Consider the following 54,467-nt stretch of genomic DNA (forward strand, 5'->3'; position numbering starts at 1 on the left):
GCCGGTGCTCAGCCCCAACCGCACGTTCAGTTTGGATGAATTCTGTCCGACCAACCCCTCTTGCCGCTTGCGGATCAGGTCCCGCTCGCTGACATAAAGGCTGACATAGATCGGGTCGACGCTGGTGATGGTCGCAAGCACGCCGGAATTCGAACTGACCAGATTTCCCACATCGACGTTTGATTTCGAAATGCGCCCGCTGATTGGGCTGGTGATCGTTGTGTAGCCCAGATTGATCCTTGCCTGCTCCAATTCTGCCTGCGCTTGTTTGACCGCCGCCTGATCAGCACCCAAGGTTGCCTCGGATGCGTCGACGGTAGATTGCGGAACATCGTCGCGCTCGAGCAGGGCCAGCTGGCGCTCGTACTCTACCTGAGCCCCCTGCGCGGTGGATTCTGCACCGCTGACGGTTGCGGCCGACTGATCAACAAGCGCCTGATAGTAATCCCGCTCGATCTCGAAAAGCACATCACCCGCTTTGACCAGTCCGCCTTCGACAAATTTACGCGCCTCCAGCCTGCCCTGAACGCGGGCGGTAATATCTATGGTGCTCACCGCTTCGACGCGGCCCACATAGGAATCGGTCAAACTCGGTTTCTGGGTTTGCGCTTTTTGGACAAGCACAGTAGGAGGCGTGGTATCGGTCTGTGCATGCGCCACCGACGCTGATACCGAAAACAAAGCGGCCGCCAAAGCGACCCGAGCATTTCGCAGCAACACATATCCACCCGTGTCTGAGAGCACCTGTAGCAAGCGTTGCATTGGTTCGCCCCCCAGTCAATTGCTACAGGGTTGGAACGCAAGGCGTTTGGCGTGTGCATGCACGCTTGGACATGGGCACTGAATGGGACTGGACGGCAGAAAACCTGTACCGTTGTGTCGGGTGAATCTGCTGACTTGATTGCGAATTGCGGTTTATGGCCCGATGGTTAGAATGATGCGTGCCGAGCACCTGCCAGTGTAACTGCGAACAGAAAGACTGCATGAAGCGCCTTATCCTCGTGATCGGAACCTTTCTGGTTTGTCTGGTCCCCCTCGTGCTGATTTATTCCGCAAGCGTGTACGCTTACGGTCGCTACTTCTACAAAAGCCAGTCTGAGTTGCCCGGCTGGCCAGAGGCACAGCATTTTGACGATCCGGTCGAATGGCAGACCGACGACCCGCAACGGGTCCGCATATTGGCCATGGACGGTGGTGCTTTGTATGGCCTTGCGGAACTTGAAGTTTTGAAGGCGATCGAAGAGAAATCCGGCCAGCCCATACATGAGCTTTTTGATTTTGTTGCTGGCTCGTCCACCGGAGCTATCATAGCCGCCTTGTTGTTCAGCCCGTCCGAGGCTGATGGCCAGCCGTTGACAGCGGAACAGGCGCTTGAGGGCTACCAGGAGTTCGCACGCGATATATTGGGCATACCCTTCTACCACAGGATACTGACGGGCAATGGGCTGTTTGGTCCGGCGATACCCAATGAAGGCCGCATTCGGGTATTCGAACAGACGTTTGGCGAGGCGGCGTTCAACGACCTTCTGCGGCCAGCGATGTTTCCGTCCTTCTCTCAGAAAGAGAATGGTCTGCGCGTGTTCCGCAATTGGGACAATGTCGAGGGCAACATCTATCTTCGCTCATTGGTGACGGCGGTGACCAGCGCGCCGGTTTATTTCCCTGCGGTCACACTGTCAGGGGAACACGCTTCAGGCGAATTTCTCGGAGACGCTGCCATGATCCTGAACGCGCCGGGCGAGCTCGCTTATTTACATGCCCGAACGAACCTGCCCGAACATCAGGAATTCGTGGTTGTCTCGCTTGGCAGCAAGCAACGGCAACCTGTATCAACCGAAACTGCGGAAGGTGGCGGGCTCATCAAGTGGTTCTTCCCGATGATGCGCATGGTCTTCAGCGGCGAAGCCACGGTCAGTTCGCATGCGTTGCAACGGCATGCGGATTTTGAGTCATCTATTCAAATAGACAGTTACTTTTTGTCCCCGGATACTGTTGCAGGCGTTAGTGGATTTGATCCAAAGCAAGAGAACATAGACAAAATCCGAGCTTCAGGGCAGCGGTATGTTGAACAGAACTCGGACTTGATCGATGAGGTCGTGCAGAAACTCACAAACCCATCGCAGTGACTGTTTCCTATCTCGGGGAGGTTTTGCTGCCGATGCTTATGACCAGCAGCATATCGGATGCACAGAACGGGTCGTCCTCAGGCGCTAGCCAAATCTACCCATGCGGGTTCGGCAAGCTCTTGCAGTCAGGGTGCCGGGCTTACGGGACCTGAAGTTGGGGAACTGGTTTCGTGTCACGGCTCACTGTTTGCGTGGCAATCAACTCGGCAAGCTCTGGCCGACAGGAACCACAATTTGTCCCCGCCTGCAGGACCGCGCCAAGCTCATCCACATCGACAGGCTTCCGCGCTTGAATGGCGTCCACAATCGTTTTCATGCCGACTCCGAAACACGAGCACACGACAGGTCCGCAATCAACCGCGTCAGCGGATGAGCACCCCGACAGCATCTGCTGCAAAGAGGTATCCGGAAAAGATGCCAGATACTCACGCATAAGCGTGACCGGCTTGCGTGACACATATAGGGCCGCCAAGACGTGATCACCCTCGTAGAAGGCAATTCTGAACGACCCGCGAATTGGATCTTCGACCCAGGTCGATGCCGCATCGGACAACCCGAACCATTTGGTCGCCGTGCGCTTCCAATCGGCGACGGCGTCATAGCCAGCCAGTTCCATTCTGTAGCCGTTTTCGGATTTGGACAGCGCCCAATAATCGGACTGAGGCGTCGGGGCGAAGCGGGACACTGCAAAACCGTACCATGCAGCGTTCATGCGCCTGACCGCGACCGCCACCGCCTTGCTCTCGGGTTGTCCCGAGATTGGGTCCGTCACGCTGGGCACAAGCGCGTCTATTCGGCCACTGGGCGCATTTTCTGCCGACCAGTGAATTGGCGCGAAGACCTGTCCCGGCGCAACGGCGTCGGTGATACGCAGGCGAAGGACACCCCTGCCAACCGGACTTTCAACCTCTACCAGATCAGCAGAACGCAGATCCAAACGGATGGCATCCTCGGGGTTCAGCTCAAGGAAAGGTTCGGCAAGATGGGCGGATAACCGGGGCGACAAACCTGAGCGTGTCATCGTGTGCCACTGATCCCGGTTCCGCCCTGTGTTCAAAAGAAATGGATATTGCGCCGATGTTTCAGCCCGAGGGGGCCTGTGACCAACCGCAACAAAACGCGCTTTGCCGTCGGGATGAAAAAACCTTCCATTCCCAAAGAACCGCCCGCCAGTTGCATCCGATGTAACCGGCCATTTGGTCGGAGGCAGCGCCTCATAGTCCTCGTCGCTGAGCTTCGAGAACCCGGATATATCGAAGTCCTTGCCAAACGTCTTTGCCAGAGAAGAGAGCGCAGCGTATTCACGAAAGATCTGGCCGGGGTTGTCATAGTCGAATGCAGTGTGCCACCCCATGCGCCGTCCGACCTCTGACAGAATATCCCAATCCGCCCGAGCCTGCCCCGGCGGAGCGAGAGCCGCGCGCTGCCTACTGACGGTGCGATCCGAATTTGTGACGGTGCCATCTTTCTCGGCCCAACCCGTTGCTGGCAGCAAAACATCCGCAAGGCGCGCCGTGTCGGTGCATTCAGTCAGATCGCTTACAACAGTAAACGGGCAATCGGCGATCGCCTGACGCACTCTGTCAGCATCCGGCATGGTTGCAGCCGGATTGGTGTGGATAACCCAAAGCGCCTTTATCGTTCCGTTTTCCACCGCGCGAAACAGGTCGACGGCTTTTTGTCCCTGTTGTTCCGGCATGCGCGGCGCGTGCCAGAATTGCTGAACGGCAGCGCGATGGTCTGCATTCTCAATGTCCAGATGGCAGGCCAGCATGTTCGCCAGCCCGCCCACCTCGCGCCCGCCCATTGCATTGGGCTGGCCGGTGACCGAAAACGGCCCCATCCCTTCGCGTCCGATGCGCCCGGTGGCAAGATGGCAGTTGAGAATCGCGTTCACCTTGTCGGTGCCGCTGGAGGATTGGTTGACGCCCTGACTGAACACGGTCACGACCCGCTCGGTTCCGATCCATAAATCGCAGAAGGTTTCAAGCTGGGCCGGGTCGAGACCCGTGGCAGCCGGATCATCCTGTTTTGCCAATTTCAGGGCATCGTGCATGCCGCGGGTGTGCTTTAGATAGTTTTGGTCGGTATGTCCCGATGCGTGGATTTTGCCCAGAAGATGATTGAAAAGGGCGACATCACTGCCCGGCTGCAGTGCAAGATGAAGGTCTGCCTGGTCGCAGCTCGCTGTGCGGCGCGGGTCAATGACAATGATTTTTGTCCCGCGCGCCTGACGGGCAGAGATGACCCTTTGATACAGAACCGGGTGGCACCACGCGAGGTTGGAGCCCACAAGCACGACCAGATCGGCCTTGTCCAGATCCTCATACGTACCGGGGACTGTATCTGTTCCAAAAGCGCGTTTGTGGCCAGCCACAGTCGAGGCCATGCAAAGACGCGAGTTCGTGTCGATATTGGCCGAGCCGATGAAACCCTTCATCAGCTTGTTGGCGACATAGTAGTCCTCGGTCAGCAGTTGGCCGGAGACGTAGAATGCGACGCTGTCAGGTCCATGTGCCTTGATGGTGGCAGAAAACTGATCGGCAACCCGCTGCAATGCGTCGTCCCATGTCGCGTCCTCGCCAAACATCCGTGGAGTCAGCAACCGGTGATCAAGCCCGACCGTTTCGCCCAAAGCCAACCCTTTCGAGCAGAGGCGCCCGAAATTTGCGGGATGGTCGGGATCTCCGCGCACCGTCAATCCGCCCGCGCCGTCAGGACGTAACAGAACGCCACACCCGACCCCGCAATAGGCACAGGTCGAGCGGATCTCGGGCAGGCCGGTCCCGTCCATCAGGCTGCGCTCCGCCGTGTGATTGTGCTGTCATCCAGCAGGATGCGATCACCTTCAAGGCGCACCGGGTAAGTTGCAATCCGCCCGTCATCCGCCCCCTGGGCTTCACCTGTGTTCAGGTCAAAAACCCAATTGTGGAGCGGGCAAGTCACGGATTGTCCGTGCACAATGCCCTCGGCCAGCGGGCCACCTTTATGAGGGCAACTGTTGGTGGCGGCAAAGACCTCGGACTCGGCTGTGCGGAAGACGGCGATACAGCCGACGTGCGTTTTCACCAGACGCGCCCCGCGCACAGGTATTTCGTCGATATGTCCAATGTCGATCCAGCTCATTCTGCGGCCTCCAGTGTGAAATCGGCAATCGGCGCATAAGTCCTGGCCTTGTTTTGTACATGCTCTGCCCACGGGTCCTTACGATAGATGCTCTGGGACAGTTCGAACCGTTCGACCAGAGCGGCACGGTTCTCCCGGTCCTCCACGACCTGAGCCTTGACCCAGTCCATGCCGACCTTACCCAGCCATTTATACAGACGGTCCAGATACTTGCCGCCTTCGCGATAGGCCTGAGTGACAGCCATCACGACTTCAATCGCTTCGTCTTCGGTTGGGACCTGACAGAGTAATTCAGTCTCTTTGACGTCCATACCGGCGGCCCCGCCGATGCTGATCTGGTACCCTGAGTCCACGCAGACCACACCGATATCCTTGCAGGTCGCCTCGGCGCAGTTGCGGGGGCAGCCCGACACCGCGAGCTTCAGCTTATGGGGCGTCCACGAGCCCCAAAGGGTTTTCTCAAGCTTGATGCCAAGGCCGGTGCTGTCTTGCGTGCCAAAGCGGCAATGATCGGTGCCGACGCAGGTTTTGACTGTACGCAACCCCTTGGAATAGGCATGCCCCGAGACCAGACCGGCCTTGTTCAGATCCGACCAAATGGCAGGCAGGTCGTCCCCTTTCACACCCAGCAGGTCGATCCGCTGACCACCTGTGACTTTTACTGTCGGGACGTCATACTTGTCGGCCGCGTCGGCAATAGCGCGCAACTCGTCGGGTGTTGTAATCCCGCCCCACATCCGGGGCACGACGCTGAAAGTGCCATCTTTCTGGATGTTTGCGTGCTTGCGTTCGTTCACGAACCGGCTTTGCGGGTCGTCCTGATACTCCAGCGGCCAATCGGCCAGCAGGTAGTAGTTAATCGCAGGCCGGCAGACATGGCAGCCATTGGGTGTATTCCAGCCCAGTTCCTGCCAGACAGCAGCCTGACTTTTCAACTCTTGCCCCTTGATCAGGCGCCGCACATCCTCATGGGTCAGATCGGTGCAGCCGCATACGGGCTGCGCAGCAGGCATCTGGAACTCATCGCCCAGAGTGACCTGCAACACTTGTTCAACCAATCCGGTGCAAGTCCCGCAGGATGCGCTGGCCTTGGTGGACGTGCGCACCGCGCTCAGATCACCCGCCCCTGCATTGATCGCCTGGACAATCTCGCCTTTGCATACGCCGTTGCAGCCGCAAATCTCCGCCTCAGGCGGCAATGCTGCAACGGCTGAGAGAGGGTCCGCAGTGTCGCCCCCCTGATAGGCCGGGCCAAAGATCAACGTCTCGCGCATGTCTTCGATGCTGGTGCCGTCCTTGATGAGGCCAAAGAACCAGCTGCCGTCAGCAGTGTCGCCATACATGACAGCACCGATCAGACGATCCTCTTCGATCACAAGGCGTTTGTAGACGCCGCGTGACGGATCGCGGAAGACAATATCCTCACGCCCAGGACCATCGGCAAAATCGCCCGCGCTGAACAGATCGCAACCGGTGACTTTCAGCTTGGTTGAGAGGGTTTTCTGAGCAAACGCAGCCTCTTCGCCCAACAGCGCCTGCGCCGCGACCTTCGCCTGATCATAGAGCGGAGCGACAAGGCCAAAGACCGCCCCGTCATGTTCGACGCATTCGCCTACGGCGTAGACATCCGGGTCCGAGGTCAGCATCTGGTCATCCACATGAATGCCGCGCCCAGTGGCCAGACCGGCCTCTTGCGCCAGTGCGGTATTGGGGCGGATACCCACCGCCATGACCAGCAGATCACAGGGCAATTCGGTCCCGTCGTCCAGAAGCAGCGCGCGGACTTTGCCATCTTCCCCGAGGATTTCCTTGGAGTTCGCCTGCAGGCAAATCTTGATGCCTTTGTCCTCCAACGACTTCTTCAGTAGATAGCCTGCGGCTTCGTCCAGCTGGCGTTCCATCAGATGGCCCATGATGTGCACGACGGTCACTTCGGCCCCATGCGCGGCCATACCCGCAGCGGCCTCAAGCCCCAGCAAGCCGCCGCCGATGACGACAACCTTGTTGCCCGAACCCATGCCCATCATCCGCTGGGTGTCTTCCAGATCGCGATAGGCGATCACACCGTCCAGACCATGACCGGGCAGAGGGATGATGAACGGATTTGACCCTGTAGCAACAATCAGCTTGTCGTAAGGCACATGTCCGTTGGCCCCTTCGACCACTTTCATCTCTCGGTCGATCTTGGCCACCTTTTCGCCAAAGCGGCAGGAGATACCACGCGCGGCATACCAGGTGTCGTCATGGGTGACGATCTCATCATAGGTCTTCTCGCCCGACAGGACCGGGCTGAGCATGATCCGGTTGTAATTCCCGCGCGGCTCGGCGTTGAACAGGGTGATGTCGAACGCATCGGGCGCGGCGTCGGTCAGGTGCTCCAGCACCCGGCCCGAGGCCATCCCTGCGCCAATGACAACAAGTCTTTGCTTCATGATCTCACTCCGCTGCAATCGCCTTGGGGGCGGGTGTTTTAGGCTTGGCGCCGTGTTCGTATTCTTCGAGGAAATCGAGGACCTCCTGCCGGTAGGCGTAGTAATCCGGATGTTCCAACAGGGCCTTGCGCGTGCGTGGGCGCGGCAGGTCGACCTTGGTGATCTTGCCGATCGTCGCCTGTGGGCCGTTGGTCATCATCACGACACGGTCGGCCAGCAGGATTGCCTCGTCCACGTCGTGGGTGACGCAAATCGCGGTCACCTTGGTGCGGGACCAGACCTCCATCAGCACTTCCTGCAATTCCCAGCGGGTCAGGCTGTCGAGCATTCCGAACGGTTCGTCCAGCAGCAGAAGTTTGGGCGACAGTGCGAAGGCGCGGGCGATACCGACGCGCTGCTTCATCCCGTTCGAGAGATCCGAGGCAGATTTGTCCATCGCATCGGCCAGCCCGACGCGTTCCAGATAGTATTCGACCACATCCTGACGCTCGGCCATGCTGGCCTTGGGATAGACCTTGTCGACGCCAATCGCGACGTTTTCTTTGGCGGTCAGCCACGGGAACAGGTTCGGCGATTGGAATACCACGGCGCGCTCGGGATCGGCCCCTTCGACGTGGCGGCCATCCAGCTTGATCGCACCTTTCGAGATGTCATTAAGACCTGCGGCCATAGTCAGAACCGTGGACTTGCCGCAGCCCGAATGTCCGATCAGCGAGATGAACTCGCCCTTGTCGATCTTCAGGTCGAAATCCTCGACTACGGTCAGGGGGCCTTTGGGCGTCGGATACACCTTGTGCAGCTGCGAGAAGTCGAGGAAACGGTTCTCGATCATCCCCTTCTGCGCCTCGGCGACCGCCGTTGGAACCCCGTGGATCGGGGTGACATCCGGCAGGATACGAGAGCCTTCGACCTTGGCCTCGATCCCCACATCCATCAGGTATTTGGTGACGTCCGCCCGCAGGCGTTTGAACGTCTCGTCATTGTTCATCGCACCGCGTTCGCGCGGGCGCGGGATCGAGACACGGAACTCTTGCCCCAGCGTCCCATCCGGGTTCAGAGCAATGATCCGGTCGGCCAGAATGATCGCCTCATCCACATCATTGGTGATGAGGACACAAGTCTTCTTGTCAGCCTCCCAGATGTGTTCGATCTCATCCGCCAGATTGGCGCGGGTCAGCGCGTCGAGCGCTGACAAAGGCTCATCCAGCAGCAGAACCTCGGGGTTCATCGACAAAGCGCGCGCCACGTTGACCCGCTGGCGCATCCCGCCGGACAACTCCGCCGGGCGGCGCGTTGCGGCGTGGCTGAGACCTACCATCTTGACGTAATGCGCGACCTTCTCGGCTTTCTCGGCCTTGCTGAGGCCGGGAAAGACAGTATCCACCGCCAGCCCCACATTGCCGCTGACCGTCAGCCATGGCATCAGAGAGTAGTTCTGGAAGATCACGCCACGCTCAGGGCCCGGCCCTTTGATCGGAGTGCCTTTGAAGGTGACTTCGCCTTTGGACGGCGTATCCAGGCCAGCCATCAGGTTGATCAGGGTCGTTTTACCGGTGCCCGAGAAGCCGAGGATCACCAGAAACTCACCCTCTTGCACGTCAAGGTCTATGCCTTTCAACACATCTGTGCGCGCGGTGCCTTCACCGAAGGATTTCGAGGCGTTCTTGAAGCTCAGAATGCTCATCTAGATCACCGGTTATTCGTGAAGGTAAACAGGGATTGCAGCGCGTACATCACCCGGTCCAGCAGGAAGCCGATGATGCCGATGGTGAAGACCGCAACCATGATCTTGGCCAGCGAGCTGGACGAGCCGTTCTGGAACTCATCCCAGACGAACTTGCCCAAACCGGGGTTCTGCGCCAGCATTTCCGCCGCGATCAGAACCATCCAACCGACGCCCAGTGACAGACGTAGACCGGTGAAGATGAGCGGCAGGGCAGAGGGCAAAACCAGTTTGGTGATCTTGGTATAGGTGTTCATTTTCAACACCTTGGAGACATTCACCAGGTCCTTGTCGATGGAGGCAACACCCAGCGATGTATTGATCAGCGTGGGCCACAGCGAACACAAGGTGACGGTGATGGCCGAGATCAGGAAAGACTTGGCGAACCAGCCGTCATTTGTGACGTAAACGGCCGAGACGATCATGGTGACGATTGGCAACCAGGCCAGCGGAGACACCGGTTTGAAGATCTGGATCAGCGGGTTCAGCGCAGCATTGGCGGTCGGAGACAGGCCAGCGGCAATGCCAAGCGGCACGGCGACCACTGTGGCGATCAGAAAGCCGAAGAACACCGTTTTGATCGAGGTCCAGATTTGCTGGTAGTAGGAGGGCGCCCCGGTAAAGGCGACTTCCTTCACCTTTTCGGGCTGACCGGCATCAATGAACTTTTGGTTACGCTTTTCGACCATCGCTTCGAATTTGGCGCGCTTGGCGGCCTTGGCCTTTGCGTCTTCGTTCAGGCTGACCATCTCGCTCCAAACCTGCGCAGGTCCGGGGACCGCACCAAGCGAGGTTTGTACCTTGGGGGCCAGTGTGGCCCAGAGCAGCAGAAAGGCACAAATCGACAACAGGGGTACGATCAGCAAGCGCCAGATCTCGGTCATCTGGGCGCGTGGGTTGTCTCCGGCGGCGGCCTTCAGGACCGGCGTGGCCCAGCTGAGGCCCAACACCTGGAACCATTTATCGGCTGCGTTGATGCGGGTGAAAAGGCGGGCGCGACGTTCCTCTCGGGCGGAGTCTGCGTTGAATTCGGGATCGACCGTTGTCATCTGATGTGTCCTTGCGATGGCGGGGCACTTTGGGGTCCGCGCCCGACGAGGGCCGGGCGCGGCGTTTGGGGAATTAGCCTTGCACGTCCGAGCCGACGACCGTCTGACCGTCTTTCAGACCGATGGACAGGCTTTCGAGATAGGCGTTGGGGGTGCGGCCGTCATAAGGGATACCGTCGATGATATCCTCGGCCGGGGTCGGGGCTTTGTAGCCGTCGCTGTCCCAGGGGAAATCAGCCTCGTTCGCCAGACCTTCATCGACCAGCAGGCGCGCGGCCTCAAGGTAGATCTCGGGCTTGTAGACCGACTTGGCGACTTCGTCATACCAGCTGTCGGGCTTGGACTCGGCGATCTGGCCCCAGCGGCGCATCTGGGTCAGGTACCAAATCGCGTCCGAGTAGAACGGGTAAGTCGCGTTATAGCGGAAGAACACGTTGAAATCGGGAACTTCGCGCTTGTCGCCTTTTTCGTATTCGAACGTGCCGGTCATCGAGTTGGCGATGACGTCATAATCCGCGCCCACATATTCCGGACGGCTCAGGATCTCGACCGCCTCGGGACGGTTGGCGTTGTCGTTTTCATCCAGCCACTGCGCCGCGCGGATCAGCGCCTTGGTCACGGCCAGAGTGGTGTTCGGGTACTCTTCGGCGAACTCGGCTGTGATGCCGAAAACCTTTTCAGGATTGTTCTTCCAAAGTTCATAGTCGGTGATGACCGGAACACCGATGCCCTTGAACACGGCCTGCTGGTTCCACGGCTCACCTACGCAATAGCCGTAGATAGTGCCGGCCTCCAAGGTAGCGGGCATCTGCGGCGGAGGCGTCACCGACAGGAACACATCCGCGCCGATCTGGCCGGTCACGTTTTCGGGGCTGTAGAACCCAGGATGCAGACCACCGGCGGCCAGCCAGTAGCGCAGTTCGTAATTATGGGTCGAAACCGGGAAGACCATGCCCATGTTGAAGGGCTTGCCTTCGGACTTGTACTTCTCGACGACCGGTGCCAGTGCCTCGGCGCTGATCGGGTGCTGTGGGCGGCCATCATCCATCTTGGGGATATTGGGCTTCATTTCTTCCCAAATCTCGTTCGAGACCGTGATGCCGTTGCCGTTCAGATCCATCGAGAACGGTGTGATGATATGGGCTTCGGTCCCGTATCCGATGGTCGCCGCCAAAGGCTGGCCTGCCAGCATATGCGCGCCGTCCAGCTGCCCGCCGATCACGCCATCCAGCAGCACTTTCCAGTTGGCTTGGGCTTCAAGGGTCACAAACAGGCCCTCGTCCAGAAAGTAACCCTGCTCATAGGCGACGGCCAGAGGGGCCATGTCGGTCAGCTTGATAAAGCCAAAAGTCAGTTCGTCTTTTTCCAGTTCCAGCTCGGCAAGTACCGGAGACACAAGCGCGGTAGACGCAATGAGGCCCAGAAGTAGCTTTTTCATCTCGATCCCTTTCGGTTCAGCCCAAACATTTGGGCAAACAAAAAAGCCGCCGACGCAGTCCGCCGGGAGGAGGTGGCGGATGGTCGAGCGGCTTTGCTCTTGTCAGTTGCCCTGATGTTCGGGCGAATTCTTTCGGAGGCGTCGTTGCCTGCCGGTGAGGCTATTTAGCCAATCGCTGCGCGGGGCGTCATCAAATTTTGCCGTTCTTGGGCGAAAAATTCTGCGTCGCAGCATGGTGAGATGCTGCAGTGCAAAAAAAATGTGCAGGTTCAGCCGGACGGCTCGAAAATGCGCCGATCGAAGAACAGGTTCCGAAGCAGAATCAGGCTTCCATGCGCCGAGGCGACGGCTGTTGACTCGGTCAAAGCACCTTCCAGCTTTTCGGATGCACCAGGTGTCTCAACCCCCAAACCTTGCAATTCGCGGCGATACAGATCGCTGCGAAAGACCTTGGCCGCGTGGCGTTCAGAGGCGCCGGCATCCAGCCCGTTTCGTTTTGCGAGCTGATGGGCAACCCATTTCGCCTGACTACGCCATGGAAACGTGGCCGCGCCGTCAAAGAACTCGACAAAACCGTCAACATGGCGCTGTTCGCCACGCGCCGAGATCGCGAAGTCGCCCATCAGGGCGCGGTCTATCAATTCGGGTGACACGTTCAGATAGGTTTTACGCGACAGCATATCTGATGCGGTTGTTCGGCTCTCCGGGTTGGACAGCCAGCGCCCGGCACGCCAGACCGCGCGCATGAGGCTGCCCAGCAGATGAGGTTCGGTTTCGGCCCAATCGTTCCTGACCGCAAGAACCTTTTCCGGCGCGCAGGTCCAGATTGCCCGACCGGGCAACAGTAGCGTGCCGACGTTATCGTCTACCGCGAAAGAGCCCCAAGGCTCGCCTACGCAGAACGCATTGATCTCGCCGCTGGCCAAAGCCTGGGCCATCAAGGGTGGCGGGACTGTGCGAATTTCGACCTGCTTGGCGGCCAATTCAGTGCCTGCAACCCAATAGCGCAGCAGCTCGACATGCATCGAGAATGGAAAAGGCACGCCGAAAACAAGAACGTCGTCGGCCGCTTTTGCCAGCGCTGCTCCTGCTGCTCGGGCGTCGTCAAAGTCGAAGCCATATCCCTGATCGACCAGTCGCTTTGCCAGCCCGTTTCCGACGCCAATGACATTTCCGTTCAGCGACAGAACAGACACCGCAGACAGTTGCGTGGCGATACCGCCCAAACCCAAGGCCATAGCAACCGGTACCGGAGAGAGCAGATGCGCCGCGTCTACATGGCCAAAAGCCAGCATATCACGCAGTGATGACCAGGACGGGGCAGGGCGCAGGTCAAGTGAGATACCCTCGGCGTGGTCAAATCCCATCTCGCGCGCGACGATCAGCGGAGCCGCATCGACCAGGGGCATGTAGGCCACAGGTAGCGTTACGGTTCTCATGACAACAACTCCGAGGCGGTCACCAGAGCTTCTGCCACTTCTGCCACGCGTCGGTTCTGATTCATCGCAGTTTTCCGCAGCAACGCATAGGCCTCATCCTCCTGAAGGCCCTTTGCCTTCATCAGCAAGCCCTTGGCGCGGTCGATCAGCTTGCGCTCTTCCAGCGCGCGCCGGGTCTCTTCCAACTCGACGCGCATTTGACGCAGCATCTGGAACCTTGCGATCGCTGTGTCCATGACGGGCTTGATGCGTTCGGCCTGCAAGCCGTCCACGACATAGGCTGACACACCTGCCTCAATCGCGGCCTTGGCCAACCCGCCCGCAGCCCCCGATACGAACATCGCCACTGGGCGTTCCATCGGACCCGACGCTACCGTCAATTCCTCCAGCATGTCGCGCGAGGGGTTGTCGACATCAATAAGTACAATATCGGGGCTATGCGTCGCGATTTTGCGCGCCAGACCTGACGCGCTGTCGATTATGAAAACGTCTACGTCCCCGGACTCTTTCAAGGCATCGACAATCGCGAAAGCGCGGTCCTGGTTTTGCTCGACGACAACGACGGTCAGGTTTTGGCTCATGGCCTTCAGCTGGGCCCTGCCGGTGTTCAGCACAATTCGAAATGTGCGGAACACAGTTCCGGGTCATCGAGTTGCCTATCTTATAGGCATTTTTCGTCATGTTGCGGAGAGTCTGCGCATTTTGGGCGCGGGTTGTTGGGCAGCGAGATATACTGTCTGGGGTTGGCCGTCCCCCGCGTCGTTAGTCCAGCCGCTGACTATTGTGGCGTAGGCTGAGGATATCGCGTCGGCTGTAGTGCCCTGCCGGGTCCAATTTCATGCGCGCAGCAATGACTTGTTCGATGTCGATTTCGGCATAAAGTATCGTTTCTTCGCCCATGACCGGACCGGCGATGAGTTGACCGCCGGGTGCGGCGATCATGCTGCCGCCGTCATTGATAACATCGCGGCCCTCGGTCACGTAGCGCCGAAGCGGAAAGCTTTCGGGAATGTCACGGCTGCGCAAGAGGCCCGAGACGGAGATGACATAGACGCGCCCCTCCATCGCTATGAACTGGGTGATGTGATCTGTGACATCCAGGTCTCCGGGCCATGTCGCGATATGCAGGTGCTCGCCCTGCTGGTATAGCGTCTGGCGGGCCAGCGGTTGCCAGTTCTCGTAACAGTTCAAGCCGCCGATCCTGACGCCCTGCCAGTCCTGCACAGACAACCCATGACCATCCCCGTCTGCCCATAGAAGCCGCTCGTGAAAAGTGGGTTTGAGTTTGCGGTGAACATTCACGACGCCTTTGTCGGGATGCACCGAGACCAATGAGGCATAGACCGACCCGCCAGATCCCGACCGCTCGACAATGCCGGTCATGACGGCCACGCCCAGTGCGGTCGCTTCGGCGCAAATCGCTGCGACTTCAGGCCCATCTGTCGTGATGGCGGATTTCAGATAGGCCACATGGCCAATTTTGAGCAACTCGTCATTGTGCGCCACCGCTTCGGCCCTAAGCCAGACAGGGTAGCCCGACAAGAACACCTCGGGAAAGACCACCAGTTCTGCCCCGTTTGCGGCAGCGTCCCGTAGCAACGAGATCAACTTGTCGGTGCTGGCCTGAGGATCAAGAAAGACCGGAGCGGCCTGAACGGCGGCAACTTTCATCGGATAGTATCCTGCAACTAGAAGCGTGACGCCCGCGTCCAATCAGATCAGGCGCGGGTCCGAGTGTCAAACCGGATCGGTTAGCCGGGATTTGCCGGTGCTGTATCCATTTCGTCGTTAACCGGGCCCCAAGGCTGGGCCGAGTCGCACCAGATCTGGATCGTTGGCTTGACCCATGAGCTGTCGTTCAGCGTACCGGCCTTTACGGCAGCAAGATTGCCGAACGCGGGCATTTCCGTAGACAGCGGCGAGCCGCAATTGCTGCAAAAATTCCGCGTCACGGGTTGCCCCGAGGCCCCGTTTACAACGAATTGCCTGCGGCTTTCGCCTTCAAATGCGATCGAAGCCGTCGGGACCAGAACATTGGTCGAATAGGCCGAGCCGCTTTGGCGCTGGCAGTCGGGGCAATGGCAGACAACCATCATCGCGGGTTCTTCCGCGCTTGAGCTATAGGTGACCTGTCCGCACAGGCAGTGTCCTTCGATCTTCGGCATTGGCTTCTCCTTGCTGGTTGTTGGTTATGGGGTTGGCCCTCGGGGCGGCATCAAATGGTCAGCCGACTGGTTGAACAGGGTTGAGTTTTGTTCAGCCGTTGCCTTGCCCGAGAATTGCGCGTCTTTGTGCAGATCAATGGCGGCCCGCACCGCTGGTCTTGTTTTGATGCGCTGACGCCACGCCGCCACGTTCGGAAACTGCGCGAGTGCGACACCCAAGGGTTTCGCGATAAAGGCCCATGGAAAGCACATCATGTCCACGATCGTATAACGCCCGAGCATGTAATTGCGCCCGTCCAGCCAGTGTTCCATCACGGCCAGAGCACGCTCGAACTCTCCTTTGTACCGGCTCAGGGAATAGGGCTGTTCCTCTGGCGCGTAGTTTACGAAATGACTGAGTTGCCCGCCCATGGGCCCCTGGTTTGCGGCCTGCCAGAACAGCCATTCGTTGAAGGCGATGCGCTCTCGATTGTTTTCCGGCCCGAATTGCCCGCTACGTTCGGCGAGATACAACAGGATGGCGCCGCTTTCGAACACGCTCAGCGGTCCGCCTTCGGCGTCATGGTCTACAATCGCAGGCATTCTGGCATTGGGACTTATGGCGCGGAACTCGGGCGTGAACTGATCACCCGCTCGCAGATTCATTAGGGTCGTGCGATGATCCAGCCCCGTTTCCGCCAGCATAATCGCCACTTTCCAGCCATTTGGTGTCGGGGCATAGTAGAAATCGATCATGACGCATCAGCCAACGTGCCGGTCTTCAGGCTGCGGCGCAGTTCCTCACTGTGCTCACCCAATTCGGGCGCTGGACGCAGATCGGTCGCCGGGGTCCCGTGAAACACTGCCGCTGACCTGGCCTGCCGCAACCGGCCTGCCGTGGGATGGTCGTATTCGACGCAGGTTCCATTGGCCTCAAGCTGAGGATGCTGCCGCATTTCACGCCGAGTGAGAACCGGCGCACAAGGCACACCCGCGGCCTCAAGCGCGGCCAACAAAACGTCGCGGTCGATGTCGCGCACAATCTCTTGGGTCAGATCCAGCCTTGCATCGCGGTTTATGTCGCGCAGCTCGGTGGTTCTGAAACGCTCATCTTCGAGGATGTCGGGGCGTTCGGTAGCGTTCGCCAGAGCCTCCCAATGCTTGTTTTGCATGATCGATATGCTGAGATAGCCGCCTTTGACTTCGTAGATCAGATCGTGAAACGATTGACTTTCCTCAACTTCCATCTCGTCGCCCACAAAGGTGTGACCATTCATGTCCGAGGCCCAAAGGAACGCCGCGACAGTGTCCAGCATCGACAGGGTCACTTTTTGGCCCTTTCCGGTGCGCTCGCGGGAGAGCAGCGCGGCGGTCACGGCCTGACTTGCCTGAACGGCGGTCAGTTTATCGGGCAGGATGGTGCGGACCAGGCGCGGCCGTTCCGCATCCGAACCAGCCTGAACGGTCGTCAGGGCCGACAGCGCCTGAATAAGTGGGTCATACACCGGTTTATCGGCAAGCGGCCCTTCGAAGCCGAACCCGGAAATCGACATATAAACCAGACGGGGGTTGAGCGCGCTCAGCACCTCATACCCTAGACCCAACCGGTCAACGACACCGGGTCGAAAGTTCTGGATGAACACATCCGCCCCCGCCACAAGTGTCTTGATCATATCGATATCATCGGGGTCCTTGAGGTCTGCGACCACCGAGCGCTTGTTCCGGTTGTTGTTGAGATATGAGGCAGAATGGCCACCTCTGCGTGTGGCGACATGGCGCGTGAAGTCGCCTTCGGCGCGCTCAATCTTGATGACGTCTGCACCCTGATCCGCCAGAATCATGGTGCACATGGGCCCTGAGACAACGGCGGTCAGGTCGATGATCCGGATGCCCGATAGCGGACCGTTGCGGTGAACGTTGCCATGTTGGGTCACAGCCAACCTCCTGCAATATTTGCATAGAGCCTACGGTCGGATCAGCAGGCTGAAAAATGCAAAAACCTCAGCAGGGGATGAAAAAAATTCAACTCCGCTGAGTCAGGAGCCAATCGTGGAACCGTTTCACGTCGGAGCGCATGGACCGGTCGGGCCGCGCGACGTAGTATCCGATATTGTCGGCGTCAGGCACATCATAAGGCGCTACCAGAATGCCCGCGGACAACAAAGGATCGACCAGCGGGCGGCGTCCCAATGCGATGCCCAACCCGTCCTGCGCGGCCTGAATGGTCAGTTCATAGGTCTCAAGGCTGTACCGCCGGTTCGCCTCAGGTGCCGCATAGCCCCGTGCCTTACACCATGTATCCCATTCGGCTTCGACGGTGGCATTCGCAAGGAACCGTTGCGTTTTAAGGGCGTCGGCGAGTGATGCGTCATTCAGGTTTGCCGCCAGCTCGCGCGACATGACCGGCACAATGCGTTCCCGCAATAACGGCGTCGTAACAGTTTGGGGCCATCCGCCTGTGCCACGCCGAATGGCCAGATCGACGTTCTCGCGCTCAAGATCCACCACGCGTGTTGTCGTCACCAGGTTGACCTCAAGATCAGGATGTCGGCGCTCCAGATCGGCCAGCCTTGGTAAAAGCCATCCGGCGGCGAAGGATGGCGTCAACGTCAGCGATATTCGTTTGCGATCTGGCGTAGACCGTATTGCTTCGGTCGCGCGCAGAATCTCGGACAGTGGGCCCCTGATCTGATCAAAAAACTGGCTGCCGTCGGCGGTCAGGAACAATCGGCCTTTCCGGTTTTCGATCAATCTCACGCCCAGTTCGGCTTCCAATGATTTGACCTGATGGCTGATGGAAGACGCCGAAACATTCAGGCGGTTGGCGGCTTTGACCGCGCTGCCCGTCAACGCAACCGCATAGAAGGACTTCAACCCCCCGAATGGGGGAAACCGGTCATGATTGGGTGTGCGCTTTTTGACTGACATAGGTGCAGGTTAGCGCGAAGGCTAAGGAATGGAAGCCCGTGCGAAACGCGGGTGCCGGCCAGCGCTTTGGTCATGTACGAAGACGATGCACGCCTGACGTGTGGCAAAGGACCGAACCACCGAAGGCGCGGCGGCATTTTGACGTTTGATGGCGCGAAAAGTTCGTAATTTGATGTTTCCAATAGTGAACGAAAGCGTACGTTGCGCGCAAATCGGATTCAACTGTAACCACACGGGTAGACCATGAGCGACCTTGAAGCGCAGCGCAATATCTCTATCGAAGCGACCCAGAGCGGGCCACCGCCGCGGACAATCAACCCGTTTTTCGGCGTGGGGCCCATCACGGATGTGATCCAGGATGAGGCGGACGGGCGCAAAAATCGCTTTGAATTCGATCGCTGGCTGGAATCCACCTATCGCAAGCTTGATGACAACGGAAACGATCTGGGGCCGTTCACCACGGCGGAGATCGGCCGCTCAATGCACCGGGGCTATCCGGCGGATGCGATTCTGCGCGATATGATGTTCCACATTCACCGCTACTTCGGGTTCCCTAAAGAAAACCCGATGGCGGTGGGCCTGGGCGGCGGTCACAGCGGTTTCACGGTCGCGATCATGCATCTGATGAACCCGAACCTGCAGGGTCAGAAACTGTTCGTCGACACGCCGCGCCCGGAATCCGAGGATGCAACAAAGGGCGGGTTCTTCCGCCAAAGCTGGGGCACCCAGATCCTTGAGCTGCAGCAGTTCGCAGCCAATGGTCACGAAGACAAAGTGGTTTTCGCTGGCGCCGAAGGGACCATCCCCTCTGCTGATGAGCTGGAGGCGATGGGTATCACGTTGTTCGTTGGCGTCGGCCACGAAACCACCGGTGCCACCACGTATACCACCGAAGAGGTCAGGTCGCTGCTGGAGTGGCTGAGCCGCGATCCTTTGAACCGCCATGCAATGATCGATGCGACCTCGATGCTGGGCGGCATGCCCTGGCCGCAGGACGTTGTCGAAGCGTTCATGGCCAAGTGCAATATCTTCACCCCGTTCCAGAAGGCGATCGGCGGTATCTCGGGTTATTTTCTGGCTTCGTTTACTCCGGCTGCGATGCAATTGATCGAAGATAACCAGAAGAACCCGGCCTGGGCGATTGCGCGACAGCTGAAGCTGGTGGTGCCAACTGATGCCAAGAAACCCCTGACCGGCGAAAAAACCGTTGGACTGGGCCCGTTCTATGATGCCGCAGCCGACAAGATGACCGGCGGTGTGATCAATACATTCTCGTCGTTGGCCTTTGCCGAAACCACCTATGGCCTGCTACGCGTCGAAAAGATGTTTGGCTCGGTCGAAGTGATGAACCAGCGCTCGGCTGCAAACCGCGCCAAGATCGATGAATGGCTTGCCGGTCAGAGCTTGCTGGTTGCCGGCGTGGCGGATGCGGCCAAACGGGGTGCGGCCGTGACCTTGTTGGCCGTCAATGACCCGGGCATTACCGATCCGTCCATCCATGGGCGTATCATCGCGCGTTCGAAACAGCTGTTGGGGTACGAGGGTCTGACCCACCCGAATGGTGATTATGAACCCGGCCTTGATGCAGCGCGCTATGTCAATGCGTTCCCCGGCACTCCGGGCGATTACCGCGCATGGATCGGCGGTATTCGCGAGCCCGAAGACATCGTGCGCCTGCTTGAAAACATCTCATACGCCTACCACCGCGCCAAGGTGGTGGTCCTGGAAGAAGAGCTTGCGGCGCAGGGCACAACGTTCGACGCCTCGGCCGATGGCGGTTCGGACGTGCGTAAAGATGATCCCACCCGTGCCTACCGCATTCTGGTCGCGGATCTGGTTGGTCTGAAGTTTGGCGCTGACGGTCAGCCTGATGCCTCTGCCGTTCAGGCCTATGTCGAAGACCAGGGTGCCACCTTCACGTATGGCGGATGGGATGGCTCGGATTTGCCTGCGGGACAGCATTTCTTCTACTTGCCGGACCTGTCGACTCACGAAGAGCTGACGGCGGCCTGCTGCGGAAACCAATATGACGCGGTGATTGCTGCGGCGACATTCTTCCCGGAAAACGCAACCTTCCCCGAAGGTGGTGTACGCATCGGTGCGGGTACCGGGAACATGGCCTGTGCCTGTTGGGGTGGTGGCGACGGTGCGGGCGGTGCGGCCCCTCTGATGAACACGCCCAGCTTCAACAGCCGTGCGACAGCCCAGACAGCGATGAAAGCGTTGCTGCGTGTTCTGCCCGACCTGAAGGTTGATGAGATGCACACGCGTGTCGTGGCGGGCGATTTTGATACTGGCAAGCATCTGCGCGACTACCCGACTGAAAAGCTTGAAGGTAAACGCCTGGGTGTCATCGGGTACGGCAACATTGGTCGCGAAGTGGCCAAACTGGGCAAAGCCTTTGGCATGACAGTGGCGATCTATGCGCGCGAACATCACCGCAAGTGGATCGAAAGCGAAGGCTTCATCTATGCCGCGACCCCTGAGGAAGCCGCCAAAGGCGCGGACGTGTTGTCGCCCCACACAGGCCTTGGCGCGAAGGGCGCGGATGGCGTGTTCGCCAACGCGGGTCTGGTAGGAGCGTCGGTTCTGCAAGCGCTGAATGACGGTGCAGTTTTGGTGAACTACGATCGCGGCGAAGTTGTCGACGCGGATGCGCTGAATGATGCGATGGCATCGGGCAAAGTGGCGTATGCCGCCATTGATGCCGATCTGTTCGTCGCAGAAGATGGCAGCCTGTTTGGCCCCATGGTCCCTTACCGACCGCTGATCGAGGCCTATCCAGGTCGCCTGGAGCTGCTGCCTCATGCGGCAGCCGATACCGAGCACACGTCGCGCGTCGAGGGCGCCAAGCAGGCGGTTGACCAAATCCTGGCTGCGATCCGATACCGCGAGGTGATCAACTGCAAGGGCGATCTGCCGGAGGGCTACACAAGTGGCGGGGCGCAGACAGTACCGGGTGTTGGCAAGGTTTTCGCCTCGGTCATCGCGTCTGCGGCTGCTGATCCCGAGACACTGACTCGTCTGCGCGATACGGCTGAAACTCTGGCAGCCATTTGGGGTGCGATTGAATCGACACGGGACCCTGTCCGCCGTGCCGAGCTGATTGAGCGCCATGGCGAGGCACTCACGCTTGCGTCGAACAGGATGCACAGCGACTTTGACGCGTTGGGTTTGGTTGGCGGCTACAACTGATCCAAGCCAGACGCTTGTAAACAAAAGACAGCCGGCGCGTGTGGTCACATCGCACGCGCCGGTTTTTTTGATTCTGCTGACACCGCCGTCGATGTATTGGCGGCCGTTTGCACGGCGACCGGGACATCGCGTCACAGCAGGGCGGCTTGCAAGTAAGTCGATATTAGTATACCGCCGCATACAAACGAGACAGCGCAGACACCCGAAACATTCGGGCGCTGGCGCAAAACCACAACTGTTGGGATGAACCATGGGCCTTTTTGCTGATTACCTTGATGAAATCGAAACGCGTAAAACGCAGGGTTTGAACCCCAAACCCATCGAAGATGGGGCGCTTGTGCAAGAGCTTGTGGCGCTCATCAAAGAGGGTGATCAGGCGCATCGGGCGGACGCGTTGAAGTACTTCATCTACAACACGCTGCCCGGTACAACCAGCGCGGCCGGAGAAAAGGCGCGCTTCCTCAAAGAGATCATATTGGGCGATGCGGCCGTGGAAGAGATTTCAATCCCGTTCGCCTTTGAGCTGTTGTCGCACATGAAGGGCGGCCCTTCCGTCGAGGTGCTTCTCGATCTTGCATTGGGCGACACCCCCGAGATCGCTCAGCAGGCCGCCGACGTGCTGAAAACGCAGGTCTTTCTGTATAATGCAGACACAGAACGCCTAAGCAGCGCGTATGCCGCGGGCAACATGACAGCACGTGAAATTTTGGAAAGCTATGCACGCGCTGATTTCTTCACCAAGCTTCCCGATATTGATGAAGAAATCAAAGTCGTAACTTATGTCGCTGCAGAAGGTGACATTTCGACGGACCTTTTGTCCCCGGGCAATCAGGCGCATTCGCGGTCAGACCGCGAATTGCATGGCAAGTGCTTTATCTCGGAGACTGCGCAAGCAGAAATTCAGGACCTGCAGCGTCAGCACCCGGACAAACGCGTTATGCTGATTGCGGAAAAGGGGACAATGGGCGTTGGCTCGTCCCGTATGTCGGGCGTCAACAACGTCGCGCTTTGGACCGGTAAACAGGCCAGCCCCTATGTCCCGTTCGTGAACATTGCACCGATTGTGGCGGGAACCAATGGCATCTCGCCGATTTTCCTAACCACGGTCGGCGTGACCGGCGGTATCGGTATTGATCTCAAAAACTGGGTCAAGAAAGTCGACTCAGAAGGTAATCCGATCCTGAACAACGACGAAAGCCCTGTTCTTGAACAGAAGTACTCGGTTGAAACCGGAACGGTGCTGACGATCAACACGAAAGACAAAAAACTATACGATGCGGCAGGTGAAAAAGAACTGGTCGATGTCGCCTCGGCATTCACGCCGCAGAAGCTTGAATTCATCAAGGCCGGAGGGTCGTACGCGATCGTGTTCGGTAAGAAACTTCAGGCGTTTGCAGCGGAAACACTCGGGATCGAGCTGAAATCCGCCTTTGCACCGTCTCGCCAGATTTCGCATGAAGGCCAGGGTTTGACGGCGGTTGAGAAAATTTTTAACAAAAACGCTGTCGGAGTTGCTGCGGATACTGTTTTGCACGCTGGTTCAGATGTTCGGGTCAAAGTGAACATCGTCGGATCGCAGGATACGACAGGTTTGATGACCGCGCAGGAGCTGGAGTCGATGGCGGCGACAGTGATCGCTCCGACCGTGGATGGTGCGTACCAGTCAGGTTGCCATACGGCCTCGGTCTGGGACAAGAAAGCGCAGGCCAATATCCCGAAGCTGATGGCCTTCATGAATAATTTCGGCCTGATCACTGCGCGCGACCCAAAGGGGGTCTATCACGCTATGACCGACGTCATCCATAAGGTGCTTAATGACATTACCGTCGATGACTGGGCCATTATCATCGGGGGTGACTCGCATACGCGAATGTCGAAAGGCGTAGCCTTTGGCGCGGATTCGGGCACTGTTGCGCTGGCTTTGGCGACAGGAGAGGCCACCATGCCTATTCCCGAGTCGGTGAAGGTGACGTTCAAAGGCCGGATGGCCGATCATATGGATTTTCGTGATGTGGTTCATGCCACGCAGGCGCAAATGCTGCGGAAGTTCGGCGACAACGTGTTTCAGGGGCGCATTATCGAAGTGCATATCGGCACTCTGCTTGCCGATCAGGCCTTTACGTTTACCGACTGGTCTGCGGAAATGAAGGCCAAAGCTTCGATCTGTATCTCGGAAGATGATACGTTGATCGAGTCTCTGGAGATCGCAAAAAGCCGTATCCAGATCATGATCGACAAAGGGATGGAGAATGAGGCGCAGACCCTGCATGGTCTTATTGCAAGTGCCGACAAACGCATCGCCCAGATCAGATCGGGTGAGGTTCCGGCGCTGAAACCAGATGAAAACGCCGAGTACTTCGCGGAGCTGGTGGTGGATCTGGATGAGATCAACGAACCGATGATCGCGGATCCTGATGTAAACAACGCCGATGTTTCAAAGCGGTATACTCACGATACGATCCGACCGGTCTCTTACTACAACGGGGAAAAGAAGGTCGACCTGGGATTTGTTGGCTCGTGCATGGTGCACAAAGGGGATCTGATCATTGTGTCCCAAATGCTCAAGAACCTTGAAAAGAAAGACGGTAAAGTCACGTTCAAGGCGCCGCTGGTCGTGGCGGCCCCGACCTATAACATCGTGGATGAATTGAAGGATGAAGGTGAGTGGGCCACGCTGCAGGAGTATTCGGGTTTCGAGTTCGATGATCTGTTTCCGAAAACGTCGGCCCGCACTGCCTATGAGAACACCCTTTACCTTGAACGTCCCGGCTGCAACCTGTGTATGGGCAATCAGGAGAAGGCTGAAAAAGGGGACACCGTTCTTGCGACATCAACGCGCTTGTTCCAGGGACGCGTTGTTGAGGATTCTGAGGACAAGAAAGGTGAATCGCTTTTGGCCTCGACGCCTGTGGTGGTTCTGTCTGCAATTCTGGGACGCACGCCCAGCATTGAGGAATACAAGGATGCGGTCGAGGGCATCGATCTGACCCGCTTCGCACCGCCGTTGGCGAAACCGGCGACTTCGAACTCTGTGCATTTCTGACCGGGTCAAACGCCCGGAGCGGAAACAACTAAACAGGGGCCCGAGCCTTGGCGCGGGCCCTGAACGATCGAATAGGTCACACGATCCGCGCCGTTGGCGCATATCTTTATAGTTGCAGCGCTTATCTGGCTTTCGCCCCGCACCTCTTTCGGTTCGCAAGCCCGACTTTCGGTCCCTCACCGTTCATAAAAATGCTTTGTTTTTAGAGTGTAAGCTTAGTGTTCGCATCTTTGACGGAGGCTCTCAATGACCGAAGAGAGTGTCGCCCGGTTCGGGAAATAGCCTACATAACTCGACGGTGCGGCGACGCCGACAAGCTCTCGCGATATCAAGCGAAGCTAACACTTACGTGAATTTTCGGCGTTGCAGCAAAGTAATCTTTGCGCTGCAGAGCGTCTCAATCCAATACTGCATCAGCTGTGTTCATCTTGCGGGGTTTTCATGCGCGTCAGCGTCGGCATCGCTGTTTCCATGCTGGTCGCCCTGTCTATCGGGGTTTCGACCTTCATCGTGCATTCCTTGTGGTGGACGACGGCGCGCGACAACAGCCGGATGCTGGCGGCTGAAATAAACAGTCAGATCGCCAACACCGTCCGTATCGAAGTTGGATTGACCCTTAGATCGGCCGAGGCCGCCTGGGCCGCCGTGCGCACGATCTTTGTTCAGAACGTCATCGGCACGCGACAGGCCGACAAGCGCGAATTTGTGTTTCTGTCGCAGCTGCAGGCACAACCAAACATATCGTGGATTTTCTTTGGCTGGCCTGATGGCAACTTCTTTGCCTCGCATCGGCTCGGAGATGGCGGACTTGAGATGATCGAGATCGACAAGAACATCCGTGACCGAATGCTGCGGAAGGATCGCTACATCTTCATACCGGGCGACATTCAGTTCGAAGAACGCAGTTTTTCCGAAACAACCTATGACCCGCGCGAGCATGCGTGGTACGGGAACTTCGTGAATCTGAGCTCGCAGGGCTGGATCGAAGCGCATGGCCTTCCGGGCAGCGACAAGACCGTCTACGCTTTTGCCGGGCCGGTCGATGTGAACCGCAGGCGGCAGGGGGTTCTGGCCGTCGCGATTGAGACCGACCGCCTTTCGCGTTTCCTGGCGACGCTTCATCCCGGTGAATTTGGGGCGGCCTTTATCCTTGATGCTGACGGCAAGGTCATAGCCATTCCGGATGCAGAGGCCGACGAAACCACGCCTGCACGCATGGGCGAGGGCGAGCTATACGAGGTTGCCATGATCTCGGGCGAGAAGCTGTTGGGCGATCCGGCAGGCAACACGCCTGGCAGTCAGACAACGCGCGTTGTCATTGACGGAGTTCCTTATGCGGTGGCGTTGACGCCCCTTGGATTTTACGGATGGCGCGTCGCAACCGTCATACCGGAATCGGCCTTTTTGTCAGGCATCGACAAGACACTGATCAACCTGATTTACATCTTGATTGGCGTTGTGGTGGCTGCAACCGGTCTGGCGATCTGGCTCGTACGCCGTGTGGTCGCGAACCCGCTGGCGCGCATCGCCGAAGACCTGAGCAAGATTGAACGGTTCGATGTCGAGCGTATTTCGCGCAGGCCGTCCCGGCTCTCTGAACTGGCAAATCTGTCTGCGGCGACAGCCAGCATGGCGGCGGGCCTGTCTGCGTTCCGCAAGTATGTTCCGACCGATCTTGTGCGAATGCTGGTGGCAGAGGGGATCAAGACCGAGCCCGGCGGTGATATCAAACCGATCTCGGTCCTGTTCTGTGACGTGACTGGCTTTACCGGGCTGTCCGAAAAGCTTGGGCCTCAGATCGTCCAGTTGATGGAGCCTTTTTTCAGCGCGGCTTCGGCGGCTATCGCGCGTCATGATGGGACCATCGATAAGTTCATGGGCGATGCGGTGATGGCGTTCTGGGGGGCGCCGCGCAAAGACGATTACCACGCCCAGAATGCCTGCCGCGCGGCGCTGGATCTCGTCGCCGCTGTCGAAGCTGCGGGCATCGAAGATGAGGCTGGGAATCCTCTGCGCGTTCGGATCGGGTTGAACAGCGGCGAAGCGCTGGTGGGTAATATCGGGTCCGAGCAACGATTGAACTATACAGCGATCGGCGACGTGGTGAACGTGGCCAGCCGCCTGGAAGTCACGAACAAGGACTATGGCACGCTGATTTTGATCGGACCCGAAACCCGGCAAGAGGCAGGCGACAGCATTATCGTGCGCGAGCTCGATACGCTCACCGTCTTCGGGCGCAGCGAAGAGCTGGTGGTTTATGAACTGATCGCCATGGCGGACGATTCTGAGTCTGCACCGGCATGGATTACCGCATATGAACAGGGCCTTGCGCACTACAGGGCGCGGCGCTTTGCTGACGCGGTGATTGCGTTTGATACCGCAGACCGCATGCGCGGAGGAGATCCCGCGTCCGTTACGATGCGTGCCCGTGCGCGGGCCTTGATCGATAGCCCGCCGCCGCTGGATTGGCGAGCGGTCACCAATACCGACAAGAAATAAGTCGCCTTATCTCAGCACTGGCACCGATCTGAGGCGACGCTTGGCAAATTCGATAAAGGCGCGGGTTTTGGCGGGTGCACGTCTGCCCTCGACATGCACAAGATGCACGGGCAGGGGGGCGGGTTCGAATGCTTCCAGCACGGCGCGCAGCCTTCCTGCCTCAAGGTCCGGTCCGATCTGGTAAGACAATACCCGGCACAAGCCCCACCCCTGCCGCGCTACCGAGATCGCCGCCGCCACACTGCTGACCATCAGGCGCGGTTTGACTCTTACCGTCTCTTGCAGGTCCGGGCCGAACCGCCAGTCGGTCACCGGGCTGACCCCCGCAGCCGAGACGATCTGGTGCGCTTGCAGATCGGTCGGGGTTTCCGGCAGACCATGCGTTTCAAAATAGGACGGTGCGCCGCAAATCACGCGGCGGACATGCCCGACCCGAACGGCGGTCAGGCCCGAGGGCGGAAGCTCACCAATCCGTACCGCCAGATCGATGCCTTCCTCGACCAGATCAACAACGCGGTCGAGCATTAAGACATCTGCGGTCATGCCGGGATGTTGATCCAGAAAATCAGTCAGAATGGGGGCGACATGAATGCGCCCGAATTCGTTGGGGCAGGTAATGCGCAACTGACCGACGGGATTCGAAGCGGCCCCGCGCGCGGCGTCATCTGCCGATTGCAACAGCGCCAGGATGTGCCGTGCATCCTCCAGATAAGCCTGGCCGACTTCGGTCAAACGCACGCGGCGAGTCGTGCGGGTGAATAGACGCGCGCCCAACCGTTCTTCCAGCGCGTTCACACCGCGTGTCGCAGAAGGAGCGCTTAGGCCCAGCTTACGTGCGCCGCCTGCAAAGCTCTCGGCTTCGGCGACAGCAATGAAGACTTCCAGAGTCTGAAGACGATCCATTATTATCGAAACCCAAAATAATAACTTTCGAGAAGAGTATATTCCTTTGTCATGCGGGGCAAAATAGCTATTCGTCAACAGCTACATCGCGAAGTGGAATGAAGCATGAGCATTGAGGCGCAACGCCAACCGGTCCCACCGTTCACCGAGGAAACCGCCAAGTTGAAGGTTCGACTGGCAGAGGATGGCTGGAATGGGCGTGATCCGGCCAAGGTGGCGTTGGCTTACACGCCGGATACGCAGTGGCGCAACCGCGCGGAATTTCCCAACGGGCGGGATCAGGTCCGACAATTCCTAACCCGTAAGTGGAACAAAGAACTGGACTATCGCCTGATCAAAGAGCTTTGGGCCTTTTCCGGCAACCGTATCGCGGTGCGCTATGCCTATGAATACCACGATGACAGCGGCAACTGGTTCCGGGCCTACGGTAACGAGAACTGGGAGTTTGATGCCGATGGCTATATGGCCAAGCGTTATGCCTCGATCAACGAGCTTCCGATTTCCGAGAAGGACCGAAAATTCCGCTGGCCTCTGGGGCGTCGCCCGGACGATCACCCGGGTCTCAGTGACCTTGGACTGTAACCTGAATTGGATAATCGCATGACACCGATCAAACTCTATCGCAATCCGAAATCCGGCCATTGCCACCGGGTCGAACTGATGCTGGCGCTGTTGGGCCTGCCGTATGACACCATCGACCTCGACATGGCCAATGGCGCGCACAAGGCACCGGACTATCTGGCGATCAGCCCTTTTGGCCTGGTACCGGCAATTGATGACGATGGCTATACGCTGGCCGATTCCAACGCGATCCTTGTGTATCTTGTTCAGACCTATGCCAAGGATAAGGATTGGATGCCCGCCGACCCCAAAACCGCCGCCGAGGTGCAGCGCTGGCTGACTGTGGCTGCGGATAATGTATATTCCGGCCCCTGCGCGGCGCGCCTGGTCAAAGTGTTCGGCGCTCCGCTGGACCATGAGGCAGCGGTGGCGAAGGCGCATGCTCTGTTTCAGGTGATGGAGGCACATCTGGCAAGCCGTGATTGGTTGGCGGCCCCGACGGTCACGATCGCAGATGTGGCGGGCTACAGCTATATCGCGCATGCCCCGGAAGGCGGCGTTGATCTGGCGCCATACCCCAACATCCGCAACTGGCTGGCTCGGATCGAAGCGTTGCCAGGTTTTGTCGGGATGGCGACCTCTCCGATCCCCGAACTCGCCTGAGCCAAAAGCCAAGGCGTCGGGGCTGAGATGTGCGCCATGAGGATCGGTGACATGGATCAGAACTCCACAAATACCCCCTTTCATGCGGGTGAACGTGCTGCGCAGCAGCGTGCGGGTGTCGGCGATATCTCAAGCTGGGCAGGCGGCTTCATCCGGGATTTCATGCCCGCGCAGCATCGGGACTTCTATGCGTCGCTCCCGTTTCTGGTCTTGTCTGGCCGGGACATGACGGGTTCGACCTGGGTGACTTTGATCGACGGTCCCGACGGCTTTGTTCAGTCACCAGATCCGCAGCGCCTGGTAATCGAGACCGCTGCGGATGTTCAGGACCCATTGTTCAGCGCGTTCGCGGCGGGCACGGATATCGGCCTGATCGGGATTGAGCTGGCGACCCGCCGCCGCAACCGGCTCAGCGGTCGCTTGCGACGCGTGGGACAGGGTTACCAGATTGATGTGCGGCAGACCTTTGGGAATTGCCCGCAATATATTCACGAACGTGTCTGGCAGCGGGTTGCGGCCACACCCGGCCAAGCGCAGCATTCGACGGAGTTGGAGCCCGATCAGATCGCCCTGATCGCCCGGTCCGAGACCATGTTCATCGGGTCCGGGCATCAGCTGGGGGGCGATGAGCCGTCGCGCGGTTTCGACGCATCGCATCGCGGCGGTGCCCCCGGATTTGTTCAGGTCAAAGACCCGCGTCATCTGAGGATACCGGACTACGCAGGCAATAACTTCTTCAACACGATTGGAAATCTGATCGCTGATCCTCGGATCGGGCTTGTATTCGTCGATTTTGAAACCGGCGGTCTTTTGCATATCTCCGGTCGCGCCAGCATCGACTGGACGCCGGCCGATACCAATGACGATGATGCGTGGCGCATGATTGACGTCACGGTCGAAGCAGTGATCGAGCGTCCGCAAGCACTTACTTTGCGCTGGTCCAAGCAGAGCTCCAGCCGCAGGTTCACTCTTGCTCGCCGGGTACCCGAGGCGCGCGGTATCACGTCTTTCTACTTTCACCCGTCCGACGGCGCGCCGGTCTGGCCGTTCACCGCAGGGCAGCATTTGCCGATCTCGGTCAACATCCCCGGTCAGGCTGGGGCGGTGCAGCGCAGTTACTCGCTTTCGGGTGATCCGGGCACGGCAGACAGCTACCGGCTTACGATCAAACGCGAGGCGCAGGGTCTGGTTTCGCGGTTTCTGCATGACGAGTTGGCGGACGGGGCAGAGATCAGCGCATCCAAACCGTCAGGAGACTTCACTCTGCCAGAAGGTGAAAGACCTTTGGTGCTGGTGAGCGCAGGCGTCGGCGTGACGCCGATGATCGCTATGCTGCGCGGCGCTTTGGCGAAAGGCGGCAAACGCCCGCTATGGTTTGTCCATGGTGCCAGAAACTCTGCTGAACATGCCTTGCGCGAAGAAATTGTAACGCTTGTCAGGCAACTCCCGGATGCGCGCGCAAAGATCTTTTACAGCCAGCCCGCTGCGACCGATATCCTAGGCTCTGACTATCAGGTGCACGGGCGGATCACGCCGCAGGCGCTGCTGGACCTGGATGCCGGGTCCGACGCGCTCTATCTGCTTTGCGGACCGGGTCCGTTCCTGTCAGACATCCGAACGGGTCTTGAGAGGTCGGGTGTTCCCGCCCAGAACATCTTGTTCGAGGTCTTTGGCCCGGTTGCGCAAACACCCACCGATCCCAACTAGGCTTTCAGCCGTTGTGTCATCTCGAGTTTTTTGCGCAGCGGACTGCTGTTTTTTATGATCACCGCTTCGACTTTTCCGGCAAGCCCGCTGATCGTGATGCCGCCGGTTTGGCCCAGCATGTTCGGTATCCCCAGCCCGCATAATTCGTGCACATATCTGGAATAGACGATAGCCGCCTCCGAGCTGCGCGTCACGGTTTCGAGCGCGTCGGCGATCAGCGAAACAGGCCCGATTGCTGTGACTGGGCTGGGTGCAGTCTGATCCGCACTTTTGCCCACCCGCCCGATTACAGCACGGCCAGAGTGGATACCGATACCCACCTTCAGGGGCGCTGAAAGGCGCTGCGGCAGGTTGCCTTCGGTGCTTTCAACCAACTCCTGACACCGCGCAGCGGCATAGAGCGCGGACCGTGCGGCGTCGGCCTTGTGGGTCTCTAGCCCGAAGATAGCAGTCAGGCCATCATTGGTGAACTTGTCGATATGCCCATTCTGTGCCTCGATCTGTTCGACCATCAGATCCAGTATTTGGTTTAGAACGAAGATCACATCATAGGGCAGGGTCTTGTCGACAAAAGGTCGGAATTCTTTGATCTTGAGCTGCAGCACGGTCACTTCGCGTTCGATCCCCCATCCGAACGGGTCCGATTGCAGCGGGGTCGAAGCCGCGCGTTGGGGCTGAATGATCGGTCGAATGCTGACATCCCCCTGTACGCGCGCCTGACATGCCAGACGCATATCCGGCTCGGCATTGATCTTGTCCAACAGCTTGCGTTCGGCGGGGCCGACGGGGCTCAGGCTATCCTGGTCGGACATCACCAGAACTCTGCAGGTTGAACATCGCGCGCGCCCACCGCAGACGGACATATGAGTTATCCGATTGTCCCGGCTGACATCCAGCAACGTCTTGCCCGGCGCTGTATCGACGACAAGCCCGTTACCATAGTTAACCCGTACACGACGGCGAAAGCCCTGGGCGACGATCAGGGCGACGAAGAACAGCAGCAGAGCGCTCAGGATCAAAGCGACCCAACCTTGTGCGATCGCTTGATATTCGGAAACCGCCTGCCGGACCTCGGCCACGCGCGCAGCCATGTCTAGGGTTTCGGCCCCGTCGGGATTCAGGCTGAGCCTTAACAGTTCCCGTTTGGCGGCGGTCATCCAGCCTGCCATGGCAATGATCGGTACGGCGATGGCGACAGGCAGCAGGATCAGCAAACCGTTTTTGTACCACGACTTGGGGCGCAACCAGAAATGGATACCGATGAGACCGTGGACCCAGACCAGCAACATAAGCGCATTCTGTTTAACTGCCGAGCCGGGCCAAAGCAGCGATAGCTCTTGCAGATAGCTAACGGGTATGCCGGTCGCCAACTCGGACCCACGCGTGACAATGATATGGCTGACCAGCCAATAGGGAATGGCCAGTCCCAGCGCGATCTGGAACCAGCGCCAGAAGGGCATTTTAAGGCTGCGAATGCTCAGGATACTCAGGGCGCCCAGCAGGATGTGAACCGCGAAAGACCCGTAAAGAAGGGCCGTGCCAGGCACAGAGCTCCAGATCGCGGACATTACCGCCAGCATACCATCCATCCAGCCCAGCGATACCAGCCCGAGCCCGTGATTGATGAAATGCCCCGTTGCGTAGATAAGCAAAACCAACCCCGACCACAGCCGTGCCTGCTGCGCGATGGTCCCGCTGCCATTGGCTTTGATATTTCTGCGATTGATAGCCATCTGCCACGCCCGTCCTCTCGTTTGGCGGCTTTTGCCACCCTGTCCGAGGTAAACACGAGGCACGACAGATGTATTCTGGCCGGACGCTCCTATCGGTTCACGTTCCGGTGTAATCGTTGCAGTAAACGCCGCCGCTCAGGTTGGATCGTCGCCCGGCTTGGGATCGCGGTAGCGGTTGAGATCCAGAATGCCGGCTTGGACCGGGTCCTGACGGATCAGCGCATCCTGTACCAGATCGCTCAGCGCCCAGAACTCGGGGCTTGTGCGGCGGACACCATAGGTCGCAACCAACTGCAGCCAATCGGTATCCGAGTTGACCGACCGCAGGGTTTCAACAAAAAGCTCGATCTGGTCGGGTTCGACTCTGAAAAAGAAGTTTGGATAACTGCTGATAAGACCGGGCAGGATGGTCAGCCGATCAGATTGCGGATCTCGGCGCCCGGCCTCGTCAAACAAAAAGGCGATATTGTCATGCGCTTTGTCGTGGGTCAGCGTATAGACCGTTGGCGCACCAGTGTCGTCCTTCGTGATCAGTACTGACAGATCGGGCAGGAACGTTACCCAACCTCCGGTCTGATCGGTCAGCGCGCGTAACTGTCGCGCCACCCCCGAGAGTTCCGCAGACGCGTCACAAGCAGGTTCGCCACATCTGTTGATCGGGTCCGTCAGCGGCCAGAGGCCGGCACCGCGCTCTAGCAGTTTCAGCAGAAATTCACGCTTGGGCGACTCGGTCTGGAACGTCACGCCGCTGGGAGTGGCGCTGTCGACATGGCGTCGGTGCCAATAGGTGTGTATCTCGCTCAGGACACCTTTGTACCAGCTTTGATGCATCGGCGAGCGCACGTCCTTGGGCATGAAACTCAGGAAAGTGTCCTCGCTCTCCATGCGCAGTTCATCCATATAGATCCGCGTCGTAAGCTGATGCTCGATACGGCCAAAAACATCGTACCCGGCCACGAGGTTGTAATAGATCCGTTCAAAGATCGGATAGTCGATCACCCAGGCAGTTTCGGGAATGGTGCCGTGAAAACCGGTCATCGCGGAAGCGTTGTCGAAATGGCGAAATACAGTGATCAGGGCGTTGGGGTTGGTACCATCGCCGTCCCAGATCGCGTCATATCCAAATCCGGCCTTGTGTGCCGGGCTTTGGCTGTATCGCTCATCGCGAAACTTCAGATACTGCACCTGATTTTTGTGCGAAAACCCCTGTAGCTGTTGCAGAGTTCCGTTTTCGCTGCCCGAAACGGGCAGTTCCAGGGTTACAGCGGCATCGCGCAGATAGCTGGGATCGGTGATCGACAGGTCCGCGTCAGGGGTCAGAAAGCTGACCCAGAACCGGTCTTCGATCACGTCCACCGCAGTTTCGCCGTGACAGACCGGCCCGCGAATGAAGCTGCGTACAAAAAACAGCGCATCATCCAGCAGGAATTGATAGCGACTGCGCGGCGGGATGGCCGCGAAGGTCGTAAACGGGTTCCCACCCGCACTTGCGCCATATGAGGGCAAATCCGCGACGGTCCAGTCGGGTGCCAGAAACAGGCCTTGCAAACGCTCCATCCGTGCAGGGCTGAGCGGATAGACCAGGTGTTCTTTGTGCACAATCGTTTCCGTTACCGGCTGAAGCCGATAGTAGAAAGGTGTATCGCCGGGATCATCAAAGGGGCGGCGTGTCGCGATCACCTCGATTGCGGTTCCGCTGGGTGTCCGAGAGCGGACCAGTTGAAAAAACCGTTTTGGCGCATCCCCGTCAAAATGCAGCCGCGCCAGGAAGAGGTGTTCATAGATATATCGGCTGGCCAACTTTGAGCGCGGGTCCGGAGCATTCAAGAACGCCTCCCATGCGGTGATCTGCTCGCCGATTTCTTCAGGCATATCCATCGGGACGAAGGGTGCAGGTGCACCGGCGCGGGCCCAAGCGGTCAGGCGGGCATATTCGCTGTCGCTCAGGGGCGCTGCGGCATAGGGCATCCCGGCCAACGGGTTGGCCTTGGCAAAGTCTTCGAAGGTTTCCGGCGTTGGGCAGGCAAGTGGCCGATCCAGCGCAAGACCAAGTTCTGCCGGGATGGGTTCGTTTGTTGGCAGGGGTTTCTTGCGACCGAGTTCAAGATATTGCTGCAGCAATTCGGGTGTAACCGGATGAAAGCCAAGGCTGCGCCATTCGGGGATAGTTCGCGCATCTACGCCCAATCGTGTGGGTTGTGCATCAGAAAGACGGTCGGAATGATAAACGGCCAGCTTACTGCCCCCGCGCAAAAGGCCATCGGGCGATGTCAACTTAAGCTGGCAGGGCGCGTCGTAACAACTGTGGCAGACCACACAGCGGCGATCCAGAATAGTTCGGATATCGGACCAGTTCTCGGGCGCCTGCGCGCGCGCCTGTGTCAAGAGATTAGGCCAGAGCATAACGCCCAGGATCAGGGCAAGCAGTCCGGACGCGATGCGCCCGATTTGGGGGGGCCACAATTCACGCCAGCCGGCGCTGCCATCATCTGACCGGGCGCGAGTCGGTTGCGCGTCTGCAGGTTTCGGGGCTAAGGGAGGAAACCGGTTTGGTCGCGATACCACATCAGGCCTCATTTCAAACAGACACTTGCCGAAACAGGTTAGCCCAGTGACGCAGCGCCAGAAAAGTAAAAACCACAAAACCGCGCTGTCCCTGCAAGAGAGGAACCGCCGCAAAAGGGTGCGCAATCGCATCCTGATTTTGCTGTCCCCTGTGATCCTGCTGCTCTCGCCGATTCTGGTGCCGATCTATCTGATCGTGCGCAAGCGCAGAAAGGCCTCGGCCCATGGCCCTGTTGGGCGGATGGGGGCACTTGCGGGCAGTCTTTCCTCGGTGAGCCCGTCACCGCCGGACCCAGAAGAGGAAGCCCGCCTTGATGCAATGCCGGATCGGTTCGCGCTGTGTCGGGTGATCGGGAACGACCTGGTTCCTCGGCATACCGCTGGCCAGTCTCTACAGAATGTCCGCTTCATTCTTGAACACGAGCCCGATCTTTCGGACTGTACCAAGCTGTGGATCTTGAACCGAATTGTTGACCCCGAAAACGAAGCGGCACTGATTGCTCTGCTAGATGAGCACAAGCAACTTTACAGGCGTATCCCCTTCGACCCGGCCGAGCTTCAGGCAATCGGATATGATTTCACATCGTTCGAGGATCCACTGATCTTTGCGGACGGGTCGATGGACGATCTGGATGACGATACGCGGGGGAAGCTGCTCACGCAGGCACACCGTGCTCGCAACAACTATGTCATGAACAACAATGGCGCACGCAATGCGGCTCTGGCCTTTTGCCTAGAGCATGCCAAATGGGCGCTGCCGTTTGACGGGAATTGCTATTTTACCAAAAGTGCATGGGACGCGGTGCGCACTGACATCATCTCGCAGCGCCATAAGCGGTACTTCAGCGTGCCGATGGCGCGGATGCAAAACAACGATGATCTGCTTGTAGATGCGGTCAAACCAGAAGCGAACGAAGAACCTCAGCTGGCGTTTCGCTGCGATGCGCCTTTGCGGTTCGACGCGGCTCATCCGTATGGACGTCGGCCCAAGGTCGAACTGTTTCTGCATCTCGGCATTCCCGGTCCCTGGCAGGATTGGCCGGTCGAGAATTTCGATCTGCCACCCCGCAAGGTCAGCCCGGAAGGGCATCGCGTGGGGACTGCCGGATGGGTGGCCCGGTTGTTCTCGGGGCAGGCCAAGCTTGAGCAGACGGGGATGAAGACGCTCAAAAACCGGGGATTGGCCCGGAACGAAGCGATTTGCGCCACCTTGGATATGCTGGAAACCCGCCAGATGGCGGATATTGCCGAAGGTGACGCGCCGGTATTCTTTGATGCGGCTCGGATCGGTGCACTTGTCGGGTCTGACGGAGATGCCGATCTGATCGCTGTCACGACAGCAGCTGACGATGCCCTGACACGCGGTCCGTTCTCGGTTACCGATAAACCTGAACCCGGACCCAGCGGCGATAAGCACGACTATTACCATCCTTCTCCGTACTGGTGGCCGGACCCGAAGAAGAAAGATGGCCGACCTTACGTGTTCCACGATGGGCAGCGCGTGCCGGGCACAGAGCTTTACGAAGAGGAAAGCCACCGCTTTGACCGAACCAGATTGCAGAGGCTTTTCGACGATACGACCGCGCTGGCTTTGACCGCTAAGCTGACTGGTGACAAGCGGTATGGCGAACACGGCAGACGTTTGGTGCAAACCTGGTTCATCAACCCCGAAACACGCATGAACCCTAACCTTGATTATGCGCAGGTGCGGCTTGGGCACAAAGGCGACAAGGGTCTGGCGCACGGGTTGATTGAAACTAAGGATTTCTACTATTTCCTCGACGCGGTGCGGATGTTGGAGGATGCCGGTCTGACCCAGGGTATTCGCGAGTGGTGCACCGAATTCGTTGCGTGGCTGACCGATAGCACGCAGGGAAAAGGCGAACGGCGGGCCAAGAACAATCATGGCACCTGCTATGATTTGCAAGCAGCGTCGCTGGTCGCGTTTCTTGGCGATAAATCCGCCCTGCAGCGGATCAATCTGCGGGCTCAGGCGCGACTTCTGGGCAGCATCACCGAAGACGGCGAACAGCCGCACGAAATGACCCGCACGCTGACCCAGCATTATTGTGCATTCAACCTGCAAAGCTGGATTAACCTGTTCAACCTGCTCGAAGGCACTGGCCTCCAGCCCTGGAGCAGTGATGCCGCGGACCGGCTGATCGTCGCCATGCGCCGTTTGCTGAAAGACTCGGTCGCGGGTTGGGAACACGAACAGATCGAACCGTTCGAGGCCGCGCGTCTGGTCCCGATCGACGTCACGCTGCGTCAGAAGACCGGGCAGGGGTTCCTGCAATCGACCGAAGCCCCCGCCTGTTTTTACCCCCATGACGGCATACCGCCCTTCTGGCGTTTGGCGCGCGGCTACGGCGGCGCGCTCTGATCACATTCGGGTGTTGCAACTCGGAAAATGATCTGGATGATGCGGTGGCATGAGGACCGGAAACTCCGGCCAGCCGCAGTCTGATGCGGTCACAACAATAATGGGGAGAGACTTATGTCATTCAAAACTCTGATGCTTGCCGCCAGCGCCACGGCGATGATTGCGGCGGGCGCTTCGGCGGAAACGCTGCGATGGGCCCGCGCCGGTGACGCGCTGACGCTGGACCCGCATGCGCAGAACGAAGGCCCGACCTCGGCCATGGCGCACCAGATCATGGAAACGCTGGTTATGCGCGACCATTCCGGCGCGCTGGTGCCGTCGCTTGCGACCGAGTGGGCACCGTCCGAAGACAACCCGAATGTCTGGGTGTTCAAGCTGCGCGAGGGCGTGACCTTCCATGACGGGGCCGAGTTCGACAGCGAAGACGTTGTGTTCTCGCTGAACCGCGCGATGACGCCGGATTCGGACTACAAGGAACTGCTGGCCTCGGTCAAAGAAGTGCGCGCGCCGGACAAGTTCACCGTCGAGATCGAGACCGATGGCCCGAACCCGATCATGCCCAACAACCTGACCAATATGTTCATGATGGACAAGGGTTGGGCTGAGGCGAACAACGCCGTGAAGGTGCAGGACTATGAGGGCGGCGAGGACACGTTCGCGGCCAAGAATGCCAACGGCACTGGCCCCTACAAGCTGGTCAGCCGCGAGCCGGACGTAAAAACCGTTCTGGCCGCCTATGACGGTTATTGGGGCAAAGATGAATTCCCGCTGCAGGTGACCGAGATCGTTTATACCCCGATCCAGAACGCCGCGACCCGCGTTGCCGCGCTGCTGTCGGGTGAGGTCGATTTCATTCAGGACGTGCCTGTGCAGGACCTTGAACGCGTTGCGGGCACCGATGGTCTGGATGTTCGCACCGCGCCGCAGAACCGGGTGATCTTCTTTGGTATGAACATGGGCGACGCTGATCTGGGCTCGGACAGCGTTGATGGTGCCAATCCGCTGGCGGATGTACGTGTGCGTCAGGCGATGTCCAAGGCAATCAACCGCGATGCGATCCAGCAGGTTGTGATGCGTGGCCAGTCGGCCCCTGCGGGTATGATCTCGCCGCCCTTCGTGAACGGCTGGGATGAGGGGATGGATGCGTCCTCGACCACCGATATCGAAGGCGCCAAGGCCCTGATGGCCGAGGCAGGGTATCCTGATGGCTTCTCGCTGACCCTGAACTGCCCGAACGACCGCTACATCAACGATGAGGCGATCTGTCAGGCTGCCGTGGGTATGCTGGCGCAGATCGGCGTGACCGTGAATCTGGATGCCAAACCCAAGGCGCAGCACTTCCCGCTGATCAACAACCTCGAGACCGATTTCTACATGCTGGGCTGGGGTGTTCCGACCTATGACTCGGAATACATCTTCAACTTCCTGGTCCATTCGAAGGGCGAGAAATATGGGTCTTGGAACGGCACGCGCTATTCCAACCCTGAGCTGGATGCCAAGATCGTGGCGCTGGCCTCGGAAACCGACCTGCCCGCGCGCGATCAGCAGATCGCCGATATCTGGCAGGTGGTTCAGGACGAACAGCTTTATATCCCGATCCACCATCAGGTGCTGAACTGGGGTATGAAGTCGGGCGTTGGCACCATCGTTGAACCCGAAGATTCGCCTAAGATCAAATACTTCGAGATGAACTAAGCCATCCTTCCGGATGCAGGGCAGGGCGCGGTTTCGCGCCCTGTTTTCGTTTGCGTGGGCAGTAACGGGCGCGTGATCTCATCGTGAGAATTCCTTTACGCGGCGGCCAAAACATCCCAAGCTCTGACCCATAAACAGGGAGATATCGCCATGATCCTCAGGAACAGCGCCATTGGCCTGACCATGCTGCTGGCCAGCACCGCGCAGGCTGCCGAGTTCAAATGGGCCTCGACCACCGATCCGCAGACAATGGACCCGCATGCGGTCAACTCGGCCCCGGTGCTGGGGTTTCTCAATAATGTCTACGAAGGGCTGGTGCGGCGCGGCAAAGATATGGCCGTTGAACCGGCGCTAGCTGTCAGTTGGGAGCCGATCGGGGACGGTGAGGGCTGGCGGTTCAAGCTGCGCGAGGGCGTCACCTTCCACGATGGCAGCAGCTTTGACGCCAATGATGTGCTGTTCAGCTATCAACGCGCCTCGGGCGAGGCTGCGGACACCCGCAGCTGGTTTGCGCCGGTCAGCGATGTGATTGTGGTCGATGACTATACCGTCGATATCATGACCACCGCGCCCAACCCGCTGTTCCCATCCTCGATTGCCAACTGGATGATCATGGATCAGGGCTGGACCGAGGCCAACGATGCCGTGGTGCCCGACAAGGAAACCGGCAACCACGCTACGATCAACGCCAACGGCACCGGCGCGTTCAAAGTGACCGAGCGCGAGCCGGGTCTGAAAACCGTGCTGGAGCCGCATGAGGGCTGGTGGGGCGAGGCTGAACACAACATTACCCGCGCCGAGTTCAATCCGATCCAGAACCCGGCCACCGCCGTTGCAGCGCTGTTGTCGGGTGATGTGGACATGATCAACCCGGTGCCGATTCAGGACGTAGCGCGGCTGCAGCAGAGCGCAGATGTGGACGTCATTCAGGGGATCGAGGCGCGCGTGATCATGTTGGGCTTTGATCACGAGGCCGAGGCGCTGAAATACACCGATGACGCGGGCAAGCCGAACCCGTTCCGCGATGCGCGCGTGCGTCAGGCCGTCGCTAAAGCGGTCAACGTGGATGCCATTCTGGCCACGATCATGCGCGGCAATGCCGAAGCGGCCTCGCAACTCGTCACCCCGGTGATGAGCGGCTATTCTCGGGCCAATGCGGACCGTCCCGTGTTCGATGTTGATGCTGCCGAGGCGTTGCTGGCCGAGGCGGGCTATGCCGACGGCTTCTCGTTCGGGCTGAAATGCCCCAATGACCGCTACCTGAATGATGAGGCCGTGTGTCAGGCGGTTGTCGGTATGCTCGCCCAGATCGGCATTACCGCTGAATTGGATGCGATGCCGGTGCGCAACTACTGGCCGGAACTGCGTGAAGATAACTACGATATGTACCTGCTGGGCTGGAGCCCCGGCACCTTTGACGCTGAACATCCGGTCCGGTTCCTGGTGGCAACCCCGAACGAAGAGAAAAAGCTGGGCAGCTGGAATTTTGGTGGCTACTCGAACCCGCGGGTCGATGAATTGCTGCCGAAGATCCAGTCCGAGCTGGATCAGACCAAACGTCAGGCCATGCTGGATGAGGTGACGCAGATCTATCAGGACGATCAGGTCTATGTGCCGATGTATGTGCAGCCTCTGGTCTGGGGGACGCGCAACAATGTCGAGCTGACACAGCGTCCGGACAACTTCTTTATCCTGCGCTGGGTGACGGTGAACTGAGCCGATGGGCGTCATGATCGCCGGGGTCTACCACGCCGAGGACCCCGCGCCCGACACAAGGCTTGACGGTGAATTCCGCCGTCAGGCCTCGACCATTCGGAACGCGCTGCCGGATGCTCTGGCACCGGGGCGGTTTCATCTTTACGCGGCGTGGAACTGCCCCTGGGCGCATCGCGTGCTGCTGGTTCGTGCGCTCAAGGGGCTGCATGATCTGATCACGGTTGCCTATGCCGAGCCGCGCCGTACAGCCGACGGCTGGGTCTATGCCGACGGCGCGGATGCGGTCTATGGCGCAACGGCGCTGCATCACGCTTATGCCCGCGCGACACCGGCCTATACCGGGCGGATCACGGTGCCCTTGCTATGGGACCGGGTCGAGGAGCGGGCGGTCTCCAACGAATCCGCTGATCTGGTGCGGATGCTGGGCACGTTGCCGGGCTATGGTCCCAATCTGGCGCCATCAGACAAGCTGGACGAGATCGACGCGTGGAATGACAAGATTTATGCGCGTCTGAACAACGGTGTCTACCGCGCAGGGTTCGCCCGCACGCAAGAGGCCTATGAGGCCGGGTTCCGCGATGTGTTCGCCACACTGGACGAGATCGAGGCACATCTGGCCACCAACCGCTACCTCTGCGGCGACACGCTGACCGAGGCCGATCTGCGCCTGTTCCCCACGCTGGCCCGGTTCGATGTGGCCTATCACTATGCCTTCAAATGCAACCTGCGTCGGCTGATCGACTATCGGAACCTCTGGGGTTATGCGCGCGAAATTTACGCGCTGCCCGGCGTCGCCGGGACCGTGAAGTTCGACATCTACAAGCAAGGCTATTTCTCGCCGTCCGAACTGCGAAATCCGCTGGGGATCGTGCCGTTGGGCCCTGAAATCGATTGGAGCGCGCCGCACCACCGCGACATCTTGACCACCCGGTCGGTTAAAGCATAGAGAGACGCACCAATGGGGAAAATCAATGTTCGCATATATCGTCAGACGGATGTTCCAGTCCGTCATCGTGCTGTTGGTCGTGGGTCTGGTGGCCTTTTCGATGTTCCGCTTTGTCGGCGACCCGATCGACAACATGCTGGGGCAGGAACGCACGCAAGCTGACATCGACCGCCTGCGCACCGAACTGGGGCTGGATCAGCCCTTTGTGGTGCAATACGCCAAGTTCCTGCAGGGCGCGGTTCAGGGCAATTTCGGCGTCTCATACCGACAGGGCCGGCCGGTTTCTACTATCCTTGTGGAGCGGGCCCCGGCGACGCTGGAACTGGCGTTTGTCTCGGGCTTTCTGGCGATCACGATCGGCATCGCCCTAGGGGTTTTCACGGCGATCCGACGACAAGGGATTGCGGCAAATGTGATTATGACGGTGTCCCTGATAGGGGTCTCACTGCCCACCTTCCTCATAGGGATATTGCTGATCTACATCTTCTCGGTCGAGCTTGATCTGCTGCCCAGCTTCGGGAGGGGCGAGACCGTTATGATTGGCGGCTGGTCCACCGGGTTCCTGACCGCCTCAGGGCTTAAGGCACTGATATTGCCTGCAATCACGCTGGGTCTGTACCAAATGACACTGATCATGCGGCTGGTGCGGTCCGAGATGCTGGAGGTGCTGCGCGCCGATTATGTCCGCTTTGCCCGCGCCCGAGGGCTGTCGGATCGGGTGATCAATTTCCGCCATGCGTTGAAGAATACTCTGGTGCCGGTGATCACGATCACCGGCCTGCAACTGGGCTCAATCATCGCGTTCGCCATCATCACGGAAACGGTGTTCCAGTGGCCCGGCGTGGGCCTGTTGTTCATCAACGCGATCCAGTTCGTCGATATCCCCGTCATGGCGGCTTATCTGATGCTGATCTCGGTGATGTTCGTGACGATCAACCTGATTGTCGATCTTCTTTACTATGCCATTGACCCGCGTCTGCGTGTCGACGCGAGGGCCACATGACCGATACCCCAAATACTCAAACCCCGTCGCGGATGGCGAAATTCTGGGACAGCGACTTTGCCTGGTCCTTCCGGCATTCTCCGGTCGCCGTCATAGCCTCGCTGGTTGTGGTTGTTCTGGTGCTCGCGGCGATCTTTGCGCCGCTGATCGCGCCCTATGATCCGTTTGACCCATCCACGCTGAATCTGATGAACGGGTTTACGCCCCCCGGTACGCCCAACGCCTTCACGCAGGAAACCTTTCTGCTGGGCACTGACGATCAGGGTCGGGATGTGTTTTCGACCATCCTTTACGGCATGCGGATTTCGTTGTTCGTGGGGGCCGCGGCGGTCCTTCTGGCTCTGATCATCGGGGTTATTCTGGGGCTGGTGGCGGCCTATTTCGGCGGCTGGATCGAGACGCTGATCATGCGCATCGCCGACGTGCAGCTGACCTTTCCGGCCATTCTGGTGGCGATGCTGATCTTCGGGATCGCGAAAGGGATCACCCCACCCGAATACCGGGATGAGATGGCGATTTATGTGCTGATCATCGCCATCGCCCTGTCCGACTGGGTGCAGTTCGCGCGTGTTGTGCGTGGCGCGGCTCTGGTCGAGAAAAACAAGGAATACGTCCAGGCCGCGCGTCTGATCGGGCGTGGGTCCTTCCCGATCATGTTCCGCCATATCCTGCCGAATGTCCTCAGCCCGGTTCTGGTGATCGCCACCATCTCGCTGGCGCTGGCGATTATCGCCGAGGCGACGCTGAGTTTCCTCGGCGTCGGAGCGCCACCGACCCAGCCGTCGCTGGGCACGCTGATCCGCATCGGGCAGGGGTTCCTGTTCTCGGGTGAGTGGTGGATTCTGTTCTTCCCGGCCTGCACGCTGCTGGCCCTTGCCCTGTCGGTCAACCTGCTGGGCGACTGGCTGCGCGATGCGCTGAACCCCAAGCTGCGGTGATTTCATGAGCCTTCTGACGATCAATGACCTGACGGTCGAATTCCCGACCCGCCGCAAGCTGTTCACCGCTGTCGACCATGTGGACCTGACGGTTGAGCCGGGCCAGATCCACGGTCTGGTGGGTGAATCCGGTGCTGGCAAATCGACCATCGGTGCCGCCATCATGGGCCTGCTGGACCGGCCCGGCCGCATTGCCAGCGGCACCATCAAGCTGAGCGGAGACCAGATCAGCGGTATCGACGCCGAGGCGATGCGGGGACTGCGCGGCAAAAAGATCTCGATGATCTTTCAGGACCCGCTGACCTCGCTGAACCCGCTGTTCACCGTGCGCGAGCAACTGGTCGAGACCATTCAGGCCCATCTGGGCGGGTCCGAGGCCGAGGCCACCAAACGCGCCCGCGACCTGATTGACCGGGTCGGCATTCCCGACCCGGATACGCGTCTGGACCAATACCCGCACCAGTTCTCGGGCGGGATGCGGCAGCGCGTGGTGATCGCGTTGGCGCTGTGTACCGAGCCGGACGTGATCATCGCGGATGAGCCGACTACCGCGCTGGATGTCTCGGTGCAGGCGCAGATTCTGGACCTGATCAAGGAACTGGCGCAGGAACGTCAGGTGGGGGTTATCCTGATCACGCACGACATGGGCGTGATTGCCGACACGACAGACCGCGTGACGGTGATGTATGCGGGCAAGGTGGTCGAAACCGGCACCACCGCGCAGGTGATGGGCCAGCCGCAGCATGAATACACCAAATCCCTGATCGCTGCCGTGCCGCGCCCGACGCTGAAGCTGCACCGCTTTCCGCAGATCAGCTATGGCGGGCGCGAGACGCGTTTCGCCATCGAGGATATGGCCCGTCACTGGCCCAAGGTCGACAATGACGCCAGCAAGCCGGTGTTCGAGATCCGCAACCTGACCAAGAAGTTCCTGCAAAAGCGCGGGCTGCTGCCGTGGGACCGGACCTATTTCACCGCCGTCGACAATGTCAGCTTCGACATCGACGCTGGGGAAGTGTTCGGCGTGGTGGGCGAATCCGGTTCGGGCAAGTCCACCGTCGCGCGGATGATCGCGGGGCTCTATCCGGTGGATGGCGGCACCATCGATTTTCAAGGTCAGCGCGTCAGCGACCTGAGCAATCGTTCGGTACAGGATGAATACCGCAAGAACATCCAGATGATCTTTCAGGACCCGTATTCCTCGCTCAACCCCCGGATGCGCGTGGACGAGATCGTCGCCGAGCCGATCCGGCACCATAAGTTGATGGATGGGGCGGATATCAAGCGCCGGGTCGACGAGTTGCTGGATCAGGTGGGTCTGGGCCATGAGGCCGGTCAGAAATACCCGCACGAATTCTCGGGCGGGCAACGGCAGCGGATTTCCATCGCCCGTGCGCTGGCCACGCAGCCCCGGTTCCTGATCTGTGATGAGCCCACCAGCGCGCTGGATGTGTCAATTCAGGCGCAGATTCTGAACATCCTGAAAGACCTGCAGGAACATCTTGGCCTGACCCTTCTGTTCATCAGCCATGACCTGCCGGTGGTGCGTCAGATGTGCGACCGGGTGGCGGTGATGAAACAGGGTCAGATGGTCGAGATTCAGGACACCACCGATCTGTTCACCCACCCTCAGACCGAATATGCGGCCGAGCTGCTGCGGCTGATGCCCAAGCTTGACGATCTGTCGACCGACGGGCTGGGCGAGCGCGAGGCGTAACACGCAAAGGTTGACGAGACCTGCTTGGCGTGGCCTGATCGGGCCACGTCAATGCAGGGAGATATTGCAATGCTGATCCGATCCGTGACCGCCGTTCTTCTGGGGCTATGCGTACCGCTGTCCGCGCAGGCGCAGGATGGGTTCCCGGACCTCGTGGGCAAGTGGGTCTGCAATATCGAATATGGTGCCTATTTCTTTGACCTGCTCGAAGGGCCTTATGAATTTGAGCTTGAGATCACCGAGCAGTTGGGCGCGGGTTTCAAGGGGCACTCGGTCTGGATCGGGGACCGCGAGGAATTGCCGGACGACCAGATCGACCGCCCCGGGCAGACGATCGTGGCCGAAGAGGGCACGAAGGTCACGATCCACGAAGAGTTTCTAGGCATGATCGGCTGGGGGGACCGAAACCTTCATATGGTGGATATCGCCGATGACGGGATCAGGATCGGACGGCTATTGGCCGATGGCGAATTCGAGGTGCTCGCCGCTAGAGCGGGAGAACACGCGGCCCTGACCCGAACGCGGTGCATGAAGCAGCCCGGATAGACCTGCGCGGTGGCCGCACCCTTGAAACCCTCGGAAAAGATCGAGCGCCTGTCGCGGGCGGTGCATCCCGGTTTGCTGGACACTGCCATCGACCCGCATCTGATGATCGTTCTGATCCTCGCCAATCTGATGAGCGATACCCTGTGGCAGGTCCGGGATAAGATTGCCGACCGCGCGGCGGCGGATGGCCTGCCGGTTACCGATGAAATGCTGTCTTTCATCGACCATCACTTCACCCATGATTTCCCCATGGGCACAGCCGAACGCGTCGGCATCCTGAACCTGCAGGACGAGCGTGACCGGCTGGGGGCCGGGGCCGTCGATACGATCAAGGCGCAGCTTTGGCGGCATGTGACCTGGCGGCGGGACAAGGGGCAACTGACGCCTGCGCTGGATATCTTTCCACTGCTCGAACAGGACCAGCTGCCGATTTACACCTATTCGACCATCGATGGCCTGCATGCGATGTCGCGCCTGCTGAAGCACAAGAAACACAGGCCCATGGGGGTAACGGTCTGCGCCGATGAGGCGACGTTGACCACATCGCTGGCCAGCGTTTTGAACAGCGTTGCATTGAAAGACCTGTTCATCGTCGGGTCGCCGGGCCACTACACGACGCTGCTGCAGAAGGGGGATCGGCGATACTGGTGCAATGGCAAGCCCGAAGCCTTTTCTCAGAGCCGTTGGGCCAGCGTTACCACGGGCGCCGGGGCCGACCCCCGCGCCGCTTTCGAGCGACGTATGCCCTACGCTGACCGTTTCGTCTCGTTGTTCGGCGTGCTGAAACTCGGCGATGGGATCAGCACGATCCCCGAGGTCGAGCTGTCACGGTTCGAGGCGGATTGTACGGCGTTCTTCGGCACCCAACTGCCGCCGTTCGAGGCGTTTCATCACCAGGAAATCGCGTTTGAAACCAGTGTCGCAACGCGTGCACAACTTGCCGAGCTTGATCGTGCCGAAGGGGCTGGGGCGGTTCGGCGTGTGGTCGATGAACTGGCGGGTGGAAATGACCTGTCGGTCTTTGGACAGGCGGCCTATTGTTATCGTGACCTTAATGTGCCGTGTCCGGGGGCCTATCTGGCCAACGGGGTCAGGGGGCCCAAGTTGCGCGAGCTTGCCGCCTCGATCCGTAGTATCGATGATGCCGTGACGGCGGTGTCTGGCATCACCGGTCAGAATGCCATCTATGGCGAGCGGAGCCGCATTGCCACTCCGGATGAGGTGCTGCTGTTCAATACAGGGGATGATGTGGACCGGGGGCTGCTTTTGCTCTCGGTCCTGCTGGCCGCACCTGCGATCTCCGATCGGACCAAGGCCGAGGTCGCGATGATCGTGACGCCTCGCTCGACCTATCTTCAGGTTCAGGGCCGGGTTATTGATGTGGCAAAGCTAACCGATGCCGAGGTCGCGGGCGACGCTTGGCTGACACTCGACCAATCCTGTCTGACCGCAGGTTGAAAGGTGTCGACTTGCGGCCCAACGCCCGGAGTGCATCGACGGTTCCCGTTGCGTCCGCGTTACCCTCGCACACTGTGCCTGGTCCAGTTCCGTGGTCCCAATTGGTTGACGCCCGGCGCATACACCGGGCGTCAGGTCAGATCAGAGCCCCCACTTTGCGCGGTTTTCCTCGAAGAACCCTTGCGCCTTTTTGACCTCGATCCAGTTGTTCACATAATTGATCCAGACCTGATCGTTCTGCGGCAGGAGCATCGCAATGGGCGAGGGTGAGCGGGGACCGGCATTCTTCACGCGCACGACCGGGAATTTCTCTTCCAAGGTCGAGCCTTCGATGTTCGAGGTGATGAACACGTCCGCGCGGCCTGCGATCACTTCCTGAAAGCCGCGGGCCGGTGCCTCGACCACTTTGATTTCGGCATTCGGGAACCATTCGCGCACGCGCTTTTCAAACGTGGTGCCCAGCGTGGTTGCAACCGTCACGCCCGGCTGGTTGATCGAATCATAGCCGTCGAACTTGTCGGCCTTGTCCTTGGTTGTATAGGGAAATAGCTCGACCGCGATGTAGCTGTCCGAGAAACCCGCAACTTTCATGCGCGGTGGTGAGATCGAGGCCGATCCGGTCAAATGATACTTGCCCGCCACCACGCCGTTGACCAGCGTTTTCCAGTCGGTGGGTACATATTCGACCTCGACCCCCAGATCAGCGGCAAGCGCGTTCATGATGTCGATATCATAGCCCTTATAGCTGTTGGTCGCCGGGTCGCGCAGCGACATCGGGTTCCAGTCGCCCGTTGTGCCCACTTTCAGCACACCGGAATCCAGCACTTCGTTCAGGGCTGACTGCGCCTGCGCGGCGGTTCCAAGCACTAACCCAAGCGCCGCGGCGGCGGCGGTTTTCAAAAACCGTTTCATGTATTTCTCCCGTTGGTGGCGTTAAGCGATTGCCGCTACATTGTTTCTTGATCTAAGCGTAAAGACAAAGATAACCTCAAGCAAATAATTGACCAGAAAACAAAGGCAGGCCAGCAGATGCAAGACGCCGCGATCGAGCTTGTCGGTGTGAACAAGTGGTTCGACACGTTTCACGTTCTCAAAGACATCAACCTGACAGTGAACAGCGGCGAAAAGGTCGTGATCTGTGGGCCTTCGGGGTCAGGAAAGTCGACCGTGGTGCGCTGTATCAACCAGCTTGAGAAACATCAGAAGGGCACGATCCGGGTGGATGGGGTCGAGCTGACGAATGATCCCAAATCCGTGGCGGCGATCAGTTCCGAGGTCGGGATGGTGTTCCAGCAGTTCAATCTGTTCCCGCACCTAACGGTGCTTGAGAATCTGACGTTGGGCCCGATCAAGGCGCGTGGCCTCAGCCGGAAAGAGGCCGAGGAGAAGGCGCGGCACTATCTGGAACGCGTGCATATCCCTGATCAGGCCGACAAGCGGCCCATCCAATTGTCTGGCGGCCAGCAGCAGCGCGTCGCCATCGCCCGGTCGCTGTGTATGGAGCCGCGGGTGCTGTTGTTCGACGAGCCGACCTCGGCGCTGGACCCCGAGATGATTTCCGAGGTTCTGGATGTGATGGTCGAGCTGGCGCAGGACGGGATGACCATGGTTGTCGTCACCCACGAGATGGGATTCGCCCGAAAGGTGGCCGACAAGATGATCTTTATGGATGCAGGCGAGATCGTTGAAGAGGGCCACCCCGAGCATTTCTTCACCGATCCGCAATCCGAGCGGTGCCGTAAATTCCTGTCTCAAATTCTGCAGCACTAGGTGGGGCCGATGAAAAAACTTCTTCTGATATCGCCGCTTCTTTTGCTGGCCGGGTGTTCGTCTTCGTCGACCTGGGGCTGGTATGTGATCAATCCGACCACCGACTCGGGCTGGACGAACGTCAAGTTCCTGATCTCAGGCATGGGCGCGACCATCCAGATTTCCCTGATCGCGGCGGTGATGTCGATTGTCATCGGCCTGCTGGTGGCGTTGCCGGGTCTGTCCGAAAAACGCGGCTGGCGGCTGGTCAATCGGGTCTATGTCGAATTCATCCGCGCCATTCCCCTGCTGCCGATGCTGTTCTGGGTGTTTTACGGGTTGCCCATCGTGTTCCAGTCAATGGGGATGAACGTGCCCATTGATCCGTTCTGGGGCGCGATCATCACGCTGGCCATCTCGGACAGCGCGTTTACTGCCGAGATCTACCGCGCAGGCATTCAATCCATCGCCCGCGGTCAGCGCGAGGCGGCGCAAACCATCGGGCTGAACTATTTCCAGACCATGCGCTATGTGATCCTGCCGCAGGCGATCCGGCGCATTCTGCCCCCGTTGGCGAACCAGTTCATCTACATCGTCAAGATGAGCGCCTTTGCCAGCGTCATCGGCATGCAGGAACTGACCCGCCGCGCAAACGAACTGGTGGTGACCGAATACCGTCCGTTGGAAATCTACACGCTTTTGATCTTCGAATACCTGATACTGGTCCTGATCATCAGCGCAGGCGTGCGCTGGCTGGAGCGCCGCATGGGCGCGGACGAGCGCGGATAAGGAGAAAGCGATGGACTGGAAAGACTTCATGGCCGAAACCGAGGCCAATATCGGCAGCTTCTCGAAAGAGGTGCCCGAAACCGTGCGCGGGTTCGGCATCATGGGAAAGGCCGCCAAGACCGATGGCGCGCTGAGCGAAAAGACCAAAGAATTCATGGCCCTTGGCATCGCTATCGCGACCCGCTGCGACAGCTGCATCGGGTTCCACGTCAAGTCTCTGGTCCGGTTGGGGGCCACACGCGAGGAGATGTGCGAGGCTTTGGCCATGGCGACCTATATGGGCGGCGGCCCGTCATATGCTTACAGTGCCAAGGCCTTAAAGGCCTATGATGTGTTTTCGGAGTAAACCTCATGCGTCCTGATCTGGCCGGAGCCGAAGGGTTCATCCGAAACAGCTGGTACGTCGCGGGCCGGTCCGAGGATTTTGGCCGCGAATTGAGCGCTGTGCGGATGCTGGACGAAGAGATCGTGATCTATCGCGACACCAAGGGCGCAGCCATCGCGTTGGAGGATGCCTGCCCGCATCGAAAACTGCCTTTGTCACGCGGAACTATCGAAGGAGATCATGTGGTCTGCGGCTATCATGGGCTGACCTTTGGTTGCGGCGGCGAATGCATCAGCGCGCCGACCCAGCTGGATAACCCGCCGCGCCGCGCCGCCGTCCACGCTTATCCGGCAGAGGACCGCTGGGGGTTTCTGTGGCTGTGGATGGGCGACCCCGATCTGGCTAGCACAGATGACATCATCGACATTCCCAATTTCGACAACCCGGACTGGGGCAAGACCCAGAAGGGCGCTATGGAGATGGCGTGTCACTACCTCTACATTATCGACAATCTGCTGGACCCCAGCCATGTGGCCTGGGTGCATCTGACCTCGTTTGCCGGGGCCGGAACGGACAATCGCCCGCTGGATGTGGAAGAGACCGACGGGGGCATCATCGTCTCGCGCTGGATCGCGGATGAACCCGCGCCGCCTTACTACGCGCCGATCCTGCCCTTTGGTCCCAGTTGCGATCGCAAGCAGCACTACGAATGCCGGCTGCCGTCGACCGCGATCAATATGTCTATCTACACGCCCGCAGGTGAGGGCGGCGCGGATCGGCCTGTCTCGCCCAATGCGTTCATCAATATCTCATACAACTTCATCACGCCCGTGGACGCCGAAACCTCGCGCTATTTCTGGTTCCAGCATCGCAATATGCACGCGGGGGACGATGCGATGTCGCAGCGCATGTTCGAAGGCGCGGTGATGGCGTTCAACGAAGACAAAGAGGTGCTGGAATATGTCCAGACCGGGATGGCGCGTCGCAAGAGCGGCTATATCAACCTAGGCTTGGACGCAGGCGCGATGCGCTTTCGCACGCGTGTTGCGCGGGTGATCGCGGACGAGGCGGGCTGATCAGGACGCGCTCAGCCGACCATTCGCGCCTTGGCCCACGGCCTGCGCCGGGTTGTCGAAAACCGCTTTGACGCAGGGGTATTCCGCAAGAATCTGCGCCCCACCGGGAATGCGGTCGGGGTGCAGGACGCCATCCTCCCAAACCGCGACACCGTCGACGCGGATCGTCGGGTCCAGCACGTTCAGCGAAATTTCTCCGGGCGCGTAATGCCCGCAGGTGTGGAAGTGCAGCAGGCGCGGGTTGCCGAAGGCAGAGCCGCTCCACTTTTCGAAATTCTGGAAGGCAGGCGCTGTGTAGGCGCAGCCGGGATGTATCCCCGCATGCCAGGAATGCATGGTCAGCGGGTCAAGATCGAACATCTGGCCGACTTTCGAATAGTGCATTTCAGCGCAATGCACATCCATCGGATGGCCCGAAAAACCCAGCAGGCGGCTATTTTCAAACTGTACCGCAAGCGGCTCGCGCAGCTCGCAGCCATAGGGTTCGTAGAATTTTGAGCCGGTCCCGACCAGAAAACCATCCTGCATCACGGTGCCACGAAAGCCTTGCGCGGGAACTGGTGCAAAGACGGACATGGGGAAACGCGCTACGCTGACATCCGAAGCGCCGGTTTTGGGAAAAGCGGCGCCAGGACCGCTGAAATCGGTGCCCAATGGACAGGTGACGTGAATATTCCGCGCCCCGGCAAGTAGCGTGTTTACCGCATTTTTCAGGGCGACGAAGCCAAAATAGTTCGCCCGTCCAAACCCCGAGGCCAGCGCCTCTTTGTCCAGTACATAAGACATGATCGGGTGTATGTCGGCCAGATCTGCATCGAACCGAATCTGATCGCCGGTCCGCGACAGGAACAGTGTGCGATCCGCTGCTTTCATCGCCGCGATGACCTCACCGGACAGCCGTGGACCCATGGGGTCGAACGGAATTGCCCGCAGCGTGGCGTGTATGCCCAGTGCCTGCGCGCAGTTCAGAATGTCCTGTGCGATCTCGGGGTCATAATAGGGACTGTTTGCAACTTCGCTCAGGACCAGCAACTTGTCGCCTGCCGACAACCCTGCACAACGGATCAGCAGGTTCTCGGCACCATCACGAATATCGAGAGTCTGCATCTCGCTAGTTCCCTTGTCAGCTATTTCAAGCGGTATCTTTAGACTATTCACACTTACGTTACTGTCAGAAAGCGACCTTTGGCGAATTTTTTCTGCTGACACGCCCGGCTGCAGTGTTCATATGCTGATTAAATACCCGACCGGAGGAACAAGAATGAGCGCCTGGATCGAAATGATCTCTGACGAACAGGCGGACGGCCGCCTGAAAGAGCTTTTGGATAACGCCCGAACCCCCCATGGCACCGTCGACACCGTGATGCGCGTGCATTCGCTGCGACCAGAAACGATGAACGGGCACGTGGTCCTGTATCGGTCCGTTCTGCATTCCGAGGACAACAAGCTGCCGTTTTGGTTTCTGGAAGTGGTGGCCAGCTACACGTCGATTCTTAATGATTGCACCTATTCTTTGACGCATCACTTCATGAATGTGCGCAACCTGATCAAAGACCAACCGCGCAGTGACAGCATATTTGTCGCCCTGAAGGCGCACCGCCCCGAGGATGTGTTTGAGGGTAAGGAGCTGGCCTTGTTGCGCTATGCAGCCAAGCTGACGACAGATGTCGGCAAGATGGTGAAATCTGATTTCGAGGCGTTGAAGCTGGCGGGTTGTGATGATGGCGAGATTCTCGAGGTGAATCAGGTCTGCGCCTATTTCAACTATTCAAACCGTCTGCTGAACGGATTGGGGGCGACGACTGAAAATGACGTGATCGGATACTACAAGGGCGATGACTGAGCGGGCTGAGGCCTAGTCTGCCGTTGCTGCCTGTTTTTCGTCCTGCACACGTCGGACGAAATCCATGAAGGCGCGAATAACTTTCACCTCATGGCGTTGTGTCATATAGATCATGCTTTCGCCCATCTGCAGGTCTACGTCTGACAGTTCAATCTGACGCAAGCGGTCGTCGCGCCCGAACTCGGCACGTGAAACAAAACCGACACCCGCGCCCGAGGCGACCAATTCCCTGACTGCCTCACGTCCTTCCGCAACAATGGCCGGTTTCAGCGCGATCTTACGCCGACGCGCCTCGTCCTCCAGTTTCTGGCGGGTCTTGGAACCTTGTTCGCGGAATATCAGCGGCAGATTGCGGAGCTCTTTGAATGTGAGCGTGGTTTTGGAAGGTGGCAACAATCCCTGACCGGCAAAAGCGACGATGTTTGTTGCGCCGAGGTTGAGCATACTCATGTCGTTGCCCGGCGACGGGCTACCGACAATGCCGATCTCGGCGTTATAGGCGCGGAGTTCCTCTAGAATTTCATTCGTGTTTCCTGATCGGACAATGATGGTGATATTGGGGTACATCGTTCGGAACGGCCCCAGATAGTCGGTCAGATGGTGGGCGGAATCCGCGATGATACGCAGCTCGCCATCGATCGAGGCTTTTGACTCGGACAAATAATCCTCGATCTGATTTTCGATCTCGAAATACTGCTTGGTAAAGCGGAACAATTGTTCGCCTTCGGGTGTCAGGAAGACGCGCTTGCGCTCGCGTTGAAACAGCAAAAGATCATGGTCCTGTTCAAGCTTGCGGACCTGCTCTGACACAGCGGGCTGGGTCAGAAACAACGCTTCGGCGGCGCGGGAAAATCCGCCATGCAGTGCGACGTTGTGAAAGGCTTTGAGCTGGCTGTGGCGCATCGGATCCCCATGGTTTCCATCTATAGGATTTTTTTATTCAGTGATTGATATTCTCGATTTTACATATGGGGTATGAGGTTGCAAATGATTGTGTATCGGGATGTGT

At 58.9% G+C, this 54,467-nt stretch carries 41 protein-coding genes (1 of these 41 cut by a window edge); 21 read left to right on the forward strand and 20 right to left on the reverse strand.

Going from position 1 to position 54,467, the window contains the following annotated elements; translation table 11 throughout:
- Positions 1 to 762, reverse strand: the 5' portion of a protein-coding gene (locus ACR0KM_RS06610) for an efflux RND transporter periplasmic adaptor subunit (RefSeq protein WP_480858435.1). The gene continues 387 nt to the left of window position 1, outside the view; 762 of the gene's 1,149 nt are visible here — the first part of the coding sequence; it begins with the start codon at positions 760 to 762; its stop codon lies off the left edge, out of view.
- Between the two features lie 422 nt (positions 763 to 1,184).
- Here ACR0KM_RS06610 and ACR0KM_RS06615 point away from each other — a divergent pair, with 422 nt between their 5' ends.
- Positions 1,185 to 2,126 (forward strand): patatin-like phospholipase family protein, encoded by a 942-nt coding sequence (locus tag ACR0KM_RS06615; protein ID WP_480858437.1) that lies wholly within the window; start codon positions 1,185 to 1,187, stop codon positions 2,124 to 2,126.
- A 139-nt stretch (positions 2,127 to 2,265) separates the two neighbouring features.
- On the opposite strand, the gene ACR0KM_RS06620 is transcribed toward ACR0KM_RS06615, so the two are convergent.
- The 13 genes from ACR0KM_RS06620 to ACR0KM_RS06680 all read right to left on the reverse strand — a co-directional run bounded on the left by ACR0KM_RS06620 (position 2,266) and on the right by ACR0KM_RS06680 (position 18,405).
- Positions 2,266 to 4,920: a molybdopterin-dependent oxidoreductase gene (locus ACR0KM_RS06620; RefSeq protein WP_480858438.1), complete on the reverse strand. Its 2,655-nt coding sequence runs from the start codon at positions 4,918 to 4,920 to the stop codon at positions 2,266 to 2,268.
- Positions 4,920 to 5,252, reverse strand: coding sequence for a nitrite reductase small subunit NirD (nirD, locus tag ACR0KM_RS06625; RefSeq protein ID WP_480858440.1), 333 nt, complete (start codon positions 5,250 to 5,252; stop codon positions 4,920 to 4,922). Before nirD ends, ACR0KM_RS06620 begins: the two co-directional genes overlap by 1 nt.
- Positions 5,249 to 7,684: a nitrite reductase large subunit NirB gene (gene nirB / locus ACR0KM_RS06630; protein ID WP_480858442.1), complete on the reverse strand. Its 2,436-nt coding sequence runs from the start codon at positions 7,682 to 7,684 to the stop codon at positions 5,249 to 5,251. The genes nirD and nirB overlap by 4 nt, the downstream gene beginning before the upstream one ends.
- A 4-nt stretch (positions 7,685 to 7,688) precedes the next feature.
- The gene (locus ACR0KM_RS06635) at positions 7,689 to 9,368 is read right to left on the reverse strand and encodes an ABC transporter ATP-binding protein (protein WP_480858444.1); all 1,680 of its coding nucleotides are present in this window, start codon (positions 9,366 to 9,368) and stop codon (positions 7,689 to 7,691) included.
- Between the two features lie 5 nt (positions 9,369 to 9,373).
- The gene (locus ACR0KM_RS06640; protein WP_480858446.1) at positions 9,374 to 10,456 is read right to left on the reverse strand and encodes an ABC transporter permease; all 1,083 of its coding nucleotides are present in this window, start codon (positions 10,454 to 10,456) and stop codon (positions 9,374 to 9,376) included.
- A 73-nt stretch (positions 10,457 to 10,529) separates the two neighbouring features.
- Positions 10,530 to 11,894: a CmpA/NrtA family ABC transporter substrate-binding protein gene (locus ACR0KM_RS06645; RefSeq protein WP_480858448.1), complete on the reverse strand. Its 1,365-nt coding sequence runs from the start codon at positions 11,892 to 11,894 to the stop codon at positions 10,530 to 10,532.
- A gap of 269 nt (positions 11,895 to 12,163) precedes the next feature.
- Positions 12,164 to 13,333 (reverse strand): ABC transporter substrate-binding protein, encoded by a 1,170-nt coding sequence (locus ACR0KM_RS06650; protein ID WP_480858450.1) that lies wholly within the window; start codon positions 13,331 to 13,333, stop codon positions 12,164 to 12,166.
- Positions 13,330 to 13,914 (reverse strand): ANTAR domain-containing response regulator, encoded by a 585-nt coding sequence (locus ACR0KM_RS06655; RefSeq protein WP_480821099.1) that lies wholly within the window; start codon positions 13,912 to 13,914, stop codon positions 13,330 to 13,332. The genes ACR0KM_RS06650 and ACR0KM_RS06655 overlap by 4 nt, the downstream gene beginning before the upstream one ends.
- Before the next feature lie 181 nt (positions 13,915 to 14,095).
- Entirely contained in the window at positions 14,096 to 15,004 is a 909-nt protein-coding gene (locus ACR0KM_RS06660) for a carbon-nitrogen hydrolase family protein (protein ID WP_480821097.1), read from the reverse strand.
- Positions 15,005 to 15,084: 80 nt separating this feature from the next.
- A complete protein-coding gene (locus tag ACR0KM_RS06665) occupies positions 15,085 to 15,498 on the reverse strand; it encodes a GFA family protein (RefSeq protein WP_480821095.1) in 414 nt (137 codons plus the stop codon).
- A 24-nt stretch (positions 15,499 to 15,522) separates the two neighbouring features.
- Positions 15,523 to 16,233 (reverse strand): glutathione S-transferase family protein, encoded by a 711-nt coding sequence (locus ACR0KM_RS06670; RefSeq protein ID WP_480858452.1) that lies wholly within the window; start codon positions 16,231 to 16,233, stop codon positions 15,523 to 15,525.
- The gene (locus ACR0KM_RS06675) at positions 16,230 to 17,411 is read right to left on the reverse strand and encodes a CaiB/BaiF CoA transferase family protein (protein WP_480858455.1); all 1,182 of its coding nucleotides are present in this window, start codon (positions 17,409 to 17,411) and stop codon (positions 16,230 to 16,232) included. The genes ACR0KM_RS06670 and ACR0KM_RS06675 overlap by 4 nt, the downstream gene beginning before the upstream one ends.
- Before the next feature lie 88 nt (positions 17,412 to 17,499).
- Positions 17,500 to 18,405, reverse strand: a complete 906-nt coding sequence (locus tag ACR0KM_RS06680) for a LysR substrate-binding domain-containing protein (RefSeq protein WP_480821089.1) — start codon at positions 18,403 to 18,405, stop codon at positions 17,500 to 17,502.
- Between the two features lie 243 nt (positions 18,406 to 18,648).
- On the opposite strand from ACR0KM_RS06680, the gene ACR0KM_RS06685 reads away from it, so the two are divergent.
- The 3 genes from ACR0KM_RS06685 (at position 18,649) to ACR0KM_RS06695 (ending at position 27,142) form a co-directional block, all read left to right on the forward strand.
- Positions 18,649 to 21,600, forward strand: a complete 2,952-nt coding sequence (locus ACR0KM_RS06685) for an NAD(P)-dependent oxidoreductase (protein ID WP_480858457.1) — start codon at positions 18,649 to 18,651, stop codon at positions 21,598 to 21,600.
- Positions 21,601 to 21,850: 250 nt separating this feature from the next.
- A complete protein-coding gene (locus ACR0KM_RS06690; RefSeq protein ID WP_480858459.1) occupies positions 21,851 to 24,643 on the forward strand; it encodes a bifunctional aconitate hydratase 2/2-methylisocitrate dehydratase in 2,793 nt (930 codons plus the stop codon).
- Between the two features lie 441 nt (positions 24,644 to 25,084).
- The gene (locus ACR0KM_RS06695; RefSeq protein ID WP_480858460.1) at positions 25,085 to 27,142 is read left to right on the forward strand and encodes an adenylate/guanylate cyclase domain-containing protein; all 2,058 of its coding nucleotides are present in this window, start codon (positions 25,085 to 25,087) and stop codon (positions 27,140 to 27,142) included.
- Positions 27,143 to 27,148: 6 nt separating this feature from the next.
- Here ACR0KM_RS06695 and ACR0KM_RS06700 read toward each other — a convergent pair whose 3' ends face one another.
- Positions 27,149 to 28,045, reverse strand: coding sequence for a LysR substrate-binding domain-containing protein (locus ACR0KM_RS06700; RefSeq protein ID WP_480858462.1), 897 nt, complete (start codon positions 28,043 to 28,045; stop codon positions 27,149 to 27,151).
- Between the two features lie 105 nt (positions 28,046 to 28,150).
- On the opposite strand from ACR0KM_RS06700, the gene ACR0KM_RS06705 reads away from it, so the two are divergent.
- Genes ACR0KM_RS06705 through ACR0KM_RS06715 form a run of 3 tightly spaced genes read left to right on the forward strand, consistent with a single transcriptional unit; the run spans position 28,151 to position 30,976 of the window.
- On the forward strand, positions 28,151 to 28,627 hold the full coding sequence (locus ACR0KM_RS06705; RefSeq protein ID WP_480821079.1) for a nuclear transport factor 2 family protein: 477 nt from the start codon (positions 28,151 to 28,153) through the stop codon (positions 28,625 to 28,627).
- A gap of 18 nt (positions 28,628 to 28,645) precedes the next feature.
- Complete coding sequence (locus ACR0KM_RS06710; protein ID WP_480858464.1) at positions 28,646 to 29,269, forward strand: glutathione S-transferase family protein; 624 nt, start codon at positions 28,646 to 28,648, stop codon at positions 29,267 to 29,269.
- 51 nt (positions 29,270 to 29,320) lie between these two features.
- On the forward strand, positions 29,321 to 30,976 hold the full coding sequence (locus ACR0KM_RS06715; protein ID WP_480858466.1) for an FAD-binding oxidoreductase: 1,656 nt from the start codon (positions 29,321 to 29,323) through the stop codon (positions 30,974 to 30,976).
- On the opposite strand, the gene ACR0KM_RS06720 is transcribed toward ACR0KM_RS06715, so the two are convergent.
- Positions 30,973 to 32,709: an adenylate/guanylate cyclase domain-containing protein gene (locus tag ACR0KM_RS06720; protein ID WP_480858468.1), complete on the reverse strand. Its 1,737-nt coding sequence runs from the start codon at positions 32,707 to 32,709 to the stop codon at positions 30,973 to 30,975. The two genes, ACR0KM_RS06715 and ACR0KM_RS06720, sit on opposite strands and share 4 nt — an antisense overlap.
- Before the next feature lie 135 nt (positions 32,710 to 32,844).
- Positions 32,845 to 35,094, reverse strand: coding sequence for a fatty acid cis/trans isomerase (locus tag ACR0KM_RS06725; protein WP_480858470.1), 2,250 nt, complete (start codon positions 35,092 to 35,094; stop codon positions 32,845 to 32,847).
- Between the two features lie 226 nt (positions 35,095 to 35,320).
- On the opposite strand from ACR0KM_RS06725, the gene ACR0KM_RS06730 reads away from it, so the two are divergent.
- The 9 genes from ACR0KM_RS06730 to ACR0KM_RS06770 all read left to right on the forward strand — a co-directional run bounded on the left by ACR0KM_RS06730 (position 35,321) and on the right by ACR0KM_RS06770 (position 47,676).
- Positions 35,321 to 37,657, forward strand: a complete 2,337-nt coding sequence (locus ACR0KM_RS06730; RefSeq protein ID WP_480858472.1) for an alginate lyase family protein — start codon at positions 35,321 to 35,323, stop codon at positions 37,655 to 37,657.
- Between the two features lie 114 nt (positions 37,658 to 37,771).
- Entirely contained in the window at positions 37,772 to 39,352 is a 1,581-nt protein-coding gene (locus tag ACR0KM_RS06735) for an ABC transporter substrate-binding protein (RefSeq protein ID WP_480733934.1), read from the forward strand.
- 150 nt (positions 39,353 to 39,502) lie between these two features.
- Entirely contained in the window at positions 39,503 to 41,068 is a 1,566-nt protein-coding gene (locus ACR0KM_RS06740) for an ABC transporter substrate-binding protein (protein WP_480858474.1), read from the forward strand.
- A 4-nt stretch (positions 41,069 to 41,072) separates the two neighbouring features.
- Positions 41,073 to 42,014, forward strand: coding sequence for a glutathione S-transferase family protein (locus ACR0KM_RS06745; RefSeq protein ID WP_480858476.1), 942 nt, complete (start codon positions 41,073 to 41,075; stop codon positions 42,012 to 42,014).
- A gap of 25 nt (positions 42,015 to 42,039) precedes the next feature.
- Positions 42,040 to 43,017, forward strand: a complete 978-nt coding sequence (locus ACR0KM_RS06750; RefSeq protein WP_480533183.1) for an ABC transporter permease — start codon at positions 42,040 to 42,042, stop codon at positions 43,015 to 43,017.
- Entirely contained in the window at positions 43,014 to 43,955 is a 942-nt protein-coding gene (locus ACR0KM_RS06755) for an ABC transporter permease (RefSeq protein WP_480858478.1), read from the forward strand. The genes ACR0KM_RS06750 and ACR0KM_RS06755 overlap by 4 nt, the downstream gene beginning before the upstream one ends.
- 4 nt (positions 43,956 to 43,959) lie before the next feature.
- Positions 43,960 to 45,672 carry an ABC transporter ATP-binding protein gene (locus ACR0KM_RS06760; protein WP_480858479.1) on the forward strand — a complete coding sequence of 571 codons (1,713 nt, stop codon included), beginning with the start codon at positions 43,960 to 43,962 and terminating at the stop codon, positions 45,670 to 45,672.
- A gap of 69 nt (positions 45,673 to 45,741) precedes the next feature.
- The gene (locus ACR0KM_RS06765; RefSeq protein ID WP_480858481.1) at positions 45,742 to 46,218 is read left to right on the forward strand and encodes a hypothetical protein; all 477 of its coding nucleotides are present in this window, start codon (positions 45,742 to 45,744) and stop codon (positions 46,216 to 46,218) included.
- A 9-nt stretch (positions 46,219 to 46,227) separates the two neighbouring features.
- A complete protein-coding gene (locus tag ACR0KM_RS06770) occupies positions 46,228 to 47,676 on the forward strand; it encodes a hypothetical protein (RefSeq protein WP_480858483.1) in 1,449 nt (482 codons plus the stop codon).
- Between the two features lie 141 nt (positions 47,677 to 47,817).
- Here ACR0KM_RS06770 and ACR0KM_RS06775 read toward each other — a convergent pair whose 3' ends face one another.
- Positions 47,818 to 48,588: a transporter substrate-binding domain-containing protein gene (locus ACR0KM_RS06775; RefSeq protein WP_480858484.1), complete on the reverse strand. Its 771-nt coding sequence runs from the start codon at positions 48,586 to 48,588 to the stop codon at positions 47,818 to 47,820.
- Positions 48,589 to 48,705: 117 nt separating this feature from the next.
- Between ACR0KM_RS06775 and ACR0KM_RS06780 the strand changes: the two genes are divergently transcribed.
- The 4 genes from ACR0KM_RS06780 to ACR0KM_RS06795 are packed head-to-tail and all read left to right on the forward strand — an operon-like array spanning position 48,706 to position 51,615.
- Positions 48,706 to 49,446 (forward strand): amino acid ABC transporter ATP-binding protein, encoded by a 741-nt coding sequence (locus tag ACR0KM_RS06780; protein WP_480858486.1) that lies wholly within the window; start codon positions 48,706 to 48,708, stop codon positions 49,444 to 49,446.
- Between the two features lie 9 nt (positions 49,447 to 49,455).
- Positions 49,456 to 50,214, forward strand: a complete 759-nt coding sequence (locus ACR0KM_RS06785) for an amino acid ABC transporter permease (RefSeq protein ID WP_480858487.1) — start codon at positions 49,456 to 49,458, stop codon at positions 50,212 to 50,214.
- 10 nt (positions 50,215 to 50,224) lie between these two features.
- On the forward strand, positions 50,225 to 50,560 hold the full coding sequence (locus tag ACR0KM_RS06790) for a carboxymuconolactone decarboxylase family protein (protein ID WP_480821047.1): 336 nt from the start codon (positions 50,225 to 50,227) through the stop codon (positions 50,558 to 50,560).
- Positions 50,561 to 50,565: 5 nt separating this feature from the next.
- Positions 50,566 to 51,615 carry an aromatic ring-hydroxylating dioxygenase subunit alpha gene (locus ACR0KM_RS06795; RefSeq protein WP_480858488.1) on the forward strand — a complete coding sequence of 350 codons (1,050 nt, stop codon included), beginning with the start codon at positions 50,566 to 50,568 and terminating at the stop codon, positions 51,613 to 51,615.
- On the opposite strand, the gene ACR0KM_RS06800 is transcribed toward ACR0KM_RS06795, so the two are convergent.
- On the reverse strand, positions 51,616 to 52,722 hold the full coding sequence (locus ACR0KM_RS06800; RefSeq protein WP_480858489.1) for a hypothetical protein: 1,107 nt from the start codon (positions 52,720 to 52,722) through the stop codon (positions 51,616 to 51,618).
- A gap of 154 nt (positions 52,723 to 52,876) precedes the next feature.
- On the opposite strand from ACR0KM_RS06800, the gene ACR0KM_RS06805 reads away from it, so the two are divergent.
- Complete coding sequence (locus tag ACR0KM_RS06805) at positions 52,877 to 53,458, forward strand: carboxymuconolactone decarboxylase family protein (protein ID WP_480821041.1); 582 nt, start codon at positions 52,877 to 52,879, stop codon at positions 53,456 to 53,458.
- A 12-nt stretch (positions 53,459 to 53,470) separates the two neighbouring features.
- Here ACR0KM_RS06805 and ACR0KM_RS06810 read toward each other — a convergent pair whose 3' ends face one another.
- Complete coding sequence (locus ACR0KM_RS06810; RefSeq protein ID WP_480821039.1) at positions 53,471 to 54,361, reverse strand: LysR substrate-binding domain-containing protein; 891 nt, start codon at positions 54,359 to 54,361, stop codon at positions 53,471 to 53,473.
- Between the last annotated feature and the right edge of the window lie 106 nt (positions 54,362 to 54,467).

This window comes from Ruegeria sp. G10 (assembly GCF_056533645.1).

What these genes read in the sequence shown, in the direction of transcription:
- ACR0KM_RS06615 (WP_480858437.1), top strand. Translation starts at nt 1,185, where the DNA reads ATGGACGGTGGTGCTTTGTATGGCCTTGCGGAACTTGAAGTTTTGAAG.
- ACR0KM_RS06620 (WP_480858438.1), bottom strand. Translation starts at nt 4,920, where the DNA reads ATGGACGGGACCGGCCTGCCCGAGATCCGCTCGACCTGTGCCTATTGC.
- nirD (WP_480858440.1), bottom strand. Translation starts at nt 5,252, where the DNA reads ATGAGCTGGATCGACATTGGACATATCGACGAAATACCTGTGCGCGGG.
- nirB (WP_480858442.1), bottom strand. Translation starts at nt 7,684, where the DNA reads ATGAAGCAAAGACTTGTTGTCATTGGCGCAGGGATGGCCTCGGGCCGG.
- ACR0KM_RS06635 (WP_480858444.1), bottom strand. Translation starts at nt 9,368, where the DNA reads ATGAGCATTCTGAGCTTCAAGAACGCCTCGAAATCCTTCGGTGAAGGC.
- ACR0KM_RS06640 (WP_480858446.1), bottom strand. Translation starts at nt 10,456, where the DNA reads ATGACAACGGTCGATCCCGAATTCAACGCAGACTCCGCCCGAGAGGAA.
- ACR0KM_RS06645 (WP_480858448.1), bottom strand. Translation starts at nt 11,894, where the DNA reads ATGAAAAAGCTACTTCTGGGCCTCATTGCGTCTACCGCGCTTGTGTCT.
- ACR0KM_RS06650 (WP_480858450.1), bottom strand. Translation starts at nt 13,333, where the DNA reads ATGAGAACCGTAACGCTACCTGTGGCCTACATGCCCCTGGTCGATGCG.
- ACR0KM_RS06655 (WP_480821099.1), bottom strand. Translation starts at nt 13,914, where the DNA reads ATGAGCCAAAACCTGACCGTCGTTGTCGTCGAGCAAAACCAGGACCGC.
- ACR0KM_RS06660 (WP_480821097.1), bottom strand. Translation starts at nt 15,004, where the DNA reads ATGAAAGTTGCCGCCGTTCAGGCCGCTCCGGTCTTTCTTGATCCTCAG.
- ACR0KM_RS06665 (WP_480821095.1), bottom strand. Translation starts at nt 15,498, where the DNA reads ATGCCGAAGATCGAAGGACACTGCCTGTGCGGACAGGTCACCTATAGC.
- ACR0KM_RS06670 (WP_480858452.1), bottom strand. Translation starts at nt 16,233, where the DNA reads ATGATCGATTTCTACTATGCCCCGACACCAAATGGCTGGAAAGTGGCG.
- ACR0KM_RS06680 (WP_480821089.1), bottom strand. Translation starts at nt 18,405, where the DNA reads ATGTCAGTCAAAAAGCGCACACCCAATCATGACCGGTTTCCCCCATTC.
- ACR0KM_RS06685 (WP_480858457.1), top strand. Translation starts at nt 18,649, where the DNA reads ATGAGCGACCTTGAAGCGCAGCGCAATATCTCTATCGAAGCGACCCAG.
- ACR0KM_RS06690 (WP_480858459.1), top strand. Translation starts at nt 21,851, where the DNA reads ATGGGCCTTTTTGCTGATTACCTTGATGAAATCGAAACGCGTAAAACG.
- ACR0KM_RS06695 (WP_480858460.1), top strand. Translation starts at nt 25,085, where the DNA reads ATGCGCGTCAGCGTCGGCATCGCTGTTTCCATGCTGGTCGCCCTGTCT.
- ACR0KM_RS06700 (WP_480858462.1), bottom strand. Translation starts at nt 28,045, where the DNA reads ATGGATCGTCTTCAGACTCTGGAAGTCTTCATTGCTGTCGCCGAAGCC.
- ACR0KM_RS06705 (WP_480821079.1), top strand. Translation starts at nt 28,151, where the DNA reads ATGAGCATTGAGGCGCAACGCCAACCGGTCCCACCGTTCACCGAGGAA.
- ACR0KM_RS06710 (WP_480858464.1), top strand. Translation starts at nt 28,646, where the DNA reads ATGACACCGATCAAACTCTATCGCAATCCGAAATCCGGCCATTGCCAC.
- ACR0KM_RS06715 (WP_480858466.1), top strand. Translation starts at nt 29,321, where the DNA reads ATGGATCAGAACTCCACAAATACCCCCTTTCATGCGGGTGAACGTGCT.
- ACR0KM_RS06720 (WP_480858468.1), bottom strand. Translation starts at nt 32,709, where the DNA reads ATGGCTATCAATCGCAGAAATATCAAAGCCAATGGCAGCGGGACCATC.
- ACR0KM_RS06735 (WP_480733934.1), top strand. Translation starts at nt 37,772, where the DNA reads ATGTCATTCAAAACTCTGATGCTTGCCGCCAGCGCCACGGCGATGATT.
- ACR0KM_RS06740 (WP_480858474.1), top strand. Translation starts at nt 39,503, where the DNA reads ATGATCCTCAGGAACAGCGCCATTGGCCTGACCATGCTGCTGGCCAGC.
- ACR0KM_RS06745 (WP_480858476.1), top strand. Translation starts at nt 41,073, where the DNA reads ATGGGCGTCATGATCGCCGGGGTCTACCACGCCGAGGACCCCGCGCCC.
- ACR0KM_RS06750 (WP_480533183.1), top strand. Translation starts at nt 42,040, where the DNA reads ATGTTCGCATATATCGTCAGACGGATGTTCCAGTCCGTCATCGTGCTG.
- ACR0KM_RS06755 (WP_480858478.1), top strand. Translation starts at nt 43,014, where the DNA reads ATGACCGATACCCCAAATACTCAAACCCCGTCGCGGATGGCGAAATTC.
- ACR0KM_RS06760 (WP_480858479.1), top strand. Translation starts at nt 43,960, where the DNA reads ATGAGCCTTCTGACGATCAATGACCTGACGGTCGAATTCCCGACCCGC.
- ACR0KM_RS06765 (WP_480858481.1), top strand. Translation starts at nt 45,742, where the DNA reads ATGCTGATCCGATCCGTGACCGCCGTTCTTCTGGGGCTATGCGTACCG.
- ACR0KM_RS06775 (WP_480858484.1), bottom strand. Translation starts at nt 48,588, where the DNA reads ATGAAACGGTTTTTGAAAACCGCCGCCGCCGCGGCGCTTGGGTTAGTG.
- ACR0KM_RS06780 (WP_480858486.1), top strand. Translation starts at nt 48,706, where the DNA reads ATGCAAGACGCCGCGATCGAGCTTGTCGGTGTGAACAAGTGGTTCGAC.
- ACR0KM_RS06785 (WP_480858487.1), top strand. Translation starts at nt 49,456, where the DNA reads ATGAAAAAACTTCTTCTGATATCGCCGCTTCTTTTGCTGGCCGGGTGT.
- ACR0KM_RS06790 (WP_480821047.1), top strand. Translation starts at nt 50,225, where the DNA reads ATGGACTGGAAAGACTTCATGGCCGAAACCGAGGCCAATATCGGCAGC.
- ACR0KM_RS06795 (WP_480858488.1), top strand. Translation starts at nt 50,566, where the DNA reads ATGCGTCCTGATCTGGCCGGAGCCGAAGGGTTCATCCGAAACAGCTGG.
- ACR0KM_RS06800 (WP_480858489.1), bottom strand. Translation starts at nt 52,722, where the DNA reads ATGCAGACTCTCGATATTCGTGATGGTGCCGAGAACCTGCTGATCCGT.
- ACR0KM_RS06805 (WP_480821041.1), top strand. Translation starts at nt 52,877, where the DNA reads ATGAGCGCCTGGATCGAAATGATCTCTGACGAACAGGCGGACGGCCGC.
- ACR0KM_RS06810 (WP_480821039.1), bottom strand. Translation starts at nt 54,361, where the DNA reads ATGCGCCACAGCCAGCTCAAAGCCTTTCACAACGTCGCACTGCATGGC.